Origin of the sequence: Streptomyces sp. NBC_01224 (assembly GCF_036002945.1) — a bacterium.
In the GTDB taxonomy this organism is placed as follows: domain Bacteria; phylum Actinomycetota; class Actinomycetes; order Streptomycetales; family Streptomycetaceae; genus Streptomyces.
This window is the reverse complement of sequence record NZ_CP108529.1, coordinates 1-57,671: the sequence shown is the minus strand read 5'-3', so window position 1 is coordinate 57,671 and position 57,671 is coordinate 1. Positions and strand designations below refer to the sequence as shown.

Here is a 57,671-nt window from a genome sequence, read left to right as displayed (position 1 = left end):
TGACGTCCCGCAGGAAGCCGACCTCGTCCGGATCGTCGCCCACGACGGCCATGTCACACAGCGCCGCCTGCCACGCCTCGTCCGGCCACACCCGCGCAATCAGCTCGGTCGGGACTGGAAGCGACGACACCATCCAGGCATCCACCTGAGCCACGCACAAGGCCGCGTGCCGGTCCAGCCACTCGGCCAGCTGCCTCAGCCGGTCGACCTCGGGACTGTCGCGCAACGCCTTCGGCAGCGCCTTCAACTGCCGCCCTCCGACTCGCCGTGCGACCACACGCCCGTCCTCGAGGGTGATCTCGTACCCCTCACCCGCTGCCAGCCACGCCATCAGCCGTGCCCCTCCGCCTGTCCATCAGATGTCAGCGCAGCCCGAACCAAGGGCCACGAAGCCCCTGAACTGCGATATGAGGGGGAGACTAACGAGGGCCACTGACAACGCTGGTTGGTCCGCGGTGCCCTCGCGACGGCTTGGCAGGGATCTTGGTGCTGCCGGGGACGGTAGGCGTCGCGCCCGACGGCGGGAGGCGGTGCGGCCGACGGAACGTCAGCAGGGCGCTGCCCGGCTGCGAGCAGGACGTTGACCGAGTGGTGCCTCCGTACGGCGGGTCGGCTTCGCGGCACACTCTCCAGGTCGACGGGTGGTATGAAGACGATGCCGACTTCATGCCGGTCTGGGGCGCTCGGGAGTTCTACCTCGACGGTGACCGCACCTACGGCCAGATGGACGACCTCGTCGTGCTCGTCGACACGCGCACCGGTGCGGCGCGAGCGCCGACTCGCGAACTTCGACAAGTTCACCCGCATGACGGGGATGGCGGCCGTCGAGTGACGGTCGACGAGTCGTTGAGCGCCGCGCTCGTCGCCCTCGATGCGACAGCGGCCCGAGGTTCGGCGCTCCGAGGACCAGCGCCGGCGCGGCCCCGCCGTACAGCTTCTTGTCACGGAAGACCTCACGCGGGCCCGTCAGGGGCAGGGCCGCAAGTGAGGTTGATCCCCGGGAATGGACACCGGGTTTCATGCAACGAGGGACAGCGTAGGTGAGCTTGTCCTACCTTCCAAGCGTGGGTTTGAGGCGGTCATTCGTAAGATCGTCGGGCCCAGGGGTTCTGGGTATGGCTGTGAGCTGGTCGCCGTTGGATGGCTCAAATGACTTGGCCGCCCGGAGCCCCGCGACGACTCGACCGCTAACGGCCTGCCCCGCGATTGATCCCAAGGATCCTGTGCGCTGAGGGCCGCGGGCTCGGCTCGTGGCGAATCATCGCTACCGAACAGGGGGCCGCGGAATGAGCGGGATGGTAACGGCAGTTAGCAGCAACAGTGAGTACTCGTTCACCAAGCCCAACCGGGCCAGCATCATGTTGCTCGCCGGGCTCGGCGTAGAGGGAGACGTACAGGCTGGCGTCACGGTCAAGCACCGCTCGCGCGTCGCGCAGGACCCCAGCCAGCCGAACCTGCGCCAGGTCCATCTCATTCACGAGGAGCTCTTCACCGAAGTCGGCGAAGATGGATTCAACATGGCGCCCGGCGAACCCGGCGAAAACATCACCACCAGCGGCATCGACCTGCTCGGCCTGCCCGGCGGGGCACTGCTGCGCATCGGCGACGAGGCGATCGTGGAGGTCACAGGTCTGCGTAATCCCTGCCTGCAGATCGACAACTTCCAGGACGGACTGCTGAAGAAGGTTGTCGGCCGCGACGAGGCCGGGAACATTGTGCGTAAGGCCGGAATCATGAGCGTCGTCCAGGTGGGCGGCGTGGTGCGTCCCGGCGACACGATCACGATGGAGCCCCCGGACGAGCCTCATCGGCCCCTCGGCCGGGTCTGACCTCCTTCGCGAGCAGGCCGTGACGTGTCGATGGCCGCGCGGTTTCTTGTGGTGTGAACATCAAGCAGGCCTGCGCGACCATGGCTCTCCTGCCTTCTGCGACATCTCGCGCCAACATCTCGGCGAGTTGATCGAAGGGCGTTGTCACGTTGGTGCGGTGTTGATCGATTGAGGGTGCGTCAGGGTGTGTGGGGGTCGGGTGGGGGCCTGGCTCACGCTGCGGTGGGCAGGGCGGTGGCGCCGGTGATCTCGTCCTAGGTGGCGGAGCGGGTGGTCATCTCGGTGTGGTATTCGGTGGCGGTCATCAGGTGGCGGTCATCAGGTGGCGGCGTGGTCGGAAGTGGGGCACGACGCCCCGCACCCGGGCCGCGGCCTCCACCGTCAACCGGGCCTCCTGCTGCTCAGCCCAGACTCGCGTTCACCTCGATCAGTTCACTCAGCTCGATCGCCGCAGGACCGGCGCAGCAGATGATCACTCCGGCACGATCAGCCGGACGATCAGCGCGAGCACCCCATGCCCGGCTCACGCCAGCCCAGTGACCAGGACTCCGCCGAATTGCTCCCCCGGCCGCCGGAGCCCTCTGCCGCTACGCGGAGGAATGAGGCTTCTCCTTATGGACTGGACAGGCGGACGCCGCTGCCGAGCGGGAGGCTGTGGGTGCCCGGGCCGTCGCCCCGGTCTGCTGCAGGATTTCGACGGAGAGCAAGTCCTCCTTGCCCTTGAAGACGTCCGCGACCAGCGGATCGGTAGGGAAGACCATTTCGGCTGAGACATTGTCCTGAACAATCCGGGCGAGGTTGTCCAGGGCGACGAAGATTGGGTCGCGAGGAACTTCGACGGTCGGCAGGTCGATCAGATGGGTAGCAACCTTCACCGGATTCATGCATCGCCTGATGATGATCGAAGCCTGGTTCAGCTCGGACGTCGTCCAGATCGACAGCACGACCGTATACAGGTCCTTCCATGCCTCCTCGCCGATCGTGGCCCGCCACTTTCGCATGAGGCCCTGCACACCACAGATCTGCGCCGCAGCTGCGTATTTCATGTTCGTACGGATACTGGGGTACGTCTTGCCCGAGAACTCCTCGAACGACGCCATGTCGAATGTTCCGTTTCTCACGGAATCACGGATGAACGTGAGTGCTTCGTCGAGGATCCTCCCACAGGAGATTTCCAGCTCCTGTGGCAGATTGGCCTCCCCGAGCTGCTGGCGTGCAGTGGTGAGGGTGGCTTCGTACCCCTGGAGCGGGCTGATCCAGCCAGCCGCTCGAGGCCCCTCGAACGCGACCATGTCCAGGTCGTGGGGGTCGATGCGGCTGGCGTTGGGGAGATTGGGCACCTTGTCGCCCAGATATGGGGCAATGGTCGAGAAGATACCCTGAGGTACGTGGCTGATCGACTTCGCAAGCTCGAACAGCTCGGGCACCGGGTTGACGGATTCCTGTGGGCTTCCGCCACGGATGAGAGTGAACTTGCCGCCCGTGGCATCGTTTTGGACGACGATCACAGGACTCAGACGACTGATCAGTTCGGACTTGAGTGCGGCATAACTCGCACGCATACCGACGTTGGCCGCTCGGATCGCGTCACGGGCCTTCAGCTCGGCGTCCGCCACGGCCACGTCTGCATGCGTGGTGGCGAAGGCCGATGGGGTGACGCCGAAGAGCGTTGCGGCACCGGCCGCCGACATTCCGTCAATGAATCCTCTGCGTGTGACCATTCCCTGTCCTTCCACGGCGCGCAGGCCGGTGCGGCGCCGCCCGCGCCGACTACCTCGCGCAAGCTTCGGCGACCACCGGTCAGTTTCCCGGAGGGACGCACCATGGACGGCATACGCCACGCACGTCTGCGCCGTGAACATGCGACGACGAGATGCTCGCCCCCGTCGACGATGGCGGCGAGCGGCGCCCCGCACAGCGGCGCTGTTCGACCTGGACAGTGCCGCCGCAGTGCGTTCCACCCTCGCGGCCGTCGCCCCCCGTGCTCTCGGCCGCCGGGTGATGCCGGATGACCCTCCGCCCGCTGCCCTGCGCCGCCCCCGCTGCGAGGTCCTGGCGCTCTTGGACGTCGCCGATCCCGGGAACGCCTGCGACCGTTGGTGGGACGGCGCGGCGTCAACGATCCCTGTCCAACCGTTCCCCGGGATTCTCGCCGGTCCGCTGGCCCTGCGCGCGCAGGGTACGGCCGTCAGCGTCGTCTGAGGTTCCCCGACCTGCGGGAGGTGCTGATCAGCTGGTCAGTGCGGGCACCCGGACGACGACGGCGAAGGTGCAGTGACATGAGCCGAGACGCCCCATGTGTGGCGAGCCTTCGCTGACATTCGAGTGGCAGTGGCCGCCGGTAGCCTCCGCCGGATGATGGTGGGCAACGAAAACACGAGACTGGTCGTCCTGCGCGGGAACAGCGCCTCGGGCAAGTCGTCAGTCGCGGCCGGCATCCGCGACCGCTTCGGCCGCGGCCTGGCCTGGGTGGAGCAGGACAACGTGCGCAGGGTCGTGCTGGGCGAGCGAGACCGGCCCGACGCAGCGAACATTGGCCTGATCGACCTGACAGCTCGCTATGCCCTGGACGCCGGGTACCACGTGGTGGTCGAAGCGATCCTGTACGCCGACCACTACAGCGAGATGCTCGCTCGGCTGCGCGCCGACCACCGTGGCCCGACCCATGGCTACTACCTGCACGTGCCGTTCGAGCAGACCCTCGCCCGGTTTCGATACCGAGGCGTACAAGCAGCGCAACACCGTCGAACGCTGCATCAACCGCCTCAAGCAGTGGCGCGGCCTGGCCATACGGTGCGACAAACTCGCCATCGCCTACCAGGCTGCACTCCACCTCGCGGCCATCCTCATCTGGGCCTCGAAGCTCGGCATGGCAAGGTTCTATCTCTTTGGTCAGCGTCGTGCCCGCCCCACGGCTGGCTAGGGCTGAACGCCAGCTCACAGCACTTCGGGCTGAGCGAGACGAGCGGGCTCTCACCCTGCGCACCCGTGTGCGCTCCGCAGGTTGTGAAGCGGCCTACGGTGCGGCAGAGGGCAGGGCGAGAAAATCACGGGCGGGAGGGGGCAGGAAGCCCGGCGTCTGCGCGAGGTCCCATTGGCAGCCCGGCTGCACCCGCTCGAGCTCGGCGAACTGTTCCCGCTGCAGCAGCAGACCCAGAGCTGACAGAGCGGTAGCGGCGGCTCTTTCGTGTCGGGTGCGTAGTTCGTCCAGAAGAGAGAGCCCGGCCGGCAGCTGCCTGCTGATCCACCACTCCATGGTGGCGTCGCCGGGCGCCCGGGCGGCAAGTTCCCCTTCCACCCGCGCGCACAGGTCCAGAGCCCAGCTGCGCACATCCCGGGCAGCATGCCAGGCGGCGCCGAGGTCCTCTGGTGAGGCTGTCCCTGCCAGGTCGTGGAGGATGCGGCGGACATCGCCGGCCAGCATGTCCAGGCTGTCGTCGGCACCCAGGACGGGGGAGTCCGGAACGTCGCGCACCGTGGTCTCCACAAGGGACGCGATCGGGTTCACCTCCAGGCCGGGCGCCATCCCTCGCAGCAGAGCGGCGATGCGCGGCAGAGGCACACTTCCCGTGAGCAGGGCATCGGCGGCGAACAACGCGGCGCCCTGCGGCGTCATGCGCTCAGAGCCGGGGCTCTCGTCCCACTGGGCCTTGGTGTCGGCCGTACGGTGCTGGTTTGTCGAGGACAAGGGGGCGCTCGTGCGTGTCGAGTTGGAGCGGCTGGCTGCTGAGGTCGTAGCGGGGCTGCCGTCTGCGGGGCGTGAGGAGGTGCAGCTTCTTCTGGACGATGTGGTGCCGCGGCCGGAGGAGTGGCCGGCGCCGGGTGGCGAGGCAGTGGCCGACGTCTTCGCGATGCGGTGCTGGGTCTCCTTCGTGGCCTACCTCGGCGGCGCTGAAGTGCGTGACGTCGGGCGGATGGGCTGAGCTGATGCCACGACACACGGACCCTCCCGTCTGTCTGGGAGGGGTCCGTCGTCGTGTCCGACCCCCCGCGTCCCTGCGGCGCATGCACCCGATCGAGTGACCGCCCGGCAGGCAGACTACGCGGCCGCATCGGGAACGTGACTGCCCGTAGGCGAGGCAGTGGCCGAACGGTGCGGGCGGCCTGACGGCCCTGACCGGATCGACGGCGACGTCGCGCGCTGAGCAGGCGACGACCACGAGGCACGCCACGTTGAAACCTCGGAGAATCGGCCTCGAATCGTCTTGATGCTCCTATTGGCAGTCAAGCGGTGTCGAGTGCTTGAACGTCCCCGGTCGTGCGCAGGGATCTCGCGGTTCCACGCATGGGTGGTCCGCGATACTCAACGCATGGCACTGACACAGCAATTGGCACGGGTGACCCCGCAGTACCTGGCTCAGTGCCGCGCAGCTGCGGCGGTGTCACCGGACGGCAACCCTGATTGGGACCCGCCTGCGGGGGACACCGTGGATCTCGACTGGGCGATCTGGGGCTTGATCGGGTTCTGCCAGCGAATGCGCATCGAGGATCCGTGCATCCAGGTCCTCACGCGAAGCATCTCGGGGGACTCGGACGGCGTCGAGTTTCTTGATCATCCGGGGGTCTATGACGGCTTTGACGCCCCTCCCGCCGTTCTCGCTCCTGCGGTAGTCGCTGAAGTGGCCCGTGAACTGTCTGCTTTGGACGTAGGCGAAATACTCAACGGCCTTTCTGTGGATCCCTTGACGGCTGCCGAAGCGTGCGGATTTCGAGGGTTCAACGGACACCCGCGCGAGTACCTCGTCGAGCATTTTGGGCTGCTGCAGAGCTTCTATCTCATCGCCGGCCGACGTGGGCTGGCGGTTCTGACCTGGACAGACTGAGCACCAGCCCCTCGCGAGCGGTCAATCGGCGGTGAGCCAGGTCCGGTAGGTGCCTGCGAGGTCGTCGTCGCGGCGGGTGCCGCGTTCGATGCAGGAGATCACGGCGGGCCAGACGCCGAAGTGCTCGGCGACGGTGGTGAGCGTGATGTTCTTGGCCCGGCGTGCCGGCCTGAGGTCGGCGATGTCCGGGACCGCGACTGGTGTTGTCAGGTAGCGGAAGATCTCTCGGGCGGTCGCGCGTTTGAGCAGTCGGATGATCTCCTTCTTCGTGCGTCCGGCGGCAGTCTGTCGGGCGACGTATTCGCGGGTGCGGGAGTCGCTGGACATGCGGACGAGGGCGATGCGGTAGAGGGCGGCGTTGGCCCCGCGGTCGCCGCCGCGGGAGAGGCGGTGGCGGTTGGTCCTGCCGCTGGAGGCGGCCCTCCAGGGCCTGCCCGTCGCCTTCGCCCTGACCCCGGGGCCAAGGCCGACGAGCGCGAGACGCTGCTGGACCTCCTGGCCGCCGAACCCGGCCTTGTCGCCGCACGTCCTGCCCAGACACTGATCGGCGAAAAGAACTACTTCGGCCGGGGTTTCGAGCACGAGCTGGCCGAGCAGGACATCCGGCTACTTCGGCCGGCCCACAAGGGCAAGCCGGAGCGGCCCGGAACGCTGTTATTCAAGGCCTTGCGGATTTCTGGACGGCCGTCGCATCGGCCGCCGACGACTACCGCGTCGACCGACAGGCCGGCCAACCGATCCGGCTCGAACTATGGTGCGAAAGCGCCGTTCTGTATCCAGTGACTGTTGTTGCTCGGCGTCGTTGTCGTTCCCGTGGGGGAGAATGGTGCTCGATGCTGGCAGGTACACCGGTATGACGTCGGCCGGTCCTTCCACGGCCTCGATGAGTTGCTGCCCGGCGTCGCGCCGGATCTGGCGGCACGGGCCCGAGACCTGGGTGTACGGGACGGGCAGCGGTTCATGATCGGGCCGGATGGGCGGCCGGACCTTCGGGTCAACGCCTGTCTGGGGTCGGCGAAGTGGCGCAACCTCGGCGAGCGGAAGTACAGGGACTACACGTACTCGGTCGGGGTGTGGTTGAACTACCTGGTGCCGTTGCAGGTCAACTGGTGGGACGCGGTCGAGGGCGACGCGGAGGAATTCCTGTTCTGGCGGGTGACCGACCCGGCGAACGTCGCACGGGTACAGACGAACTCGTTCACCCGCGACCTCGCGGGACTGAAGAAGTTCTACCGCTGGATGAGCCGCTACGGCGTCGCGAACCCCTTCGACGCCTTCGATGCTCCGCGGGCGCTCCGTAGTGAGGACGTCAAGTGGCTCGACGCCGGCGGCTACAAGCGTTGGCTGGACCTGGGCATTCGCGGCATGGATCTGTCCGGGCGTCCGGACCGGTGGTGGCGGGGGCGCAACGAACAGCGCGATGTGGCGTTCTGCGACGGCCTCTACGGCACCGGTCTGCGGGTGTCGGAGTGGGCGAGCGTGGTGCTGCCGGAGCTGCCGCCCTTCGACCGTCGCCGCGGCTACTACACCTTGGAGCTGGCCGACGCCTGCGCCAAGGGCGGGTACGGACATCCGTACTGGATGCCACGCGCGGTGATGAAGTCCCTGCTGTCCTACGGCGAGTGCGCTCGCGCGGCCGCAGTGAGGCGGGCCCAGGCCGCTGGCCGCTACGAGCGGGTGACCGGGCTGCGGTTGGTCCTGACGACGCAGGGGACGGAGTCGGTGACCTTCCCAGGCTGGAGGCACGGCTTCAGACCATCGCGACCGCTGCCAACCTGCTCGCGCTGGAGAACGCCGCCCTCTCCGGCCGGGACACCGAGGACGCCAAGGTCCGCGTCATCCCTCGCAGACGCCTCCACATGCCATGACGCAGAGGACGCTGAGATAAAAACCGCCCGCATCCTGACGGCCAACTGCGGGAGGTTTTCCATCTCGACGTCCGCAGGAATACGGCCGGGCATTCGGTGCGTCACGACTCGGCGGGCCAGTTTCCGGCACGCAGCGAGACCGGATTCAACCTTTACCGGCTTCTTTTTTTCTCCGTACGGTGATGTGCTGGAAAGGAACCCGACATGACCACAACCACTCCTTCTTCTTCACGGAAAATTCCCGCATTCAAGGCGGCCTTCACTGTCCTTGCGGCCCTCGCCGCTACCCTCACCGTTCAGGCGGCACCCGCAGCGGCCGACGAGTCGATTTGCGGACACCAGGTCGGCGGCGACATCCTCACCAAGTACATCAGCCTCGGCCGGTCCGGTGGTGTCCTCGGCTGCCCGCTCACCGATGAGCTCACCAATCCGGACGGTGTCGGCAGGCGGCAGCAGTTCGAGAGAGGATCCATCTACTGGAAGGCCTCGACGGGTGCGCACCCCGTATGGGGGGCCATCCGCGACAAGTGGGGCACTCTCAACTGGGAGGCTGGCGCCCTGGGCTATCCGGTCGACGACGAGCTGACCAACCTTGACGGGGTGGGCAAGGGGCAGCAATTCGAGGGCGGCACCATGTCCTGGCATCCCGACTACGGGGCGCACCCTGTGTGGGGGCAGATCGCGAGGCTGTGGAATCGTTACGGCAAGTTTGCCAGCCGGTTCGGATACCCCGTCACCGACGAGCGGCGTGACGACAGCCTGAACGGATACCGGCAGACTTTCTCCGTCCGCAATACGGACCTGTTCTGGAGTGCCGGAATGGGCCCCGGTAACGAAGTCTGCACCGGGGAGTGCGCCGGCTACGTCCTGAGCGCGGGCGCGCTGTGGGTTGAAACGGTCTCCGTCAAGTACGCACTGCCCGACGGGGATGCCGATCACATCGAGGTAAGCGTCACGCCGACGCAGACCGGATACGAGCAGGCGTCGACCGACTACGACTCACTGTGGCAGCAGGTGTGGAACGTGGTCCCCACGCCCTTGCCGCTCGACGGGACACAACTGAGCCAGACGCAGCTCGCCTCGATGAAGGATCAGCTCACCTGTCACGCGAAGTGGGACTTCAAGCTGTTCGGCAAGCACCTTGCTGGTGACACCTGGGATCTGGAGTCCTGGCGTCCGCAGAAGGGCGAGGATTACGCGACGAGCGTGCTCGCCCTGCTCAACACCTGCAACTGGAACTGATCACCTTGACGCACCGAACCTCCCGCAGCCTGACGATCAACTGCGGGAGGTTTTCACCTCAGTGTCCGCAGAGGGGTGGATTCCTCCACGACGCGGCGTGGTCGCAGTCCCGACAGTGTCGCCTCGCGGTGAAGCTGGGGCCGTGAGCATCAGTAGCGAGCACCCGGTCAGTGCAGACCAGATCTATCGGGCCCTGATGGCCTTGGGAGCTGACCGGTCCTTGATCCGGAGTTGTGGCCCGAGGGTCCGCAGGAGGAGGACCGTCTACGGCTGCTCGGTGCACTGCTGGCCACGGGCGGCGTCCTTCATGGCCGTGGTGACAGCTTCGGACGCGCTCGGCGCTCACCTTCGCCTCCAGCGCGGTGACGTGGAAGGCGTGCGGCAAGCCCTTGGCCGGACGGAGGCATCCCTCATCGGGGTCCTGCAGGGCATCCATGGCCTGCGCATCGCCATCGGCGACGCGCAGGAGGAGCCGAAGGAGTAAATACGCCGCACCCTATGGAGAGCAACACCACTGTTGCAGGTGCTGACTGTCATACCAGCTCTCTCACCAGGGAGAACAACCTTTCCTTCCGGGCGAGGAGAGCGCACCACACTGGCGGGATAACGGCGGGCATGGTCACTCAACTGGTCAGGATCGGAGCCGAGTTCGGTATCTCATGCTTCTTCAGCGGTGGCTTCGACGGCCTGGCCGGCAAGCATGAAGCAGCGGTCCGGCCGGTGACAGGGGGTCTCAGAACCCGGGTGCTTCACATCGGCGACTACGACCAGAGTGGCGAGCACATGTTCACGGCACTGGCCGAAGACGTGCTCGCGTTCGCCGAGGCCGCAGGCGTTGAGGTGCAGTTCGAGCGCGTCGCGGTCACCGGTGAACAGGTCGTGGCCCACAACCTGCCGATCGCGCCCCCGAAAGCGACTGACCGCAGGTCGTTCTCCGGCACCGCCACCACCCAGGCCGAGGCCCTGCCGCCCGACGTCCTCGCCGCGATCGTGCGCGAGGCCATCGAGGCCCACCGCGACCCCGAGGTCCACCGGCAGATCCTCGCCCGCGAGGAAACCGAACGCCGCGCGATTCGCGAGTCCCTGAGCAGGAGGCCCCGAGACCGGATGGCCGCCCATTGAGTGAGCCGCGGACCAACCCCCTGCACTACAGGTGTTGCATCAGATAGGATCACCAAGACAGCCTCTGAGCTGCTGAAACTCCTTCCGCACAGTCGCGAAGCCCCAGAGAAATGTCGGCGACTTCGACTGCGCCGGTGAGGACGTCGAACGCGACTGGATAGCGCGTACCGCATGCTGGAGCCACACCGAACGGGTGCTGCTCACCTACGACCAGGTCGTCCACGACCACGAGCTGCCCGCGACCGAGGCAAGCGCGGCGATCCCCGGTGGCCGGCCTTCGCGCGCCGCCATGGCTTCGACATCGAACGCCCCGTGCAGTGGGAGGTCGAAGCGCTGGAGCCGGACGAACTCCGGCGCCTGGTCCTCGCCGCCGTCGCCCCGTACATCGACCGCCAGGTCCTCGCGCAGCAGACCGCCCGGCAGGAAGAACAGCGCCGCGCCCTGGCCTCCTTCGTTCGGGGCTGGGGCGCGGCGGGCGGGACGTCGTCCTAACGCTGTGCTGGAGCTTGGGCGGCCTGGGCAAAGTGCATGACGATCGCCTTCGCACCGGCAGCGACTTCGTCGATGAGCTCGTAGCCGCGGGGGTCTTCCGGGTGGTTGCGGACCCAGATCATGGCGTAGCTGCTGATCTGGTTGATGTCGCTGGGGCGCAGGAAGATGGCGTCGCCGGTGTGGAGCCGCTCGGGGGCCTTGTGTTGCCACAGCCGGTAGTACCGGCCTTCGTCCTCGTTGAAGCCCAGGTGCCGGTCGCCGTGCCGGTCGCCGTGCGGGTCGATCAGGTGGGTGGTGAAGGGCAGATCGCTCGGGCCCGGCTGCCAGGGCTGTTCCTGCTGGCTCAACGCATCCTCCGTCGGCGTTCGGTGATCACAACGCACCCGAGTCTGTCAGCGCTGGTCCCGGCACCGCCGACTGCAACACCAGCCCATGGCACTGCAACGCCCCCAGTGAAACACCGCCGCGCGTTTCGCTCCTGACCTGCGGTGATGCCCCGCACGTCGCGCCTATAGCGCTGGCCTCAGGCGAGGGCGTTGTGGAGGTCTCGCACGGCGGGCTCGCGGTGGTGCTGGGCGGGGATGGACTGGTACAGGTCCGTGGCGCGGGTGTGGATGAGGCCGGTGCGGTAGCCGGCCGGGAGGACGGCCAGAGCGGCGGCGGCGCGGCGGCACGCCTGCTCGGTGTCGCCGTCGTGGTGGGCACAGGCTGCGCCGTCGATGGTCAGAAGGGTGCGGGTCATGCTGCTGGTCGGGGCGGACAGTTCGAGCGCGCGGCCCTGGCTTTCGCGTGCCCGTCCGGTGTCGCCCAGAGCGGTGAGCGCGTGGGAGAGGTGGACGTGGTGCTTCTGCCGGCAGTGCCCGAACCAGGTGTCGGCCCGCTGCTCGCCGCTGAGCCGTTCCATCAGCCGGTCGGCGTCGGCCAGCGCATCGCGGGCCTGGTCGGGTTGGTGGGAGAGGGCGTAGGCGCGGGCGGCGACGGCGGCCGCCAGGGTCGCGGCGGCTGTCGGCGAGTTCCCGGCGACGCGGCGGGCCTGTTCGGCCAGGCCCGCCGCGGCCTTGGGAGAGCCGTAGTTCAGCCCCACCATCGCCTCGCGGCCCATCACCCATGCGTGCAGTTGCCGGTCGCCGGATTCACCGGCGGCGTGGGCAGCGGTGGCGAACCAGGCGCGGGCCTCGCGGCGGCTGCCGAGGTCGTGCAGCACGATCGCGGTCATGCCCGCCATCTGCCCGGCGGTGCGGCACAGCCTTACCCGGGTGGCGACGGGCTGCGGGACGTCCAGCAGTGGGCGGATGTCGGCGAAGTCGGTGACCAGGTCGGCCAGGACCCGGGCGGGGGCCTGGCCGTTGTAGCCGTAGCCGTAGCTCTCAGCGGCGGCTTCCAGGTCGGACAGGTCGGCCGGGTGGGCGGCGAGAGTCTGGTCGAAGGAGGTGCGGGTGTCGGTCAGGGCGGCGAGCGCCGCACCGGTCAGGCCAGCGCGCCGCGCAGCAGCTCGCGGCGCTTCATCGGATCATCTCCATCAGGTGGCTCCGTGCTGGGGGCGATGGCGGTGTTTTCCCAGGGGCGCCCAGCAAGCCCCAGAAGGGCACCGGGAATCCGAAGACCGTCCGCGATCCGCTCCACCGTGTCGAAGCCGGTTACCGCAGCGTCACCTCGGGCCACTTTGCTGACCCGCTCGGCTTTCCACGGCGGACGAAGTCCGGGGCCGTGGGCCGCTTGCCGGGCCTGGTCAGCCCGCGCCGTCGGCGGATCTTCCGTAAGGCCCCGTCCGGCGGCGGGAAGGCCGGCCGCTCACCGGTGGATCCGGGCAAGCAGGGGCTGAAGCGCTCGGTCGCCTCCGACGCTTGCGGCGTCCCGCTCGGCATCGTCTCCGACGGGGCCAACCGGCACGACTCACCCCTGCTCGGCCCGACCCTGGAAGCTGTCCGCACCCAAGTCGGCGCGATGCCCGAAGGTATCAGCGTCAACCTGGACCGCGGTTACGACAGCGCCACGTCCCGTGCCCTGCTGACCGAGCTGGGCTTCACCGCCAAGATCGCCCGCAAAGGTATCCCGGCACCGATCCAGGCCGGGAAGCGCTGGGTGGTCGAGCGGACGCACTCCTGGATGAACGGCTACGGCAAGCTGCGGCGCTGCACCGAGAAAGACGGCAAAGTCGTGGACTTCTACCTCCACCTCGCGGCCGCACTCGTCACACTCCGCATGCTCATCAGACGCTCGATCAAGCGCTACCGCTGGGACGGCCGACCCAACACCCGACGCCTCAAGTGATCCATTTGCCGGTCGGTCTTAGCCTTGATCCACCGAGGTGGTTTGAGAGTGGTCTTTTGATCGGCTTGGGGTCGGGTGGTCGGGTGAGGGCAGGTTGTTTCCGCTGGTCTGCCCAGCATTTCCACGGTTCGGTTCCGGTCGGGCCCTTGCGGGCGGGGTGGGCAGGGGCTGTTCGTATCAGCCGGCCGGTCCGTGGGCCGTGGAGAACAGGTGTGTCCAGGCGTGCTGCCAGGGCCAGTTGTGCGGTAGGTGCAGTGTGATGCGGCGGGCGGAGTGGGCGATCCGGGCCGGAACATGGACCAGGTGGGTGCGGATCGTGGCGGTGGTGGCCCTGGCGTGGAAGGCGGAGGCTTGTGCGCCGGTGGCCCGCAGCAGGTTGTAGGTCATCGCCCACAGGGTGAGCCATGCTGCGTTGGCGTGGAAGTGTGCGGAGGGCAGGTGGGCCAGGGCGGAGGCTTTGCTGTCGGCGATGACCTGCTCGATGACCGCGTGGTGGCGGTGTTCGCGTTCGGCCTGGAGGGTTTGTGCAGGCTGGTCGGTGAAGAACGGGTGGTAGCGCCAGACGGGAAACAACTCGCCCTGCTCACCCACAATGGCGGGTTTGGCCAGGTCACGGACCCGGCGCACGATCAGCCGCGCGGTGACCCGCTCCGCTTTCGTGCGGCTGGCGAAGGCGGTGTAGGCGGGTATCTCGGCGACTTCGGCGTCCGAGACGAGCTCACCGGTTGCAGGATCGGGCACCGCGGTCGGGTATGTGATCTGCTGCCAGGCCTGGTCGGGAATGCCGAGGACGGCCCGTTTGATGGAGGGGTTCAACCCGCAGGTAATCGAGAAGTGGGCTCCGGCCCGGCGGCAGGCCGAGATCACCCCGGCGTTGTAGAACTGCGAGTCCGCTCGCAGGATCCGGGTGCCGGTGCAGCCCGCCTCGACGGCGGTGGACAGCGCCTCACTGACGAACTTCGGGGCCCCACGGGAATCGGCTGCCTTGCCGCGGCGCATCCGTACTGTGGCGATCACCGGCCGCGCGTGCGGGGTGCAGATCGTGGCGAGCAGGGGGTGCAGGGTGCGGATGCCCTTGAACCGGCCGTACTCGGCACCCTGCTTGGCCCGGCCGTAGACCCGCTTGTGGGTGGAGTCGATATCAATGAACGCCTTGTCGCCGGCACCGGGCAGCAGCGGGGCGTGCGCGGCCAGTTGACCGAGGAACCTGCGGTGGACAGCGTGGAGTTGGAGTGCGTGACCGTGGGTGAACGAACGGAGGAAGGTGCCCAGCGTGGACGGCGCACGGGCCCCCGGAACAGGGCCGGCATCGCGCCGTGCCGCAGGATATGGAGGTCGTCGATACTGTCCGCGCCCGCCGCCATGCCGGCCACGATGCTGCTGACCTTGACGTCCGCCGACGCACCCGCGCCGTTCCTCGTCCCGCTCAGCTTCACCTTCTGCGCCACCAGGCCCGACAGCCCGCACCGTTCGGCCAGCCGCATCACCGGAACCAGCCCGGCATGCGCGACCAGATTCGGGTCATCGAACGCAGCGGAGACCGCCGCTGGAGTATGGGAAACTTGCATCTCGGAAGTGCCTTGCCGATCGTGCGTGCTGGAAGCCTCAAGAACTCCCATCATCGCAGGTCACAAGGCACTTCCTTGTTTCTCGAAGAGTCATCCACAGCCATCAGATCGGTGGATCAAGGCTTAGCCTTGATCCACCGAGGTGGTTTGAGAGTGGTCTTTTGATCGGCTTGGGGTCGGGTGGTCGGGTGAGGGCAGGTTGTTTCCGCTGGTCTGCCCAGCATTTCCACGGTTCGGTTCCGGTCGGGCCCTTGCGGGCGGGGTGGGCAGGGGCTGTTCGTATCAGCCGGCCGGTCCGTGGGCCGTGGAGAACAGGTGTGTCCAGGCGTGCTGCCAGGGCCAGTTGTGCGGTAGGTGCAGTGTGATGCGGCGGGCGGAGTGGGCGATCCGGGCCGGAACATGGACCAGGTGGGTGCGGATCGTGGCGGTGGTGGCCCTGGCGTGGAAGGCGGAGGCTTGTGCGCCGGTGGCCCGCAGCAGGTTGTAGGTCATCGCCCACAGGGTGAGCCATGCTGCGTTGGCGTGGAAGTGTGCGGAGGGCAGGTGGGCCAGGGCGGAGGCTTTGCTGTCGGCGATGACCTGCTCGATGACCGCGTGGTGGCGGTGTTCGCGTTCGGCCTGGAGGGTTTGTGCAGGCTGGTCGGTGAAGAACGGGTGGTAGCGCCAGACGGGAAACAACTCGCCCTGCTCACCCACAATGGCGGGTTTGGCCAGGTCACGGACCCGGCGCACGATCAGCCGCGCGGTGACCCGCTCCGCTTTCGTGCGGCTGGCGAAGGCGGTGTAGGCGGGTATCTCGGCGACTTCGGCGTCCGAGACGAGCTCACCGGTTGCAGGATCGGGCACCGCGGTCGGGTATGTGATCTGCTGCCAGGCCTGGTCGGGAATGCCGAGGACGGCCCGTTTGATGGAGGGGTTCAACCCGCAGGTAATCGAGAAGTGGGCTCCAGCCCGGCGGCAGGCCGAGATCACCCCGGCGTTGTAGAACTGCGAGTCCGCTCGCAGGATCCGGGTGCCGGTGCAGCCCGCCTCGACGGCGGTGGACAGCGCCTCACTGACGAACTTCGGGGCCCCACGGGAATCGGCTGCCTTGCCGCGGCGCATCCGTACTGTGGCGATCACCGGCCGCGCGTGCGGGGTGCAGATCGTGGCGAGCAGGGGGTGCAGGGTGCGGATGCCCTTGAACCGGCCGTACTCGGCACCCTGCTTGGCCCGGCCGTAGACCCGCTTGTGGGTGGAGTCGATATCAATGAACGCCTTGTCGCCGGCACCGGGCAGCAGCGGGGCGTGCGCGGCCAGTTGACCGAGGAACCTGCGGTGGACAGCGTGGAGTTGGAGTGCGTGACCGTGGGTGAACGAACGGAGGAAGGTGCCCAGCGTGGACGGCGCACGGGCCCCCGGAACAGGGCCGGCATCGCGCCGTGCCGCAGGATATGGAGGTCGTCGATACTGTCCGCGCCCGCCGCCATGCCGGCCACGATGCTGCTGACCTTGACGTCCGCCGACGCACCCGCGCCGTTCCTCGTCCCGCTCAGCTTCACCTTCTGCGCCACCAGGCCCGACAGCCCGCACCGTTCGGCCAGCCGCATCACCGGAACCAGCCCGGCATGCGCGACCAGATTCGGGTCATCGAACGCAGCGGAGACCGCCGCTGGAGTATGGGAAACTTGCATCTCGGAAGTGCCTTGCCGATCGTGCGTGCTGGAAGCCTCAAGAACTCCCATCATCGCAGGTCACAAGGCACTTCCTTGTTTCTCGAAGAGTCATCCACAGCCATCAGATCGGTGGATCAAGGCTAAGTCACAACTGGTGACAGTTGAATACGCGAGCCCACCAGTATCAAACCCGGCATTGTGGTCCGTACAAGATTGCCAGCACCCGGCAGCATGGTCCGTTACTCCGTCCTGTCATCATGACCACGGCGCGGGAGCGGTGGCGTCGTGATCCGCATGAGGGCATCTACGCCATTTGCCTTCCGCCGGTGCTGCGCCCCCTCGCTCCGATGTGCGCGAGCATGCCGGGCGCAAGACGCGCTCGCCTGAGACAGGAGCCGTAATGGCACTGAAGATACGCATACCGAAGACTGCCGCCGTGGCGCTCGCCGCCACCGTGGCCGCGGTCTCGTTGGGCACCGCCCTTCCCTCGGCCGCCGCCGGGTACACCGCGTCGGCGGGGCCGTGGAGCACAGCCGTCGCCCTGACCGGAGCGGACGGCCAGCAGACTCTCATCGATGTCCAGGTGGCTGGTGACGGCGCCGCGTTCGCGCTGTGGCGGGACAAGGCCGCCGGGGCCACCGATTGGGACTTCCGGACCGCCGTCCGGCCTGCTGGCAGCGCGACGTGGAGTGCGCCGCACACCCTGGTGACCGGGCGTGACAAGAATTCCGCGGCCGTCCTTGCCGTGAGCGCCGACGGGCGGGCCGTGGTGACCTGGCTGGACGGCAGTGGTGCAGACGGTTCGCTGGTCGCCCTGGCCGCCGGCTGGAACCCGGCCACGGCAGCCTGGTCCGCCCCGGCCACGCTCGCCGCCTGGGACGGCCTGGACATGTCCACGCCCCGCCTGGTCGCGGCGGCCGACGGCACCTTCACTGCCGTATGGGACCAGGGCGACGGGTACCGGAACTACGATGTGAGGACCGCCGACCTTGCCCCCGGCGACCGAGCGTGGTCCGTACCCCGGACGCTGGGCTCCACCACTACCGGATCCATCTGGAGCTTCGACCTCGCGGTGGCCCCCGGCGGCGCCGCCACCGCGGTCTGGGATGAACTCAACCGCTTCACCGACGAGCACACGGTCTCCACTGCCACCCGCACCTCGGCCCAGCCCAGTTGGAGTAGCGCCTCCGTGCTGCCCGGCACCGACGCCACGTCCAGCAACGCGCAGGTGGCGATGGACGCCAAGAACGCCACCACCGTGCTGTGGCGCAACGGCGCCGACGACCTCAAATCCGCCACCCGTACCGCTCCTTCGGGCACCTGGGGTGCCACTCAGACCGCCGTTTCCGCCATCAACTACAGCGACGGAAGTGAACCGCTGGCCGCGCCCAACGGTGACGTCACCTACGTGTGGACGGGCTGGAGCCGCACCGCCGGTACCCCCGTTGTGCAGACCGTGACCCGCACCGCGAGCACTGGGACCTGGTCCGCGCCGAAGACGCTGTCCACCGGCTACGTCAACTGGCAGGTGGACGCCTCCATCGGCCCTGACGGAACCGTGCAGGTCGTGTGGCCGCAGGTGCCGAGCATCGACAACGGCGACGACAACTACCTTGAGTGGGCGGTGCGCGCCGACGGCACCTGGAGCAAGGCCACCGCTCTGAACAACACGCCCGTCGCCGCCGTCCCCAACACCGACGCCCTCGCCGGCGAGGTGGCTGCCGGACCGGACGGCCGGGCCATGGTGCTGTGGCGCAAGGCCGAGTACGCCGGCAGCGGCGGCTATACCTCCCAGGTGTGGTCCCAGTCGCAGACCCTGCTGATCAAGCCACAGATCACCACCAACGCTGCGGTGAGCGGAACGGCCCGAACCGGCACCACCCTCACCTGCTCCGCCGCCTGGAACGGCACCAACACCAGGGCCACCTGGTCCTGGTTGCGCGACGGCGCGGTCATCTCCGGCGCCACCGCCAAGACCCGCGCCCTCACCTCTGCCGACTACGCCCACAAGGTGTCCTGCCGGGTCACGGTCAGCAACGGCGCGGGCTCCGTCGCTTCCACCTCACCTGCGCTGAAGGTCGCGGTCGGCCCCACCCTGAAGGCCACCACCGCGCCGTCGATCTCCGGCTCCGTCAAGGTCGGCTACAAGCTGACGGCTGCCCGCGGCACTTGGTCGCCGTCCGCCACTTCCTACACGTACCAGTGGAAGCGCAACGGCAAGCCCATCAGCGGCGCGACCAAGTCCACCTACGTCCTGGTGAAGGCCGACCGTGGCCAGAAGATCACCGTCAAGATCACTGCCCACCGCAACGGCTGGACCAACGGCACGGCCACCACAAAGCCCGTCACCGTGCGCTGACCCGACGCGGGCCGGTACCACCGGCCCGCGTCTGCCGATCCGGGACCCGGTCGACTCAGAGGTGGTGGTGGCCAGCCTTCAACTCACCTATGAAAGCCGCCCTTAGCGAGCGCAAGACCGTGCGGTTCGAGGCTGGGCTGCCGTGCGGCTGCGGCTGCGGCTGAGAGAGCGTCGGCTCCCGAAGCCGTCGAGCAGGCCCACGCCGACTTCGCCGCCCTCTGGGACATCGGCGTTCCCCGTCCATGGCCGGACGTCGCGGCGCCCAGCGCACGACCTTGATCGTTCTCCCCGATAACCGCTGTACCGATGTACCAAGGCCGGTGCCCCTTGCGATCGCTATCCCGGCCCTCAATTTCATCGCAAGGGCGACGACGGCAGCAGATCCGCCGCTGATTAGACACTCCCCGGTGTATTGCGACATGCAAGAGCATGCCGGATTGCCGCGAGGGTTTCCTCGTCAGTGGCATTGAGTTGCCTGGCGGCGGCCGCGTAATTGCTTGCGTGTTCCGCGAGCTTCGCTTTCATGTCGGTAGTGGCCGCCGGGGCGATGACCTGGGTACCAGAACCTCGGCGGCTTTTGACCAGGCCCGCGGTCTCCAGTTCGCGGTATGCCCGCACCACGGTGTTGTTGGCCAGCCCGAGGTCGGAGGCAAGCTGGCGCACGGACGGAAGTCTGTCCCCCTGGGTCAGTCGGCCGATGGAGATCAAATCCGCTAGTTGTGCACGGAGTTGCTCGTACGGTGGGACGGGGGAAGCGTGGCTGACGCTGACGTTGATGCCACTTGTTGTCATGGGCGAGCCTTGATGTAAGCCTGCGGCAGCAGCAGGACGCCCAGACAGTGACACGCGGTCAGTGCAGCGGTGACGGCCGTGACGGCCAGCCCCCACACGGCCACGTCCTTCATCTCGCCTGCGCAGGACAGGCTCAGCACCACAACGCCCATCGTCAAGGAGACAGCGAAAAGAGGGGCGGTCACCAGCACTCCCCATGCGCCGACCGCTGCCCGGACGCTCGTGCGGCGTTGATCGTCGCTCCCGGACCGCGCGGTGACACGACGCAGAAGCAGTGCGCAGGCAACGGTTCCGAGCGCGAGACCGCCGAGGGCTGGCCAGGCGTAGTAGGGGCCTGGCCAGGGCGAGAGCAGCTGGGTGCCTTTCGGGCATGCAACGGACAGAGCACGTCCTGAACGGCCGTCGGCGTCCGCCGATCCGGTTGCGGTGGCGACGATCAGAAGGGCCAGCAAGACAGCAGCCTGCGTGGCCAGCGCAGCGGTCAGGAATCGGGGCAGATAGTCCCGGATCCGGCGCGGTGTCACTTCGGCTACTCGTAGTCGGCCAGGACTCGGGCGCGCGATCACATCTGCCGTGAACACGCCGGCCATGACGCACAGACCGAACACGGGGAACCCGTACAGCAGATCCACATCAGGATCGGCGCTGAAGGAGACCAGGGCGTTGACAGTCAGACCGGTCGCCGCGCCGGCCCATCGCACGGGAGTGTCGAGCCTCGCCCGCCACGCTATTTCCGTACCTGCGGCAGCAGACATGCCGATTCCTTCCCCTCCCACGATGTGTATCAACTATGTGACACATTGCCTAGTGGGTTGAATTGTGTCAAGAGGATGACACGCTTGGCTCGCCCGGCATCGGTCGGCTGCATCTAGTCCGTGGTGGCACGGCGCCGGATGTCGGCGTAAACGCGCCCCCTCACCCCTGGTACTCCCGGTTCGCTGTGTACGGAGGTGATGCCGGAGGCGGCTCACCGCTGCTCCAGCTCGGCCCTTACGGCGTGGGTGGTTGCCTCGTCGGCGGCGGTGATGTCGAGAACCACAAGACCGGGCTCATCGATGTGCTGGGCGTCGATTTTCATGCTGCCTCTGACGCGGCCATTGCCCGGCCTGACTTCGTTGATTTCTAGGAGGTTCTGGCACAAATTCCGTGAGAGCGATCAACGGGTTCCGTCTCGGCGGCATAGCGTGATCTGGGACCGTGGTGCGGTGTGATGAGCTGATCGGTGACCTGTTTCCGCACCTCAGCGAGTTGCTGGTGGAGCGCGTGTTCTTCGAGTGCGGAGTGATTCGCATGGTGGCGAGAGGCCGAGGCGCCGTGCCCTGGGTGTGCGGTGGTGTCCAATCGGGTGCACAGCACGTACGGAAGAAGCCTTGCCGACACTCCGGTTGGGGATCGGCCGGTACGGATCGAGCTGACGGTGCGGCGGCTGTACTGCGAGAACGTTCGTTGTTCGCGGCGTACTTTCGCCGAACAGGTCGATGGCCTGACCGTTCGCTATAGCCGCCGCACGCCTGCCGCTCGGTGGGTTCTGGAGGCTGTCGCCGTCGCGCTCGCGGGCCGGGAGTCGTCTCGCCGCTGCCCTGCATACACGGGTGAGCCGGTCGACACTGTTACGGGCGGTTATGGCTCTGCCCGATCCTGCCTGGACCGTTCCGAGGGTGCTGGGCGTCGATGACTTCGCCACCCGTCGTGGACAGCACCACGGCACCGTGCTCATCGACTGCGAGACCGGCCGGCCTCTCGACCTGCTGCCCGGCCGCGACGCTGCGACCCTGGCCGGCTGGCTACGTGAACATCCCGGCTCCGAGATCATCTGCCGTGACCGGAGCGGTTCTTACGCCGGCGGCGCCCGCACCGGTGCCCCGAACGCGATTCAAGTTGCAGACCGCTTCCATCTCTGGCAGAACCTCGGCACCGCCGTCGAACGCAGCGTGCGACGGCACAATGATTGCCTGAAGAAGGTTGCCGTCAGAAATGACGGCCAGGCGAACGATACGGTCGCCGACCATGCGGATGCAGAGAAGAAAATGTCGCCGATCGAGGCCCGTATCCGCGAACGGCACGCAACCGTCCATGCTCTGCTGGCCCAGGGACACGGCATCCGCGAGATCGCCCGGGAACTGCACATGGGCGGCAACACCGTCTGCCGCACCGCACGAGCCGCGGTCCCCGAAGAATTACGGAGCGGGCGTCGCCAGCCCAGGGCCAGCCACCTCGACCCCTACAAGCCCCACCTGGACAAACGCTGGGCAGCAGGATTCACCAACGCGATCCATCTCCACGCCGAGCTCCAGGAACTCGGCTACCGCGGCAGCTACCAGACGATCAGCAATTACCTGCGACCGAGGCGCCGCCGACGCATCCGTGTTGTTGCCCCGGCACCACCGGGCGTCCGGCACGCCCGCAGCGAGGTTTTCTCGGTGCCGGGGACGGCGCCCTTTGCGGCGATTCGCAACGCGATCGTCACCGCCACGGATTTTTCGTCGTCGAGAAGCAGCGGGGGCATCGCCGCGCCGACGGCCAGCCGGTAGCCGCCGCCTGTCTGGCCGGCTCAGGCCCATTCCACCTCTGGTTCTGTTCACGAGCGAGAGCTGGTACTTCACAAATCTGCGCTCCCGGGGCCGGGCGGCGTCCACGTCGCTGGATCGTCCGGGTCGCAGCCCGTCGTCGTCGGCAATGTGGTCCTGTGACTGCAGGGCGGACACTGTCGTCGTCTGCCTGGCCTTCCGAGTCGTGGGGTGCTCCTGACCCCGGAGGGGTGCGACCTGACCGGCAGCGGTGATCAGGGCCCGCGTACGGTCCCTCGGACGCGCGCCCGATCACACCGGTACTGAGGGGGAAGACCCGTGCGACCCGATCAAGGCGACATGCGCCCTCCGCTTGGGATTCACTGAGATTGAACGCACACAAGCACGCTCGATCGTTCAGCGTGCTCAGCCGTCCTGGCCTTCCACTGGTCTGCAGTCATCCGCCAGACGACATTGATCCCCACTTCGCCAGGAGCGCCGGGTCCTTCGTGCATGACACCCCTTAGCTCTTGCGGCCGACGTCGGCCGACCAACATGTTGGTGCGCTGTTCCAAAGTGGGACCGTCTAGTTTGGTACGGCGCACTAAATTGGATCGCTGCACCAAATGCGGCATCATCGAGGTATGACGACGCGAGCGCGCCGACCACAGCGGCGCAACCAGGTGCTCTCCCGGGAGCAGATCATCGACACTGCCGTCGAGATGCTCGATGCGGGCGGCGAGAGTGCGCTGACCATCCGGGCGCTGACCGAGAGGCTGTCCACCGGTTCCGGGGCGATCTACTACCACGTGGGCACTCGTGACGAGCTGCTCGACACGGCGACGGAAACCGTGATCGGCGCGGCGCTAGCGACCCGGCCCGCCGGGGCTGCGGCCACACCCGGGGACGAGATCCGTGTCGTCGCACTGGCCCTGTTCGACGCGATCGCCGCACATCAGTGGCTCGCCACGCGGCTGACCCTCCAGATCATCCGGAATCCGGTCGGCCCGGTGACGGTGGGGATCTTCGAGCGGATCGGCGGGCAGATGGGCGCCCTGGGCGTGCCGCGAGCCTCCTGGTTCGACGCGGCCTCGACGCTCGTGCACTACATCCTCGGAGCCGTCAGCCAGAACGCCCGCATCGAGGGGGACACCTCAGGGATCGACCCTGACGGGGATCGCGACGAGTTCTTCGACGCGGCGTCGACGGCATGGCAGGGGCTCGACCCGGAGGCTTACCCGTTCATGCACGCCATCGTCGGCCAGATGAGAGAGCAGGACGACCGCGAGCAGTACCTCACCGGCATCGCCGTCATCCTCGACGGCCTCACCCATCTGTGCTGACCCGGCCGATCTGGCCGGCTGACCCCATCGTTCGTTTCTCGAAAGGACACCTCTCATGCATGACGTCGTGATCGCGGGCGGCGGTCCGGTCGGTCTGTTCCTGGCCGGCGAGCTGGCCCTGTCCGGCTGCTCAGTTCTGGTCCTTGAGCGGGACCCGGGACTCACCTCGCCCCTGAAGGCATTCCCGCTCGGGCTGCGGGGCCTGAACGCCGGGTCGGCCGAGACGCTCTACCGCCGCGGCCTACTGGAAGCGACAGCGAATGCTTCCGGAGTCAACCCGGAGAAGGTCGGTGCGGATCCGGAAGCGGTCGAGGCACCCGACCCTCGCGAGCTGAGCCATTTCGCGGGCATGACCCTCAACGCGGCCGACATCGACACAGCAGCCCTCCCCTCTCGGCTGCCCAGCCCGGCGATGGAGGGGTTCATGACGAGCCTGGAAGCGGTCGGATCGGTGCTGTCCGAGCGGGCTACCGCGCTCGGAGTCGAGATCATCCGGAATGCTCCCGTCACGGCCGTGGCGCAGGACACCGAATCTGTCCTCGTCACGGCAGGCGGCCAGGAGTACCAGGGGCGCTGGCTGGTGGGCTGCGACGGCGGGCGCAGCGCCGTACGTCAGCTCACCGGCTTCGAATTCGTGGGCACCGAGCCGCTGTTCACCGGCTACGTCGCCAAGGTCACCTTCGCCGACCCCGAGCAGCTGCCGCTCGGTTTCAACCTGACGCCGAACGGCATGTATCTGCGTACGCCCCTCGAAGGTCACCTGGGCATGATGGACTTCGACGGCGGCACCTTCGACCGCTCTCAGCCGCTGACCCGCGAGCACCTCCAGACGGTCCTGCGCCGTATCAGCGGCACCGACGTGACGCTGAGCGAGGTCCATCTCGCCTCCAGCTTCACCGACCGCGCGATGCAGGCGACAACGTATCGCGAGGGCCGTGTACTGCTCGCCGGCGACGCAGCACACATCCACTCGCCCCTGGGCGGCCAGGGCCTCAACCTCGGCATCGGCGACGCCGGCAACCTCGGCTGGAAGCTCGCCGCCACCGTGCGCGGCTCCGCTCCCGAGGGCCTGCTCGACACCTACACCACCGAGCGGCACCCCGTCGGCGCCGCCGTCCTCGACTGGTCCCGCGCCCAGGTCGCGACCATGAAGCCGGGCCCCAACGCCCCCGCGCTGCGTCAACTCGTCCACGATCTGATGAGCACCACCGACGGAACGACCCACGTGTACCGAAAGACGTCGGGGCTGTTCAACCGCTACGACCTGGGCAGCGAACAGCCCCTCATCGGCTGCACCGCCCCGGACTTCCGCTTCGAGGACGGCACCCGCCTCGGCGAACTGCTGCGCCAGGGGCAGGGAGTGGTGCTCGACTTCAGCACCGACCGTGCGCTGCAGGTCGCGGCCAAGGAGTGGGCAGGCCGGATCCACTACGCGGCCGGCCCGGCGCGCAACGACCTCGGGCTGGGTGCCGCGCTGATTCGGCCCGACGGCGTCGTGGCCTGGGCGAGCGAGCCCGCCCCGGATCGCGACGCGTTCGAGCAGGCGGCTGCCCAGTGGTTCGGCGCGCCGCAGAGCTAGAACGAACGGCGGCTCCCCGGCCCGTTCCAGACGCGGTGCCGTCCACCCGCTGCGGATCGACCGACCTCCCCTGCGCCGGAGCATCGGTCTGGAAGCGCGAGACCGCGAACGAGGCCCAGGCCCCTTCACCGCATCGGGCAAGGCCGCCTGACACCGAACTCGTCGAGCACCAACACCCTCAAGCACCGCCGCAATACCCGACAGCCGAAGGGCAACGACCGTGAACAGCGCCATCAACACCCCCTCCAGCTCCGAAGGTTCGGCCCCGCACACAGTTGCATGGGTTCGCACCTGGGGCGCCTTCCCGCAGGCACCGAACAACTCCGTCAGCTGCATCGAGCCCTTCGAGAACGCGACTCTGCGGCAAATCGTCCGCATCACAGGCGGCGGACACCGCATCCGCATCCGCATCAGCAACGAGTATGGAACCGCACCGCTGACCATCGGCTCCAGCATTCCTTTGGCAACGATGGGGGTGGCCTCCGGCGGCGGTGCGATGAGTCACGGGCCGGGATGGTGGGGTCGTGGCGGGGCAGGGGACGGAGCGGGGTGTCCTGTTCTCTGTTCCCGTGGAGGGCCGGGGCCTTGTGTGATCGTTCGGCCCCGAGGCGGCTTCCGGGCGAAGTGCCCGCACGATGCGGCCTGCTGCCGACGTCGGCCTTGTGATCGGCCACCGGGGCCTTCACCTGACGGGCTTCTACCTGGGTGGCCTGTTGACGACGCAGCGTTGGGCCGGTGTGTACCCGGGGTCAGCCGAGGATGGTTCGCATTTTGTCGTGGAGGTAGTCCCCAGCGCGTACAGGGCTGTAGGGCCTGCGGCCGAGGGGGGCCGGCAGCGAGGTGATGTCGGTGTGGGGTGCGCAGGCGTGAAAGTACACCAGTGAGGTGAGTTCTTCCTGTGGGGCCTCGGGGGGCGGCGGCAGAACGCGGTGGCGGCCGGAGCGCCAGCGGTCTCCGCTCCAGCGGGCCATGAGGTCACCGATGTTGAGCGTGTAGGCGCTGGGCTCGTAGGCAGCGTCCTGCCAGCCGGCTTCGTCGTCGTAGATCTGAAGGCCGCCCTTGCCGGGCTGCCGGTTCAGGAGGGTGATGAGGCCGAAGTCGGTGTGCGGTCCGACGCGGAACTGGCCGGGGGCGGCGGTGCCGGTTTCGTGGGCTGCCGGGTACCAGTTGAGGGTGAAGTCCCAGTGCGGGCGCGTGGTGTGGCGGGTGAAGAAGTCGGCCGGCTGGCGCAGCGCGGTCGCCATGACTTCGAGGAGCGTATCGGCCAGGGTGCGCATCCGGTCGGTGTATGCGGTGACGAGCGGGTGCAGGGTGGGGACTTCGTCGGGCCAGTCGCAGGGCATCTGCTGTGCGTTGCCGGGCCGTGCGGAGGAATCGACGGCGCATGACCAGACCTCCAGCAGGTCCGGCGGGGTGTGGGTGCCTTCGGACCGGGCGGTTGTCACCCGCTCCCGGCCGATCCAGCCGCGTCGGTTCTGGTCGTAAGGCTCCTTGGCCGCCTGGGGCAGGTGGAAGAAGTCGTGTGCCGCGGCGCGTACATGGCCGGGCAGATCCGGCTCGATGCCGTGTCCGGTCACCAGCAGGAATCCGGTGGACTGCAGGGAGTGGTCGACCTGAGCGGCGAGCCGCTCCTGTTCTGCGCTGTGATTCGATGTCCAGCGGCTGAGGTCGATGACGGGAATCGGGGTGGTGGCCATGGTGGGTCCTCCTTTGACGTCGATGGTCAGGGCCGGGGTATGAGTGAGGCTGAAGACGGCCAGTGGGAGTGTGGCGATCTCTGCGCGAGTCAGGACATGTTCGCGCCGTGCGTTGTGTCGCAGATCGCGTGGTGGGGGCCCGGTTGCCGCCGGGCTCATTCGACGGCGGCCGCGGCCGGCCGGGTGTCAGTGGTGGTTTCTCCTAAGGCCGTTGAGCGTTCTTCCCGGGGCTGTCGGGACAGCCACAGCACGAGGGCAGCTCCGGCCAGGGCCACGGCACCAGCCGTGAGCGCGAGGGTGTTGTGCCCGGTGGCGAACACGGCATGGAGTGTGTGCTCCAGGCCGGCGCGCTGTGCGGCCGGGACCTGGGCCAGGAGACTGTCGGCACCGCCGCCGGAGAGGGTCTGCGCGGTGACGACGGGATCGGTGACGTTGCTGCGGAGGGACGTGGTCATGGTGGAGACGGCCAGGGCGCCGAAGACAGCTACTCCGAAGGCGTAGCCGAGCTGTTCGAAGGTGCTGTAGGTGCCGCTGGCGGTACCCGCATGCTCGGCCGGGACGGAGCCCAGCGCGAGAGCTGCGGCGACCTGGAAGATCAGGCCCATGCCGACCCCGCTCAGGGCCAGGCCCGCCACCAGGACGGGCCAGCCCGACTCGGGTCCCAGGAAGCCCTCGGCGCCGACCCCGAGACCGGCGAGGGCGAGCCCGAGGGCGGGCAGACGGGGGGAGGGCTTGAATCTCCGGCGTCCGCCCAGCACTGCTACCGATGCGGCAGCCGCCGCGTGCGGCAGCACGACCAGACCGGCGGCGAGCGGGGAGAGGTGCTGCACGGACTGCAGCCACAGAGAGGTGTACGGCATGATTCCGTAGACGGTGCCCTCGCCGACCGCGATCGTGAGCATCGCAGCGGTGAACGCGGGCCGGCGGAACAGGGACAGGTTCAGCAGCGGGTGCCGGCGGCGCTGTTGCACTCGCAGGAAGGCGACGAATGCGCCCAGTGCTGCTCCCAGTGGCACCAGAGTCCCTGCCGATACCCACCCTTGGACGTGTGCCTCGGTCAGGGCGTAGACGGAACCACTCGTACCGATCGCGAACAGCACCAGGCCGGGAACGTCCAGGCGCTGTGAGGTGTCCCGCACCGGTGGTGCGGTGCAGGGGATGTAACGGAGGGTCATGATCAGGGCGGTCACGGTGACGGGGACGTTGACGTAGAAGATCCACCGCCAGTCCAGGGTCTGGGTGAGCAGGCCGCCCAGGATCGGTCCCAGGGCGGAGGCGCTGGCGGCGACGGCCGCCCAGGTGCCGAAGGCCAGGGCCAGGCGGCGACCCGAGTACAGGGTGCTGATCAGGGACAGCGTGGTCGTGAACATCGCCGCAGCACCCAGTCCCTGCACGATGCGGGCGGCAATCAGTACAGCCATGCCCGGCGACAGCGCACAGGCGACCGATGCCAGGGCGAAGACGATCAGTCCGCCCGCGTACATCCGGCGTCGGCCGTGAAGGTCGGCCAGCCTCCCGGCGCCCAGCAGGGCGGCCGCCACCGCGAGCGCGTAGCTGTCGGCGACCCATTGCAGTTGGGACAGTGACGAGCCGAGCGACTCAGACATGGCAGGCAGCGCCACCAGTACGATCGTCACGTCGACGAGCAACATGAACGTGCCCAGGCAGATGGCGGCCAACGGCCCCCAGATACGCATAGATTCCCAACTCCTGCACCGGTCGGACAACGACCTGGTCACCATCCAGGTCCGTCCCGCTCCGGCCCAAGCCGTACGCTTGAAAGCGGGATCATCCGGCGAAGAAATGAGGTGTACCGGTGGATCGGGACACCATGGACGACCTAGACCAGCACCTGCTCCGGGCCCTCCAGCTCGACGGCCGCGCCCCTTTCAGCCGCATCGCACGAGACCGCAGTGTCTCCGAACGCACCGTTGCCCGCCGTTACCAACGGCTGCGCGCCCTCGGCCTGCGCATCATCGGCCAGCCCGTCTCCTCCCGTCTGGGCCTGAGCCGGTGGCTGCTGCGCCTGCATTGCACCCCGGACGCCGCCGGAACCATCGCCGAAGCCCTCGCCCGCCGTCCCGACACCAGCTGGGTCACCCTCGCCTCCGGCGGCACCGAGCTCTACTGCGCGCTCAACGCCCGTACAGCTGAGGAACGCAACGCACTGCTGCTGGAAAGACTCCCCCGCACCCCGCGGGTGCTCTCCGTCAGCGCTCACTGCATGATGCGCATCTTCGTCGGTGCGACCAGCACCTGGCACGCCACCCGGTTCGAGCCGCAGGGCACTGCAGCCGCGGTGGATTCCGTCTCATCCACCGCCGCCCCGCTCAGCTTGGACGCAACCGACCACATTCTGTTCACCGAGCTGGCCCGGGACGGCCGTGCGACGCTGCCCGAACTCGCCGCAGCCGCCGACCGCTCCCCCTCCAGCGTCCAGCGCCACCTCGACCGCCTCCGTGGCGAGGGCGCCTTGAATCTCTCTGTCGACTTCGATCCGCAGCTTCTCGGCTACCACATGGCCACCCGGCTCTGGCTGAACGTCGCCCCCGCGCACCTGCGCATCGTGGGGGAAACCCTCGCCACCCACTCGCAGATCGCTTTCGCCGCAGCCATCACCGGCACGTCCAACCTGGTCGCCAGCGGCATCTTCCGCGACCCGGGCGACCTGTACAACTACATCGACCAGCGCATCAGCCGGCTCCCCGGCATCCAGAACATCGAGACCGCCCCCACCCTGCGGGAGGTCAAACGCCTTGCTCCCGCCGTGACTTGAGCGTGGGTTCTCTCTTGCCCGGTCGGCAGGCCGGGCAAGAGGTTCTCCTTGCACATGGGCATCGGGTGGTCGTAGGCGTCCACGCGCTTGAAAACGGTGCCACTACCGGACAGCAGCTCCTCCGCGGCACGCTGCCCGATCCAGAGAATGTCCCGGTCACAGCTCTGGCTGCCACTTGTCGAACACCCAGCCTGGATGAGAGGCGCCGAGGCATGGCAGGTGAGCATCCCAGACCTCCAGGTGGCAACGCCTGTACGGGTTGCAGCGTGCTGCGACTGTCCGAGTCGACGTCGAACCCCCAGGAGAACCCGACCAGCGGCAGGACTCGCCGTTCGGTGTCGTCCATCGGTGTCCACGCGAGGTAGCTGTGGGCCGTTCAGTCGAGGGGATCCCGCCCGGCGCGGGACAGCGCGTCGAACAAGTGGAATTGATACCGAAGAACGCGCACGGTGACGGCGCATCCTCGAACTCGAAGAGGTAGAACGGATCCATGTCCAAGGCGGCCCCTGCGGGCGGAGGAGTTGTCCGTCGAACGCACCAGCTGGACCCAGCTGAAGAGGGCCTGGTAGGAGCAGCCGAAGCGCAGCAGTTGCAGCATCTTGTCGAAGACGGTCCGGTCGCTGATGCGTCGGCGGCGGCAGCCCAGCGGATGGTCCGGGCGGTACTCCGGCCGTTCGGGCAGCAGGGCCGTGAATTGGCCCCAGACGAGCATGAAGTGCTGGGTGTAGATCACTGTGACGTGAAGACGGGCAGGTGCGGGTCGTGCGGATCAGTGGGCGCCGCATTCGATGAGCAGTACATCGGTGAGGATGAGCCGAGGCCAGGGGGTACTGAGCGGCTCAGTCGTGGAGAGTGACGTTGGGCAGTGGGCGTCCAGTAGCGTCGAACAACGCGGCTCCACAATGGCAGCGCTCGTCGGCCAGGGTCTGGGTCGCCGACAGTTGCCAGACCAGCATCTCCGAGCAGTTCGGGCAGTTCGGGCTGACCAGGGTCTCTTCGGGTTCCGAGTCCCAGGCCCGCACCGGGAGGCCCTGGTGCATCAAATCGGTCAGCTCACTCTCACCGGTCAGCCCGCCCCGTACCTCGTAGGTGTCGGTGCCGTTGTCCCGCACCACGAGCGTGCAGATTTGCCAGCACACCGGACAGATGATCGAGCTGGCGGACCGGGAAATCACCGCGGCGCAGAGTCGGGTCGGCCTCGGCCGCGTGGTGGACGACGTTGGTGTCGACGTCTGTCGGCTCTGCCCCGAAGGCCCGTACCCGACCAGCCACGAACGCCGCCAGCTGGCCTGGGTAATCCTCACCGGTCCAGTCCATCCTGAACATGACGCTGTCGACTGGGGCCCCCTGGGCCCGCTCGCCGGGGGTCAGGACAGCTCTTCCAGCTCTGTCACGACGATCACGTTATCAACTGCCGGGCGGCGGACCGTACCATTGTTGTGCCGTTGCCATGGATGACCGACACCAGCCCCCGCGCCTGTCTGCGCGACCTCTTGTCCACGACTTCCGACAGCGGGTGTTCATGGTGTCCTTTGCCGGGGAAGACAGTCGACGGTGATCGGCTGACCAGGGCGGACTATGTCCGTTGACAAGGGACTTGAGGCGGGCGTGCAGCTGTTGTTGCCCGCTGTTCGACTTGACCGGTCAGTCAGCCCCCGGCGCGGTGAGGGTGGTACGCAGCAGGTCCAGGAAGACGGTGGCTGCGGGGCCGGAGGGACCGTCTGTCCGCCAGGTCAGCGCGACCCGGCCGCGTAGCCGCGGCTCGGTGATCTCCCGAGTCCGTAGCCCGAAGGCTGACGCCGCGCCGGCGGGCAGGGCCGAACCACTGCCACGCCGAGGCCGCGGGCGGCGAGTTGTGCAAGGAACAGCGGAGCGGCTGCTTCGAAGGCGATGTGGGGCTGGAACCCGGCCTGCGCGTACGCACGGTCGAGTACCCCGCGGATGCCTGTGCCACGTGGCAGGCTGATCAGCGGGCGATCGCGGAGCTCGGCCAACGGAATGCTCGTGCGGTCCGGGGACGTGCGTCCTGCGACGGACACTGTCCAGCCCCGTCGCATACCTCATCCGGATCAGACCATCCTCTGAACTCACGGATGCCGAGAACGAGCAGGCCCGGCTCTTCTTCCAGATCCAGCAGGACGCCGACGGCAGAGGACTGACCGTCCGCACACTCGCCGAACGCCACCAAGTCTCCCGACGCACCGTCCGACAGGCTCTCCGAGCACCCCGAGCCCTCCGACATCAGCTCACTCGAACGAACGTCCCCGTGATAGCTCCCTTCAAGCACCTCATCATCCCCATGCTCGAAGAGCGACTCGCTCCGTCAGAGGTATGGGACCGGTGATCAACGATCACGGAATCACTCTGTCCCGGGGCCCACTCGGCACCTTCGTCAACAATTGGCACCTTGACCATGTCCGAAAAGGCCACCCACCCATCGCGATCTACCAGCCTGGCCAGCACGGGCGCCGGCCGCCACTCAAACTTCAGTGAGATCGCTTAACGTTCAATGCGACAGGACACTGGTGCAGACGCAGCACGCCTGGAACGCCACCTATGCAGCGCTCGCCGCGCCCCGCCCTCGCGACACCACCGCCCTGCGCCGCCGCCTGCTGCGCCTCTCCGTACGGCTGTGGTGGCACCCCTATTGGGAGACCGTTCCGTCGGTGCCGACGGGACGCTCCGAGCTGCGGCAGCTGGCCCGCACCCGGCGAGCCGTCCAGGCCGCATGACCGGTCGCCTCGGTCGACCAGGTGCACGAGGCTGCGACAAGGGTTGCGCCTATCTGTTGCGCTAGATGTTGCGCCAAGGGGTTGCGCCTACTGTTGCGCGGTCCGCAGGGCCGTTCCCGTGCCCGCGCAGGTCACCACGCTGTTTTGCCGTGGTCGGCCCGCTGACATCCCCGTTGCGGCTGCTCTGCCCATGTCCCTTGGCTGGAGTGAAGGAGGAAGGGACGGGCGGGATGGGCGGCGCGGCTACGGCCGGGGATCGGGGCGCGCTCAGCCGGCCGGGGCCGCCGCGTCTCGCCGCCGTCAGCCTGGCGGCGGAGCCGGGACGGAAGTCGCTGGCGCCTCGGTGCTGTCCTTCCGGTGCCGAGCCCCACCAAGGGGTGAGGCGGGAAAGTCCCCCCGGATGGGGGTACCGCTGTGATCGTCCGACTCCTGGGTGGCCCGCTCGCCGGGATCGAGTTGGAAGCCACCGATGCACTGTGGGCCGGAGGCTGGCTCACGGCCGGCTCACGCGGGAGCGCCCCGCGGCGCGTGGCTGCGGGGCGCCTTATGGGGTTTAGGGCCTGTTAGTCGACCGGCTCCCCGTCGTGCGTGCCGCCCTTGCAGGGGTTGCCCGGCAAGTCGATCCGGGGCTCTCCGCCGCCCTGCTTGCACTCAGAAGGGGTGACGTAGGTTGGGGCACCCTGTGTGGTGGCGGTGGCGGTGGCGGCGCCTGTGAGGCCGAGTCCGGCGAGGGCTGCCGTGGCGATGACGGCGGCAAGGATTCGTCGAATGCGCATTTGGTTCCCCTTTCAGGGATTGCCTCGGTTGGGGCACTAGCCAGCTTGAGCTTCGCCCCATGTGGGTGGCACATCATGTTGCGCCATTCAGGTGGCATGGCTGTCGGGAGCGGGGCCGCTGACCCGGCCCGCCCAAGGCCTTCGCGGCCGACTGGGAAGGCGGGACGGACGGCGGAGCGATGGCAGCTCTGGGGGTGGGGACAGTCTGCATGACGCGACCCGTCAGACACGCTCTAGAGCCAGGTGAAGGCGCGCCGGACGTCGCCCGCGGCCCCGGCGAGGTTGTCGGCGTGCAGCCGCTCGTCGCTTGACGACGTCCTTGAGTACGCGGAGCTCGTCAGCACCGACTGAACCGGCACCCTCCACGGCGTGGACATCGCCGCTATCTGCAACCTCAAGCCGGTTCATGGGGCGTGGAGATCTCACGGACGAGCAGTGGACGGTGCTGGAGCCGTTGTTGCCGAAGGGCACGAGAGCGGGGCGGCCACCTGTTTGGTCTCGGCGGCAGTTGATCGACGGCATAAGGTTCCGGGTTCGGACGGGTGTTCCGTGGCGGGACGTACCCTCCGAGTACGGGCCGTGGGGTCGGGTCTACGACCCGTTCCGCCGGTGGCAGCGGGACGGCAATTGGCACCGGATCTTTACTCAGCTTCAGTCCCAGGCCGACGGGGGTCGCGCCCATCAGCATGCGGCCGGGGCCCGGAAGCGGGGCGATCTGCAGAAGGAGCCGCCGGGCGGTGTCTTCACTGAGCCTCGTGATCACGGACTGGGACGTTCGCGCGGCGGATTCACTACCAAGCTGCACTTGGCCGTCGAGCAGGGCCAGAAACTGATGTCGATAGTGGTCACAGCTGGGCAGCGTGGAGACTCTCCGCAGTTCGAGCCTGTGCTGAAGAGAGTCCGTGTGCCTCGCGCAGGGCCGGGACGGCCACGTGTCCGCCCCGATCGCGTGCGTGCTGACAAGGCGTACGCCTCCCGCGCGAACCGCGCCTACCTACGCCGCCGCGGCATCCGCTGCACCATCCCTGACAAGGCCGACCAGGCGCGCAACCGAAGAAGACGCGGCTCCCGTGGCGGCCGGCCGCCACGTTTCGACCCGGTCGACTACCGTGAGCGCCACGCTGTCGAGTGCGGTATCAACCGCCTCAAGAGACACCGAGCTGTGGCCACGAGGTACGACAAGCTCGCGGTCCGCTACGAGGCGACCGTCCTCATCGTGGCCGTCAACGAGTGGCTGTGACCCTCGGCTGTCACGCGATGGGATCCAGGTTTCATGCCGCAGAACACTCAGCCGAAGTCGTCCTCGCGCACGACGTTGCGCTTCTGGGGCGCTTCGCTGCCGGGCCGTAGGGTGCGCCGTCAGGCCGTGAGGTAGACGTTCAGAGAAAGGAATGACCATGGGGGACGTGCAGTTGGCGTGGCAGCGATTGGTGGACTGGCTGGAGACGAATGCACCGACGACTGCGTCGTCGATCCTTGCTCCCGCTCCGCCGGCAGCGATCACTGCGGCTGAGGAGCGCATGTGCGTCGTTTTCCCGGTCGAGCTTCGGACGTGGCTCCAGGCATCCGGGGCTGACAATGACGCTGAGGGTGTCACGGAGGGGGTCGTGCCCGGCAACCGCGATTTGCTGGGACTCGCGGCCATGGAGCGGACGTACCACTTCAAGATGGAGATCGAGCGCGACGACCCGTCCGACGATCCGGAGTTTCCCTTCTGGCATGAGCAGTGGATTCCGATCATCTCGGACGATGATGCTTGTTACGGCAAGTTCCTGGATGCGCGTAGCGGTCAGATCGGTTCATTCGGCGATGGGGATGCGCCATCCTTCGGAGTTCACGAGTCACTGACCGTTCTCTTCAGCGAGACGGTCGTCCTCATGGAGCAGATTTCTGCGGGGGCGCAGGGCGCAACTGGACGTGTTCAGGGCGGCAGGCTGATCTGGGACCGATGATCGGCGTACGCACGTAGGCCCACGGTGCCGACCGACACCACGGGCCACTGCTGTTTCTCCTGTGCGACTGCGGCTTGGCTTCGTCGATGTACCGCGCCGGGTGCGCCCGCGGCGACGACGCGGGCGCCGAGTCGTCAGGCGGGCTGGACGGTGATTGTGCAGAGGCGCTTGGTGGCCCGGGTCAGGGCTACGTACAAGTCCCTTTCCCCACCGGGGCGGGTCGTGATGATTTCCTCGGGGTTCATGACGACGACCCCGTCGAATTCCAGGCCGCGCGCTTCGGACGCCGGCACGATGCGTGCGTGGTGAGCGATGCCCTGGGCCGTCAGCTCGCTCACCCTGGTGTCCGCGCAGATCACTCCCAGAAGCTCGCCCGGGTGCGCGGTGCTCTGGGCGCGGAGTTCCTGAACGACGGCGGTGACCAACTCGTCCGGAGGTGTGGTCACGGTGCGAGGGCTCTCACCGCTTCGCAGTGACCGTGTGGGCTTCTGGTCCGGAGCGATCCGCGTGAGCAGGTCCCGGGCGCTCTCCAGGATCTCCTGCGTGGTGCGGTAGCTGACGGTCAGGTTGTGCAGTTTGAACCGCGGTCCGACGTGGGGGCTCAGTGCTTCCTTCCAGTCGCGTGCTGTCGCGACCGGGCCTGCCTGGGCGAAGTCACCCACCAGCGTCATCGCCCTTGCCGGGCAGTGGCGGACGATCATCCGCCACTGCATGGCGGTCAGTTCCTGCGCCTCGTCGACGACGACGTGCCCGTACGTTTGCTCGGGGGGGCCGTCGACCAGGCTCGCCGCCTCGTCCAGCAACGGCACATCGGCATCGGTCCATGGGTCGTCCGGACCGCGCAGCAGAAGGGACCGCTCCTGCGCGGTCAGGCGGGGCAGGCGCTCGGCGAGAGCGCCGGCGTTCGTCAGGAGCGCCTTCACGAGGTCACCGGGTACCAGCCGCGGCCACAACACCTCGACCGCTCGGTCGACGCCGGCGTCGTCGAGGAGATCGGCTCGGATGGCGTCCAGGTCCAGCTCGTGGACCGGACCTGAGTCGGCCGCACCTTCGGCACGGCGCTGGGCGGCTCCCGTGAACCGGTCGAGGTTGATGCCCGTCATCCTTTCGGCATCGGCGTCGATCTGCTCCAGGAGGTCGCCCATGTCTCGTTGCATCGCGTCGGTGACGGCGTCGACCAAGAGCTCTTTGAACACCTGGCGCGCGGGGTTGTGCCCCGGTGCGGCTGCCAGGGCGGCGTCGCGTGCCGTGGCGACTTCCTCGCCGGACAGGTGAACCAGTTCCTGTCCGACCCGCACGGTGAAGTCACCGGCGGGGGCTTGGTGGACGCGCAGCAGGCCAGCCAAGGCGTTGGCGAGGTCGGAGCTGCCCTTGAGACGCGCCGTATCGAACGGGTCCACCGTGTCCGTGGACACTCCGGCCAGTTCCCGGCAGGTCGCCAGAACGACGTCGTTCTCTCCGAGCGAGGGAAGGACCTGGGAGATGTAGTCGAGGAACCGGGCGTTCGGGCCCACCACCAGGACACCCTCCTCCGCGGCGCGCGGGAACGCGTACAGGACATAGGCCGCCCGGTGCAGGGCGACCACCGTCTTGCCGGTGCCGGGCCCGCCCTGCACCACGGTCACCCCGCGGTGGGGGGAGCGGACGATCTCGTCCTGCTCGGCCTGCAGCGTCGCGACGGCCGCGTGCATCCTGCCCGTACGCCGTGCCGACAGAGCCTCGGTCAACGGGCCGTCCCCCACGACGTCCTCGTCGGTCGGGGCGGTCCCGTCCAGCAGTTCGTCGCTCACCGAGATGACCGTGCGCTCCTCGAGGCGCAGGTGCCGGCGCCGCCGCAGGTCCATCGGGTGGACCGGTGTCGCCTCGTAGAAGGGCCGCGCCGCGTTCGCGCGCCAGTCCACGAGCAGAGGCAGGTCCTCCTCCTCCGTATGCAGTCCGATCCGCCCGATGCGCAGGGCCGTGCCATCCGTCCAGTCGATGCGCCCGAAGACCAGCCCCTTTTCGGCGCCCTCCAGCCGGCCGATTTCCTTGGCCAGACGCTCGGCGGTGATTTCTCTCTCGTACGCCTCACCGGCGCTTTCCGCCGGGGCCTTCAGCACACTCGCTCGGTGTACTCGCGCCTCGGAAAGCCGCTCGGTGAGCAACTCATATAAGGAGGACACATAATCCCGTTCCGATTCAACCGCACGCACAGCGGGATCATTCATTTTCGACAACAGGGGGCTCCTTCGATTCGAGCCACACTGTACGGTTAAAGTTCCCTAAAGATAAGTCTTGACTTAATTGGTGAAGCCATGGCCCTACGACTGAATCCATGACGGCTGACCGTATGGCATGCATTCCGCCGTTCCGTATATCGCTAATTGCGCTCCCGATGCCCGCCTGCCTTATGGGCGAGCCCGCCCTTGGATGCCGGCGATGCTTTGCGGCGCTCGGGAAAAGGGGGAAGATCCGGCGAGGCGACCGGCGCCATCGAGCTCGCTGCCAGGGGGCATCTGGTCGCTTCGTCTGGCGACCCGACCGAGGAGACGAGCACAGAATGGGTTAAACCCTCGACCGGTCCACCACTGCCCGACCCGTGCCGACGGCCCCATCTCAGGACCGCAGCACCACGCCGCCGTCGGTCGCGGCCGACCCAGAGAACGGATCGGTGAACTCTCACCCCGTTCGCCGCCGCGACGCCCGGCGGCAGGCCCGTCCGTGCCCGGACCATTCGACCCGGCCCCGCCCAACCTGGATCCGCCGATCTTCGGCCTCCGCGTCTTTGATGTCGCCAAAGGAACGTTTGACGACAGGTGGCCGACGCGTCCAATGAACCCGTGCAATCCGGGGGTTCGCGGCGGCTCGAATCCAATCAGATCCGATGCTGATTGCTGACAGGGTTTGGTGACAGATAGGGTCCGATCCTCCGCACGGAAGGGGCCCTCGGTGGCGAACCTGGTCTACAAGCGGGTCTCGACCGACCAGCAGTCGACCGTCCGTCAGAACCTCGTCCTGGACGAGGCCGAGATCGAGGACCCGGTCGTCTTCGAGGAGGACCCGGGCACCTCCAGCCGCCTCCACCCGCTCCAACGGCCGAAGTTCAGCGAGCTGCTCACGTACGCGCGGCCGGGCGACACCGTGCACATCTCCGAGATGTTCCGCCTCGTACGCGGCACCGGGCACATCCTCGACGTGCTCGACGTCTTCCACCGCGACCGCCTCGCCCTGCGCATCCACGACGGCGCGTTCTCCGCGATGGACCTCACCGCCCGCCACCCGCGCACCGGCGAGTTGCTGTCCACCGTGAAGTTCATGGTGCAGACCCTCGCCGCCGCCGGCGAACTCCAGCGCGAGCTGACCTACGACGGACTGCGGGCCGCCGAGGCCAAGGGCAGCAAGGGCGGACGCCGCCCGGCCGTCAACGTGACAGCGCCTACCCATGCCGGTGGTCAGCGCGGCCCATGCTCACCTTGATCACGGATCACGGATCACGGATGTCGCTATGTCGGTCGCAAGGCGCGTATGGGAACTTTTACCCATCTTGAAGCAACCAAGAGACGATGCCGACTTTCTGACGTCTCGCGTCCTGCGATCGATGGGAGACACGAGATGAAACCGCATATGGCGAAGGGCAGCCGGCCTCGGTCGGCGGTCCCGGGCCGTCTGTCCGGCTGGGCTCCGGCCACCGCACTCCTCCTGGCCGTGACGACGTCCTGTACCGGCTCCGCACCGGGAAACGGTGCCGTCGTCGGAAAGCCCGGCACGGCCGGAGTGGGGGATCGGCTGTTCCCCGCGCTCGGCAATGGCGGCTACGACGTGGTGCACTACGGGCTGACGCTGGATTACGTGCCTGAGACCAACCACCTGAAGGGCACGGCGGTCATCACAGCGCGGGCCACCCAGGACCTGAGCCGCTTCAACCTCGACCTGTCAGGGCTGCGGGTACGCACCGCCACGGTGCAAGGAGCCAAGGCCCAAGTCGCTCGCTCGGGGGACGAGCTGCTCGTGACACCGGCGAAGACGCTACGGAACCGCGAAGTCTTCAGGACAGTCGTCACCTACGACGGCACACCGCGCACGCTCGAGGACGACGATGGAAGCCTGGAAGGCTGGATAGAGACCGACGACGGCTCGACGGCCCTGGGGCAGCCGTCCGGCTCCATGACTTGGTTCCCGGGCAACCATCACCCGTCGGACAAGGCCACGTACGACACCACGGTCACCGTGCCCAAGGACGAGGACGGCGACCCCTACGACGTGATCAGCAACGGTGAGCTGATCACGGAGGAGGACAAGGGGAAAACGGTGACCCGGCACTGGCGCACCGAGGAGCCCATGGCCAGCTACCTCGCCCACGTCTCCGTCGGTTACTTCGAGATCCACAAGGGCCGGACGGACGGTGACGTGCCCGTCTACGTCGCCATCGACCCCGACGAGGCCGAAGACTCCGCCGATGTCGCAGGCCTGGTGCCCGAGATCGTCGACTGGGCCGGCAAACGCTTCGGCCCCTACCCCTTCTCCTCGACCGGTGCCATCGTCGACCACCTGCCCGGGCTCGACTACGCCCTGGAGACCCAGACCAAGCCCTACTTCGGCAAGGCGCCCGAAGAGGCGCTGCTCGTGCACGAACTGGCACACCAGTGGTTCGGCAACTCCGTCACCCCGCGCAAGTGGAAGGACATGTGGCTCAGCGAGGGTCTGGCCACCTACGCGGAGTGGCTCTGGGAGGAGGAGCGGGGCAACAGGAGCACCACGGAGATCTTCGAGGACTTCTACGACGGCACGGACGCCGAGAGCGAGGGCATCTGGGCATTCCCGCCGGCGGATCCGCCCAGCGGAGGGCGCGTCTCCGACCCGCCCGTCTACGGACGCGGTGCCATGGTCGTGCACAAGGTGCGCAGGGCCGTCGGCGACGAGACCTTCTTCGACATCCTTCGTACCTGGACCCGGCAGCACCGGCACGGCAATGCTGACACCCGGCAGTTCATCGCCCTGTGTGAGAGCAAGTCCGGGAAGGACTTGGCCGCGCTCTTCGACACCTGGCTCTTCGACAAGAAGAAGCCCTCCCAGATGTGAGGAGGGCGATCCGACGAGAGAAGGGCTCTCCCCGGGGAAAGCCCTTCTCCAGTCGGCAGGAGGCCCTACGCAGGCGGGTACACCAGCGTGATCTCGCGGTTCAGGCCGGTCTCGTCGGCATCCGGGTACATGGACACCTCACCGTCGGACCACCGCACCAGGAAGTCGTCCGGGTGGCGGTTGTCCGTGTAGTCACCCGCGCCCAGGATGGTGGCGTGCGTCCAGAGCCGGTTGGGCTTCTTGACCTGGATCTCGCCGTGGAAACCGTTCTGGTCGACGTCCTTGTAGAGGGTTAGTTCGCCGTCCGTCCAGCGCACGATGAGGTCGTGCTGGAGCGGTACGTAGCGTCTGCTCTGAAATCCTGCAGGAGCGCCCCGGACGACGTCGGAGGGCAGGTCGTCGACGAGCTTCTGAGCATCTACGGGCAGCCGCAGTTCGAAGAGATCCGGCACGTGGTGCGCGCGACCCTGACGCACCACATTGCCGACGGCGGTCCGCACGTCCGCATCGTCGACCGGCGCCAGGCCCTGCTCGACAACCGGCTCCAGCGCTGACCCGCAGGACCATCCGGAGGGAAGGGCCGAGGCCCTACGGTCGTCGTCTCACCCGCGGCTGTCCCGCGAGGCGGCCGGGCCCGCGCCCCCTCGTACGACAGCCCTCGTAAACGGTGCCCCCACCTGGGCACCTGCGGGGTGGTGCCGCAGGCGTGCTACAGAGCCAGGAACCGCTCCACCTCGTGCTTGAGGTTCGGTGTCAGATCGCTCAGGTCCGAGACGATCAGGCGAAGCTCACGCCCGAGCTCGGGCGACTTGCTCCAGATCTCTGGAATCCTGGTCAACACCGCGGCCAGCAGATCACCCTCGTACATGTGACCCTCCGCCATCGGATCCAGCCGCAGGACCTCCAACGCCAGTGGCAGGAGATACGGCAGGCCGTGGGAGCGGGCGGTGATCGCGGCGCGGATGTCGGCGTCGATGACGGGCTGGCCGTCGAGGGTGAGGCGGCCGGCGAGGTGGGCGTCGCAGTCCTCGGGGGACAGGTCGCCGATCAGGTGCTGGCGGCCGGCCGGTACGGCCGCCCACGTAGAAATGGACCTGCTGCTCAACCAGGCCGTCGTGTTCCGCGACCGGCTCGGCAGGTCGATCATGGTGGACGGGCTCTCGGTCGGGCAGGACCTCCAGGCCGAGATGCTGGAGACCCACGGTGAACTGAGTCTGCGCGGCGTGACGGTGGGCCTCTCACTCTCGCTGCATGGCAGCCGACTGAGCGGCACGCACGGGAGGCGCGCCCTGAACGTGCCGCGGACCCGCTGGGCAAAGCCCTGGAGTGTCGCAAAAATCATTCTAAAGAGCGAATGGGCTGATCCGGCGAAAAGAGCAGAGAAGGCGGTCAGGAACGCGGTCTTCTGCCGATACCAGGAGGAGGTGAATTCCTGCACCTGTGCCCCCCAACTGAGGATCAAGATGCGCAGAAGTATCGCGGCTGCTTCACTCGTAACCGGCCTGGTGGCGGCTCTGGCCTACCCCCTACCGGCATCGGCCGATCAGAGCGGAACCACTCCGGTGACGCTCGCGGTCACCACCGGCACCATCGACATCACGGTACCGACGGGGCCTGTGAGCCTGGGCACCGTCGCCGCCAGCAGCACCCCCCAGACGGTCAGCGCGCAGCTCGGAAACGTCACCGTGACCGACAACCGGGGTGGCACGACCGGCTGGGTCGTCACCGCGAACGGGGTTGACTTCACAGGGCCCCAGAACATCTCGGTCTCAGCCCCCGGCTCCAGCAGCTACAACACACCATCCGCCACAGTTACCGGCACCGCCACCGTCAACGCCAGCAACCTGAGTCCCCTCTACCCGCCGGGCCCCGTTCAGACCGCCACCGGCGTGTCCGGCATCAACAGCGCCGTCTGGAACCCGACCATCTCCGTCACGATCCCGGCGGACGCCCTGGCTGGCACCTACAGCTCGACGATCACCCACTCCGTGGCCTGATCCAGCACACCGAAATCACTGGGGGGGTTTCCACCTTGCGCAGTTTCGTTCCTGTTTTGGCTCTGGCGGCCGCGGCACTCATCGCGGCCACCGGCGCTGCCTCACCTGCGACCAATGCAGCGGCGCCGCCACGTTCGTCGGACTCCGGCCCAGGAAGCTTTGGCGTACGCCTCGTTGACATCCCGGTCGACCTGGCCGACGATCCACGAGCACGGCACTACATCATCGACAATCTGAGGCCAGGCACGACCGTGCACCGCCGCATCGAGGTGCTGAATACCACTGATTCCACCTTGCACGTCGAGGTGTATCCGGCCGCCGCCACGATCACCCACGGCTCCTTCGTGGGGGCAGCCGGCAGGAAGCGGAACGAGCTTTCGTCCTGGACGAGGCTGAGGCACAGGACGCTCGATGTTCCCGCCCACGACACCGTCCGCGACACTGTGACGATCGCGGTGCCCAGGGACGCGGCGCCGGGTGAGAGCTATGCAGTGGTCTGGGCGCAAGTCAGGGGTGGTCGAGGTGGTGGTGTCGCCCTGGTGAGCCGCACTGGCATCCGGATGTATGTCTCAGTCGGGGGCCACAACCCCCCGGCCCCGAACTTCACCGCGCGCACGATGACGGCTGAACGTGGCCCGGACGGGCGCGCGATCGTGCGTGCCCGGATCACCAACACCGGGGGCCGCGCTCTGGACCTGTCCGACACCCTGAAGCTCGCCTCGGTGTCGGGAAGCCTGAGCGCGGGCCCCTACCAGGTACAGCTGGGCACGAGCTTGGCACCCCATCAGTCCGAGCCCGTGATGATTCCGGTAACCGACCAAGTAGCCGACGGCCCTTGGCGCGCCACCCTGGAACTGAGAAGCGGACTGCTCGTCAAGAAGTTCCACGCGAAGATCAAATTCCCGCGCACCTCGGGCATCTCCCCGGCAGCCGCCGTGGACACCGAAGCATCCGGCGGTGGCGCGCTCAAAATGCTGGTCGCGGGGATCCTCCTATTGAGCACCGCTCTTCTGATCGCCAGCGCCCGCATCCGTCGCCGACACGGTAGAAGAACCGCTGACGCGTAACGCCCCTGCCCCGACGCCGCCCGCTGAGGTCGCCCGTGTCGCTGCGCTCTACGCGGCTCGGCTGAAGGAGCTGGAGGCCACCGGCCTGTAGCGGTCGGCGTCTTCGCGGGCCAGGGGGAGGGCGGCCACGGCGGTGGGCCCGGGAAGCCTGTGCGGCTGGAGGTGGGCGGGCATCAGCGCCCATGTGCGATGTGCCGGTTTGGTGTCAGTGGGTGGGTGTCAGTGACGGGGTGTCAGGTGGGGGTGTTTGTGCTGGTGGGGTGTTGAGGTCGGGGCGGGGTCACTGACGTGGGGTGGTGTCTGTTGCCGATGCCACTGTCGTGGGGCGGTACACCCCATCTCGTGTCGCTGTCACGGGAACGGTATTTCTGATCTTTTTGCGGGGCGGGTGGGTTCACGGTGGTCTTCTGTCGGGCGTGTGGCCGGGGGAGGACCGGGTGGGGGAGCGGGAGCTTGAGGGCTTGGTCTCGGTGTCGCGGCCGGTGTTGGTGGGGCGGTTGCTTCAGCTGGATGCGGCTGGTGGTGTGACGTCGGCGCATGTGCGGGCGGGGGCGCAGTTGGCGGGGGTGCATCCGCGGACGGTGTGGCGGTGGGTGGAGGCGGCGCGCAGTGAGGGCCGTGTGGAGCGTCGGAGGCGTTCCCGGTTCGAGTTGTCGGAGGAGGCGTGGGAGGTACTGGCGCAGGCGGGCGGCAATGTGTCTGTGTTCTACCGGCATTTGAAGGAGTGCGGGGACGGGGATGCGGGAGTGTCGCTGGCTTCGGTGTACCGAGCGGTTCAGCGTGAGCTGGCCTCGGGGCGGGTGTTGCCGGACCGTGCCGTGGTACGCCGGGCGCGGGCTGAGCGGGAGGCCCGGCAGGCTCTGGCAGACCTTGCCGTCGCGGGTGTGGGCACCGGCACGCCGTCTGCTTGTGCCGCGGCTGGTCCGGCTGAGCTGACGCCCGCAGGGCGGGAGGCCGCGCCGGCGGGGGACGTGCCGGGCGTGGTGGTGCCGATGGGGGCTCAGGCGGTGCGTACGGCGTCGGTGCGTGCGGTGGCCGAGGCGGTGGGGCAGGCGATGGCGGCCGGGGGCGCGGCGTGTGTGTTCGGGGATGCGGGGCGGGGCAAGACGGTGGCGCTGCGGATGGCGCTGTCGGATCCGCCGGTGGGCTGGGGCGTGTCGTGGGTGCGGGTGCCGGTGCGTCCGTCGGTGTCGGAACTGCGGCGGGCGGTGTTCGAGGCTCTGGTGTTGCCGGGCCGGTTTCCGCACCGTTCGGCCGAGGCCGATGAGCGGATCGTCGGCGCCCTGGACGAGGCTCGGGTGCTGGTGGTGGATGAGGCACAACGGTTGCCAGCGCCGTGTCTGGAGTATCTGCAGTCGTTGTGGGACCACCCGCAGGCCCGGGTGGCGCTGGTGCTGTGCGGGGCGGGTAGCGAGCGCGCGGTGGCGCGTGTGCCGCAGTTGGCGTCGCGGGTCTGCGCGTGGCAGGAGGTAGGGCGTCTCGCCGGGAGCGAGGTGGCTGCGACGGTGTCTGCCTTTCATCCGCTGTGGGCTGGCGTCGCGGGTGGGGAGGTGGCGTGGATCGACCAGTCCTGCACGCACGGTGTCTTCCGTACCTGGGCTGCCTTGACGACGCATCTGCAGAACGCGCTGCTTACCGTGCCGGATGCGACGGTGGACCGGGCGCTGCTGCGGCGTCTGTTCCGGCGTTTGAGCCCTCCGGTCTGAGCGAATGTGCGGACAGGAGGGGGAGATGGAAGACGGTGGTGCGGTCGGCGCCGGGCGGGGCGGGCTTCCGGAAGCGTCGCGTACCGCGCTGCGCGGTGTGGCGGTGCGTCGGCTGCTCGCTCTGCGGGTGCGGGGCGAGCTGAAGACCGGCCATGTCCGGGTGGCGGCGGATGCGCTGGGGGTGTCGGAGCGCACCGTGTGGCGGTGGCTGGCCGAAGCCGGCCGCGACGAACGGGCAGCTGACGAGCCCGGGGCACGGGCCCAGACCGGCACGAGGTTCACGATCACACCGGAGGTCCGCGCGCTGCTGGCGCTGTGGAAGGGCAATGTCGCCGCGGTGCAGCGTGAGCTCGCTGCCCGCGCGGCCGGGCGCCCAGTAGCTGATGTCGGTACACAGGCCGGGCCGCCGCCGGGTACAGCTCTGCCGCCGGATGTGCCGTCGTTGACGACGCTGCACCGGGCGATCCGTCGTGATCTGATGCCGGGGGAGCGGGCCGGGCTTGCGGGTGGGGAGCGGGCGGCGCGCAAGCATGATGTGTTCCTGGCCCGGCCGCGGGGCTGGCGCAACCAGGTGTGGGAGACCGACCACATGCAGGCGCCGGTGCTGGTCGATGTCGAGGGCAAGGCCCGCAGGCCGTGGATCACCTGGTTCACCGACTGCGCCACCAACGCGATCACCGGGGTGGCCGTCACGCCGGTGCATCCGTCGCGGGAGTCGGTGCTGGCCGCGCTGCGCTCTGCGGTCCTGCGGGAGGAGCCCTACGGTCCGTTCGGTGGTCTGCCGGAGAAGGTACGGGTGGACCGCGGCAAGGACTTCTTGTCCAGGACGGTGACCGCCGCGTTCGATCTCCTGGACGTGACGGTGGAGGACCTGCCCGCCTACACCCCCCACCTCAAGGGCACCGTGGAGGGCCTCAACCGGGCGGTGGAGAGCATGTTCCTGGCCGCGCTGCCCGGCTACGCCCGCCAGCCCCGCCCCGGCAAACGGGCTTCCCGCCCGAAGGACGAAGTGCTGCTCGGCTTCGAGGACTTCACCGCCCGGCTGCTGGCCTGGACGCTCTGGTGGAACACCGAGCACCGCCCGGCGCCGCTGCGGGGCAAGACTCCGCTTGAGGCGTGGCAGGACGATCCCACCCCGCTGCGGGACGTGCCCGCAACAGATCTGTGGACGTTCACCCTGGAGGACGCCGGCACTCGCACGCTGACCACCCGCGGCATCCGCTTCAGGAAACGCGACTACGTGGGGCCGTGGATGACCGGCCAGGCCGGGATCCAGGTCAGGGTCCGCTTCATGCCCCACCACGACCACCGCATCGAGGTCTACCACGCCGCCACTGGCCGCTACCTGGGTCCCGCGGACCTGGCCGACCAGGCCACCGACGAACAGATCAGCGCTGTACGAAGAGCGCGGGCCGCCCGCACCCGCCGCCTGAAGAAGGACCTGGAGGCCTCCCAACGCGAGCGCTACGCCGCCGTGAACCAGCCGGAGGCGCCTCGGCGGCTCGGCGCGCTGACCACCGCGCAGGCCGAGGCGGAACTTGCCCAGACTGCCGACACCGACCTCGCGCAGATCGCGCTGCCGGACCTCATCCCGCCCGCCGCGCCCCCGGCCGACTGGCGCACCCCAGCTTCCCTGGCCGCGCTGACCACGCCAGGCCTGCCCGTCCCGCTCCCGTCCGGCCGTGACTCCACCGCTACAGCCCCGGACGGCTCGGACGGACGGGCCGCACGTCCCACCACCGACGAAGACGGAGACGCCTCGTGACCGCGGCCACCTACCAGTACGTCGACCTGCCCGATGCGTCCGTGGTCACCACCCGCGCCCTGCTCACCGCCCGGGAGAACATCACCGACACCGTCGCCGCCCGCGCCATGATGTGCATCCACGGCGGCGCCGGCTTCGGCAAGACCCTCGCCGTCAACACCTGCCTGCGAAACCTCGAACCGCACGAGGACGTCCGCAAGATCACCTTCCGGGCCCGGCCCACCGCCCGAGCGGTGCGCTACGAACTGTTCACCGCGCTCGACCTGGCCGGGGAACCACCGCGCCACCCCAGCGAGTTCGACCGCCTGCTGAAAACCGCCCTGGCCGAGCGCCCCCGTACCTTCCTGGTGGATGAGGCCCAGTGGCTCAACGGGGAGGCGTGTGGATGACCGGGTTATTCGTGAGGTGAGGGTTGCTTTTCTGCAGCTGTCTCGTTGATGGATTCGGTGGCACAGAGGTTGTTCAGGTGCCGCCTTAACCAAGAGTCATTGCTGGTTGGTGGTGGAGTGTGGCGGGGAAGCCGTTTCTTCGGCTGGTCGAGGGCGGGCTCTGCGGCCCTGCTCCCGAGGCCGGGCAGGTACCCGATGTGTGGGCGTTCCAGACCCGCTGCGTGCAGGCATTCGCCTCGACATGGACAGCGAGAGGCTTCGCTCCCACCACGATCGGCTGCTACACGTCGCTGCTGCAACGGGTGCTGGACCACTATGACCGGCCGGTGTGGCAGATCGAGCCGGCCGATGTGGACGCGATGCTCCACTCCCTGGTGGTGGCGGGGCGGGCGGCGGGGACCAGACGCCAGTACCTGCAGATGCTCCGCACGTTCCACACCTTCATCCAGGCCCGCTACGCCACCGAGATCCGCACCCTGTACGGCACCCCAGTGGCCAACCCGCTGGACCGGTTCAACCGGCTGCGCCATGTCTTCGACGACACCCCGCGCATCCTGCCGCCCACCGCCGAGCGCCTCACCGCGTTTTTCGCCTTCGCCCGCCAGCGCCTGACCACCACGTCCGACTACCCGGCCGCGGCAAGGGACTACGCACTGCTGCGCACCCTCTACCACTCCGCTCCCAGAGTGAGCGAAGCCATTCGCTTCGACCAATGCGACGTCCATCCCGCACTCGGCCCGACAGGCAAACTCCACGTCCGATTCGGCAAGGCGGCCAACACCTCGGGGCCCCGCCCGAGATGGGCACCCATGCTCGACGGACTGGACCAGATCCTCGCCTGGTACCTGGGAGACGTACGCCCCTTCTTCCCCGACACCGCCCCGCTGTTCTGCGACGCCCACGGCCAGCCGCTGAAGCCGGACACCGTACGCGACCGCCTCTGCCACCTCCTGGACCTGGAAGGCCGCCCCGCAGACGACCGGTTCACCCCGCACGATCTGCGCCGGGCCTGCGCGACCCACACTACGAGAAGGGCATGGACCTGCTCACCGTCCAGCAGCTCCTCGGTCACTGGCACATCGCCTCGACGATGGCCTACGTGCGGCCCTCGCTCACCTTCGTCGAAGACGCCTGGCGCCGCGCCACGTCGACCGCCGTCACTAACCTGGCCAGCTGACCCCAGGGCAGGACACCCATGACCACACCACCCCCTCTGCACGCCGTCGAGCCCATGCCCCCGCCACCGCAGGTGGAGTGGAGACTTCGGATGACCGCGGCACAGCGCGGTATCTGGACCGGCACCGAACTGCGCCGCCTGCTCGCCGAGCGGGCCGGTCTCGAGCTGTCTGCGGCATCGGTGTCCGCCCTGTTCACCAAACAGCCCTCCCAGGTGAAGCTCTCTACCCTGGCCGCCCTGTGCGCCGCCCTGGACTGCACCCCAGGCGACCTGCTTACCGTCGGCGAGCCCGCCATACCCCCACCACCTGGACCACGCACCACCCCACCACCTCGACAGCAGCCCGTGCCCAGCCACCGATCCCTGCCACCGCTGTGACCGCACCCCGCCCCGCACACCCCGCGACGGACCCGCCCACGACCACCCGTGCCACACCCTCTCGTGTCAAAGACAACTGCCCGGCCTGCCACCGACTGCGCTGGCTGCACCCCGACACCGGCCGCTGCCCCTGGTGCTCACGCACCTGCACGCTCTGCGGCGCACCACGGCGCTCCGCCCAGGACCTGTGCGCGGCATGCCGACGCCGATCCGCCGGAGAACGAGCTCGGGGCCCCTGCCAGCACTGCGGACGCCGACGTGCCCTCGACGCGGCGACCCAGCGCTGCCGAGCTTGTACCGATCCCACTGCCGCCCCGCCCCCAGCCCACTGCGAGCAATGCGGAACCAGCGGCCGGTGGGCCAAAGGCCTCTGCAAGCGCTGCTACGAGCATTCACCCCACACAGTCCTGACCCGCGCGGCGGGCTGGGCCAAGCGCATGCCCGCCCCGCCCTCCTGGTGGAGCGACCTCGCCGTACACCTCGCAGCGCACCGACACCCGATCTACGCGGCCGACCTCATCGCCACCACCGCGCGCCTGCTCCTCCACGCCGAGTCCTGCGACCCCTGCAGCCTCCTCGCCCGCGCTAAAAGCGATGCCCCCGAACTCGTCGGAGCGCTCACCGACTTCTTCCGCACCCACGGCCACCTCGACCCACCACCACGCCGCTCCGACAGACGAGCAACAGAACGCCGAGCCCGCCGCATCGAGGCCACACCCACCCCTCTGCGCCCCCAGGCCAAGAAGTTCGCCGCCTTCCTCCTGCGACAGCGCGAGCAAGCCGAACAACTGGGACTACGCCCCAACCAGCTGAAAACCATCGAGATCCGACTTACTGCCGTCCGCGACCTGGCCCTCCACCTCCACACCGAGGGCCACACGAACTGGGCCAGTGTCACCACCGCCCATCTGGAATCCTTCCTGGCCCTCAACCCGGCCCTCCGCGCATCCCGACTCGCGGGACTGCGCCAGTTCTTCGCGTACGCCCACTACTCCAAAGCCATCCTCCACAACCCCACCGACCCCATAAATGCCGTACAGCACAGGGGATTCAAAGGTCCCACCCTCACCCTGACCCAGCAGCGCACCCTGTACCAGCGGTGGACCACCCACCACGACATACACCCGCACGAGGCATTCATCGGCCTCGCCGCCCTGCTCCACGCAGCAACCATCACCGAGCTGCGCCAGCTCTCTGACACCGGGATCAACCCCCATCACCACAGCGTCCACTTCCCCGGCAGATCCCTGGCCATCCCGCTCGACGACGCGACCTGGACCGCACTCCAACGCTGCCAAGAACACCGACACCAACTGGGCTCGGACAACCCCCACCTGCTCGTCACTCGGCTCACCCGCACCCACCACGGCCCCGCCGGCGCCGCTCACATCCGCGACACCCTCGCCCCTACTGGCCTCCGGCCCCGCATCCTGCGCTCTACTCGCCTGCTCACCCTCGCCGATGAACTCGACGCCAAGACCCTCACCACCTCACTGGGGATGTCCTACGCAGGAGTCGCCCACTACCGGCCCAGCCCGAACCTCACCAAACCAATATGACGGTCCGAGCCCGGCGAACCGCTTGAGCTGCTCCTCGCAATGTCTATGTCCACCCAGGCATGGTGCCTTAGCGGTCTCTGGATCACCCCACGCCGTAAAGGGCTGCCTCCCGGCACACGGCAGGCAACCCTCCGCCGGAACTCATGCCCAGTCCACGCTCAGCTTCCGTAGTGCGTCGCGCTGTTCCGCGCTGAGTTTGTCCCGCCGCGACTTCGCCGTCCATCACTGTGGTCCTGGACCCCGGCGACGACGCGATTCACACGCACACTGCTCTGGCCGCCCACCATCCGCCGTCCGGCCGGATCACCCTGCACCCCGGCCCGGGCACCACCAGCGAGACCGGCCTCGCCCACGACCTTCTCGCCGCCCTGGGCAAACCGCCCCTGCTCCCGGGCCGCTTCCTTGCCGGCCGTCAGCCCGCCTGGCAAGCAGCTACCGCCTGGATGACCGCCCTGCCCATTACCCGGCTGACCGTCCTGCGCGCCCACCGCCTCACCGCCCGCCGCACGACGCGCCTCCTGCAGCTACAGGCCCTCACCGGTATCCACCTGACCCTGGTCTGCCACCGCCCACACCTCCCCGCCGCTCTCCACCAGGCCCTGCAGACGGCCGACTACTCCCTCACCGCCGACTTCGAGGCTGCCCACCGCCACTACTACGGCACGCCTGTCACCGAACCCCCGCCCGCAGACGAGCCCGCCGGGCCAGTCGGCCGGTGGCTCAACCTGCCCGCACTGGACCGCCTCGTCTCCTACGACAGCCCCCGCCCCTGCGCCGACCCGTGCACGCCACCGTCGATCGCCTGGCGGCACCGCCCACCGCCCGCGCCTCTCACCGCGCCCACCGCCCGGCGCGTCGCCCACCGGCTGCACGCGGCGACCGCACATCCTCGCCTGGCCGCGGCCGTCGCTGCCGCACTGTTCACCGGCGCCTCCCTCCAGCAACTCGCCACCGCCCGCCCCCGCGACTACGACGACGCCGCGGCCATGCTCGCCCTGCACGACCGCGCCCGCTACACCGACGGCTGCGCCGCCTACCCCGTACCGCCCTGGGCCGGCGGCTTCCTGCGGGCCGCGGCCTGCTTCACCCGCCTCGCCTCCGGCGAGGAGCAGGAATTGCTTGCCGCGCCAGGGGACCGTGGGCACCTGCTGCGCGTGGCGGAGACGGCCAGGCTGCGCCCGCCCCAGCCGCTCGCGGCTCGCCGCAAAGGCCCGGTCGGCCGTGTGGAGTGGGACTGGCGCGAGCGGCAGGAAGCCGAGAGGTACGAAGCGGTACCGGCCAGCCGCGCCAGGTCCCCACGACGCTGAACACCCTGACGTTGTTACGCGACGGGCCAGGCTCAGCCGATCGAGAAGTCGGCGAACTCGAGGTCGCTGAAGGCGATGTGCAGGCCGTGGGCGCGGTGGCCCCCGTCGCGGAAGTAGGCGTGCCCCAGCGCGCGAGCGAGGATCACCATCTGCTGCTGCTCGCCTGCGCCGGCATCCCGGGCGGCGAAGAGTTCCCGGGCGACCTCTCCAGGCAGGTACTGGGTGATCCACCGCACCCGCGGGTCGTCCGAGGAGCCTGCAGGAGCCGCGAACCCGAATCGCGCCCTGGTGTGGAAGACGAAGCCCTCCGCCTCGGCCTGGGCACGCCGACGGGCCCGTATTCGGGGCTGCCACCGAGCCAGGACCGCTTCCTCGATCGCCTGGGCATGCTGCGCACCTGGCGGACGACGTGTTCCGGGCTTCTTTGTCACCCACCGCTGCACGGTGCGCTGTGAAACGCCCAGGAGGCGTGCCACCTTCTTCGTGGAGCCCTTCTCGGCCCTCATGAGGAAACGCAGTGCCGAGGCGCCTGTAGGTACCGGGCGCGTCAGCAGCGCTCGCTCAATTCCGTCGCTGATCTCCCCCACGACTCTCCCCGGCGCTTGACCCCTATGGCTGTCTGCGCTGCCATACCTCTCACAGACGCGGCCTCCCACGATCGAGATCCGCCGTACAGGGCACACGATGGGCAAACCTGGGCTACAGACGCAGAACGGGAGACAGGGACGGTGACGGACCGAGGGCAGAGCGCCCCGGTTCGACCCGCCGATTGCCAGTGCTGCGTGGGCGTCTTTGGGTACGCAACAGGGCAACGAGCAAAGTGCTGAGGTGCATGCCATGGCTGTGCGTGCACCCACTGCGCGAGTGCCGTCAGCCCGCACTGGAACGCCTGCTGCGCCTTGCTCGGGGAGGAGCCGCGCCCAGGTGTCCGGGCTTCTGCTGCTCCAGTCACAGTCCGATGTCGTCGCCGTCCATGAGGACGCCGGGTGTGATGCCGGGCAGCTGGCCGTCGGCATCGGCCAGGTCGGCGAGGACGCGGTGGTGGCGTTGCCAGTCCAGTGGCCAGGGGCAGTTCCAGTCCGGGTCGTTCGCGGTGAGCTGCGCCGCGCGCTGCGCCGCCCGCTCCGGGTCCTGTGCTGCCCACTTCAATCCGAGGTCGACGAGGGGCCTTGACCCTGGAATCCTGCTGATGCCGCTACGCCGCTGCGCCTCCGAGGATCCTCAGTGAGTACCTCTCGTATGCGCGGTGCAGAACCATCCTCACCGGGCCCGAGACCAACACTCCGCTGACAACGTACTCCTTTTCGATTCCCGTCTTGGTCACCTGCTTCTCGTACAGGGAGTCGGTCTCCTTCTTCGCCCGGTCGAGCCACGAGGACGCCTTGTCATGGTCGATTCCGGCGACGTCGAGACCTGTGCAGGAAGCCAGGAACTCGAAATCGCCTGGTTCCTTCGTACCCGCGCGGCACAGCAGGGAGGACATGTTCTTGTGATCGGCGTAGCCGGCCGACACGGTCATCCCGTTCTTGCCGCGCCCGTGAACGTACGTCCTCATTTTCCCGTTGGGCATCTCCTGCTCGATGGGCTTTTCGAGTCGGATCTTCCAGTCCTTCGCCAGTCCGGTGAGGAAATCGTTCCCGGTGTATCCCGTGGCCATCGTCCTGCCCGGGCTAAGCGTGGCCTGTTTGTCGCTGGTCACCGCATGCTTGGGCAGATCGGAGGCCTGCGGCAGGGTCTGTGTTGCGGACGGCTCGGGACGAGGTGCCACTGTCCTCGGCGCTTGTGGCGATGCCACGCCGGGGCTGTCCTGGCCACAGGAGGCGGTTCCCACCGCGCCGGCGACGAGAGTTATCAGTACGACGGGAACGCGGAGGGCGGCCCGTGTCCCGAGCCACTGTCCACCCGAACGCGCCCTCTGGATCTGGGGTATCACCGAGAGCCCACTCCTGCCGGGAACTTGAAGCCGTCCTGGACGACAGCCGCCAGCATTCCGGATACGGCCATGATTCTCTTGCGTACTTCTCTCATGTGCACATGCTCTCCGAGGGTGATGTCTGCCGATGCGGAAGCGACTTGCTATTGAAACCAGCACCGGACGCTACACGGCCCACTCCACCCCGAGCTTGCGTAGTGCGTCGAGTTGTTCGGCGGTGAGCTTGTCCCGCCTGGACTTGGTGTTGCTGTACCAGATGCCGAGCTTGGTCTCGGTTCCGTCGGGCAAGGTCTCCACCGCCTTCCGGGGTACCGGTCGGCCCACGCCTTCCCGTTCGACCCATTGCGCGAGTGCCGTCAGGCCTCGCTGGAACGCCTGCTGTGCCTTGCTCGGGCCCTTCGCCGTACGCGGGGCAGCCTGGGCGGCAGGCGCCGCCTCAGCGGGCTGGACGCCCAGCGCGGTCAGCCGCTCCTGCTGCTCGGGGAGGAGCTTCGCCCAGGTGACCGGCTGCTTCTGCTGCTCCAGCCACTTGCCGATGTCATCGCCGTCCATCAGCACGCCAGGCTGGATCTCGGGCAGCACGCCATCGGCGTCGACCAGGTCCGCGAGCACCCGGTAGTGCCGCTGCCAGTCCAGTGGCCAGGGGCAGTCCCAGTCCGGGTCGATCGCGGTGAGCTGCGCCGCGCGTTCCGCCGCCCGCTCCGGGTCCTTGCCCAGGCCGTTCTTCTGGCCCTTCCGGCGGAGGTTGGCCATGTGCTGGCCGACGGGCGTCATCGCCTCGCCCTCGCCCCATACCGCGTCTTGCCGGGGTGCGAGGTGTCCGGTGGCCCGCTGGTAGGAGCGGAGCGCGGCGAGTTTGTTCTCCCAGGCTTCTTCGCCGGGCTCCCAGACCATCCCGGCTTCGGGTGCGTCCAGCAGGGTCTTGCGCCGCGCTTCCAGCTCCCCGGCCCGCAGTGCTTTCCGCTGCTGGTGCACCCACCTCCCAAGGGGGAAGTCCTTCGTGACGCCCACCTCGACCTCAACGTCGTAGGGCACGGCATAGAGGCCGGTGATCTCGTTCTCGGCTCGCCAGCGGAGGAGGGCCTGGTAGCCCTCGAGCCAGACCAGGCTCTCGGGCCGGTAGACCCGGGTGCGCAGGAATGCGGCGATGGTCGCGGCGTCACGAGGGGTGGAGAAGTGGAGTAGGGCGGACTCGGCGGCGGCGTGGGTGTCGTCCTGCTCCTGGTCCTCGCTGTGGTCCTGGCCGCTGGCTCCGACGATCCGTCCGTCCTCGTCGCGCTGGACGTGGACCTTGCGCTTGCCGCTGGTGAGGGCGCGGGAGGCGAGCTGTTCGACCAGGCGCTCATCGTGACTGCGCAGGCCCTGGAGAACCGCCACAAGGGGCCGGAACGAGGCGCTGGCGACCATGTCGGTCGGGTCTTCGCCGGGCTCCAGGAACACCGGCACGATGATCCGGGCCACCTTCGTGCTGCCATCCTTGTTGAGCCGCAGCGCCCGGCCGATGTTCTGCACGATCTCGACCTGGGAACCGCGGGTGTCCGCGAAGCAGACAGCCTCCACACCTCGCTCACCGGTGATGTCGACGCCTTCCCCGAGCACGCGAACGCTCGCGAGGAACGCGCGGTGGACCCGGCGGCTGGCGGCGTCGATGCCGCCTGCGAACTGGCGCAGCACCTCGCGCCGCTCGCTGACGAGGTGGTCGCCGCACAGCCACGCCGACCAGACGCGGTCCGGGGGTACGTGGCGGCCGGCCTCGAGTTCGTAGAACTCCGCGTCGATGGAGGACTTCGGCAGCTTGTCCGCGGCGGCCAGGTCCTCGTCGGATGCGTCGTTGACGTACAGCTCGGCAGCGGTCCGAGGCAGCTTCTCCGCGAACGCGGCGGCTTCCTCCACCTTCTGGTGAAACGTCATGACCGTGCGGAGGTTGTACGCGGCGGCGTGCTCCAGGAGCGCGGTCTGCAGGAGGGCCAGGCGCCGGCCGCGCCGCGCCTCTTCGGACTCCCCGATCACGGGGGAGGGGTCGCGGATCTCCAGCACGTCGATCTCGAACCCGGCGAGGATCTCGCGCTCGATCGCCTCGCTCAGACCGAGTTCTGCGAGCCACGCGCCGTACGTGCCGTCCGGGTCGTCGGCCATGGTCGCAATCTCCACCTCCTGGCCGTCCGCGCCCTTCTGCGGCCGGGCCGCGGCGAGGATGCGCGGCGTGGCGGTCAGGTAGAGCCGGAAGGCCGCCGGGATACGGGCGTTGTCATGGATCGCCGCCCACGGACGACCAAGATCACCAGCGGTGCCGTGTGCCTCATCCACGATCGCGAGGTCGAAGCCCGCCATCTGCTGGCCATAGAGCCGCTCTCCGCCCGCCAGAGCGGCCTCCAACGGCCCACGAACCTTCCCCTGGCCCATCGGTGCGTCGATGTCCTCGCGGTCCACCAGGGAGGCGTACGTGGCGAACACGACGACCGGCCCGGACCCGGCCCACAGGGCCAGTTGGATCGGGTTGGTGGTGGTGCGCACCCCCAGCGAGTTGAGGACCGCATCGTTCTCCAGCGAGCACACCGCGACCATCGGGGCCCGGTGGCCCACCAGGCGCCACGCTTGGGCGGTCTGCACGAGCAGGTCCAAGGTTGGCACGGTCACCAGGATCCGGCCGCCCGGGAAGCAGTCCAGCGCGCACGCGGCGGCCGTGATCGTCTTGCCCGAGCCGGTCGCTGACACGATCGTGCCCCGGCCACCCTGCGGGGGCACAGATGACCTTGCAGGAAAACCAACCCACCTCCGGAATTTTTCCTTCTGATCTACCTGATGCTCTCGAAGCTGAAAATAACCCTTCACTCTGCTCGCTCTCTCATCTCGCCTGTTCAACCGTCGCCGTAAAATAAATTCTCACCAACCGTGCTCAGGAGGGCCGATGACGTCCTTTCCGATCATGCGAGCAAGGTGACGTGCTCTGTCTTCATCACCGGGATAGACGTGGACGTAGACCGTATGTCCCGCCACTGGTTCATGGTTGGCATCGATGTTGAAGCAGGCCTGAACGCCTGTGCGTGCGTACTCAGGTCCTAGGCCGAGCTCCGGTATGGCCGGCCACCTGAGAGCCATCCACGCGAGCTGCCCCCACACCGCAGGGCGCAGCACCTCTACGGCCCTGGAGAGAACGTCCCCCTCCAAGACTTCCTCCGCATCAAGCTGCATGGGCAGCAGTCCAGTCAACACCGCGGCGTCATCAGACAGGTCGGCACCCCGAAAGTTAGAACGACGGTGGGAGAACCACGCATCCGGAAAGAGGTTACGAGCCTTCAGCACATCATCGACATCGCCCAGCTCTGCATCGAGGTATCCAGTCTCGCCTTCATAACCCTCTCCGCACCGGACAAGATCGAAAGCCACAGAAATAATGCTTGCTGCGTCAAAGGTTCGGTAGATCGGATAAGCCTGCGCGTTGCCCATCAGTGGTCCCCAAGCCATCAGTATGTCACTCGTTTCTGCCAACGGTACATGCTGAATCAAACTTGATGCACCCACTACACTGGAACCCGATACGGACGAGCGACCCCCCACCCCTTGTAGCCAGCCAAGCCCGCGTAGCGGGCTTCAGGTCCTGGAGGCGTAGCCGGAAGAACCAGGGTGGGGGAGCGCAGCGGACACACCATCAGACGGATGCGAAGTATCCGTCAACTCCCTTACAAGAGTTCCGATCACTCGCGCCTGACATCCCGCCAGACAGGGCCCCGCACAGCGGGGCCCACCGGCCCGCAACGCGGGCCGGCCCCCAACTCCAGGAGCGAAGCGGAGGGAGTTGGCCCGGCTCTGCCGGGCACACTGCGCGAAGCGCAGACTCCGAGAAACGGAGTCACCTCTGGTGCGCAGCACCAGAGTCCGCACCCGCGGAGCGGGTGCGCAACCACCGCGCAAAGCGCGGTGGTTCGCTTGCACATCGCGCAGCGATGTGGTA

General features: G+C 68.1%; 48 protein-coding genes and 12 pseudogenes (1 of these 60 running past the window's edge). 33 read left to right on the top strand and 27 right to left on the bottom strand.

Translation table 11 applies throughout. The annotated features are described in order from the left end of the window. Nucleotides 1-331, bottom strand: partial view of a DUF4132 domain-containing protein gene (locus OG609_RS00295; RefSeq protein WP_327270870.1) — the start only. 536 nt of this gene lie to the left of the window's left edge; only the first 331 of its 867 coding nucleotides appear in the window; it begins with the start codon at nt 329-331; its stop codon lies off the left edge, out of view. Between the two features lie 955 nt (nt 332-1,286). Here OG609_RS00295 and OG609_RS00290 point away from each other — a divergent pair. Continuing rightward, nucleotides 1,287-1,829 (top strand): MOSC domain-containing protein, encoded by a 543-nt coding sequence (locus OG609_RS00290; protein WP_327270869.1) that lies wholly within the window; start codon nt 1,287-1,289, stop codon nt 1,827-1,829. A gap of 587 nt (nt 1,830-2,416) precedes the next feature. Here OG609_RS00290 and OG609_RS00285 read toward each other — a convergent pair. After that, the gene (locus OG609_RS00285) at nt 2,417-3,550 is read right to left on the bottom strand and encodes a hypothetical protein (protein WP_327270868.1); all 1,134 of its coding nucleotides are present in this window, start codon (nt 3,548-3,550) and stop codon (nt 2,417-2,419) included. A 229-nt stretch (nt 3,551-3,779) separates the two neighbouring features. On the opposite strand from OG609_RS00285, the gene OG609_RS00280 reads away from it, so the two are divergent. From OG609_RS00280 to OG609_RS00270, 3 genes and pseudogenes are all read left to right on the top strand, one after another. Beyond that, on the top strand, nt 3,780-4,031 hold the full coding sequence (locus OG609_RS00280) for a hypothetical protein (protein ID WP_327270867.1): 252 nt from the start codon (nt 3,780-3,782) through the stop codon (nt 4,029-4,031). Between the two features lie 156 nt (nt 4,032-4,187). Further along, nucleotides 4,188-4,538: pseudogene (locus OG609_RS00275) on the top strand (kinase); the annotation flags it as partial. Then, nucleotides 4,534-4,752, top strand: a pseudogene (locus OG609_RS00270) (hypothetical protein); the annotation flags it as partial. The pseudogenes OG609_RS00275 and OG609_RS00270, both read left to right, overlap by 5 nt. 93 nt (nt 4,753-4,845) lie before the next feature. Here the strand turns inward: OG609_RS00270 and OG609_RS00265 are convergent. After that, complete coding sequence (locus OG609_RS00265) at nt 4,846-5,517, bottom strand: hypothetical protein (protein ID WP_327270866.1); 672 nt, start codon at nt 5,515-5,517, stop codon at nt 4,846-4,848. A gap of 10 nt (nt 5,518-5,527) precedes the next feature. Between OG609_RS00265 and OG609_RS00260 the strand changes: the two genes are divergently transcribed. Both OG609_RS00260 and OG609_RS00255 read left to right on the top strand, forming a co-directional pair. Beyond that, a complete protein-coding gene (locus OG609_RS00260) occupies nt 5,528-5,752 on the top strand; it encodes a hypothetical protein (protein ID WP_327270865.1) in 225 nt (74 codons plus the stop codon). 387 nt (nt 5,753-6,139) lie between these two features. Beyond that, nucleotides 6,140-6,652, top strand: coding sequence for a DUF1877 domain-containing protein (locus tag OG609_RS00255; protein ID WP_327270864.1), 513 nt, complete (start codon nt 6,140-6,142; stop codon nt 6,650-6,652). 204 nt (nt 6,653-6,856) lie between these two features. Here the strand turns inward: OG609_RS00255 and OG609_RS45905 are convergent. Further along, a pseudogene (locus tag OG609_RS45905) lies at nt 6,857-7,069 on the bottom strand (transposase); the annotation flags it as partial. Between OG609_RS45905 and OG609_RS00245 the strand changes: the two are divergent. From OG609_RS00245 to OG609_RS00220, 6 genes and pseudogenes are all read left to right on the top strand, one after another. After that, a pseudogene (locus OG609_RS00245) lies at nt 7,044-7,324 on the top strand (IS982 family transposase); the annotation flags it as partial. The pseudogenes OG609_RS45905 and OG609_RS00245 sit on opposite strands and share 26 nt — an antisense overlap. Before the next feature lie 141 nt (nt 7,325-7,465). Then, nucleotides 7,466-8,728: a hypothetical protein gene (locus OG609_RS00240; protein ID WP_327270863.1), complete on the top strand. Its 1,263-nt coding sequence runs from the start codon at nt 7,466-7,468 to the stop codon at nt 8,726-8,728. After that, nucleotides 8,725-9,762, top strand: a complete 1,038-nt coding sequence (locus OG609_RS00235; RefSeq protein ID WP_327270862.1) for a DUF2599 domain-containing protein — start codon at nt 8,725-8,727, stop codon at nt 9,760-9,762. Before OG609_RS00240 ends, OG609_RS00235 begins: the two co-directional genes overlap by 4 nt. Before the next feature lie 307 nt (nt 9,763-10,069). After that, complete coding sequence (locus OG609_RS00230; RefSeq protein ID WP_327270861.1) at nt 10,070-10,246, top strand: hypothetical protein; 177 nt, start codon at nt 10,070-10,072, stop codon at nt 10,244-10,246. Nucleotides 10,247-10,377: 131 nt separating this feature from the next. Then, nucleotides 10,378-10,884 carry a hypothetical protein gene (locus OG609_RS00225; RefSeq protein WP_327270860.1) on the top strand — a complete coding sequence of 169 codons (507 nt, stop codon included), beginning with the start codon at nt 10,378-10,380 and terminating at the stop codon, nt 10,882-10,884. A 312-nt stretch (nt 10,885-11,196) separates the two neighbouring features. Then, entirely contained in the window at nt 11,197-11,376 is a 180-nt protein-coding gene (locus OG609_RS00220) for a hypothetical protein (RefSeq protein WP_327270859.1), read from the top strand. Here the strand turns inward: OG609_RS00220 and OG609_RS00215 are convergent. Further along, complete coding sequence (locus tag OG609_RS00215; RefSeq protein WP_327270858.1) at nt 11,373-11,723, bottom strand: hypothetical protein; 351 nt, start codon at nt 11,721-11,723, stop codon at nt 11,373-11,375. The genes OG609_RS00220 and OG609_RS00215 overlap by 4 nt on opposite strands. Nucleotides 11,724-11,899: 176 nt before the next feature. After that, entirely contained in the window at nt 11,900-12,592 is a 693-nt protein-coding gene (locus OG609_RS00210) for a hypothetical protein (protein ID WP_327270857.1), read from the bottom strand. A 542-nt stretch (nt 12,593-13,134) separates the two neighbouring features. Here OG609_RS00210 and OG609_RS00205 point away from each other — a divergent pair. Beyond that, nucleotides 13,135-13,647, top strand: a pseudogene (locus tag OG609_RS00205) (transposase); the annotation flags it as partial. 177 nt (nt 13,648-13,824) lie between these two features. Here OG609_RS00205 and OG609_RS00200 read toward each other — a convergent pair. After that, a pseudogene (locus OG609_RS00200) lies at nt 13,825-15,215 on the bottom strand (IS1380 family transposase). A gap of 282 nt (nt 15,216-15,497) precedes the next feature. Beyond that, nucleotides 15,498-16,888, bottom strand: a pseudogene (locus OG609_RS00195) (IS1380 family transposase). A gap of 382 nt (nt 16,889-17,270) precedes the next feature. Between OG609_RS00195 and OG609_RS00190 the strand changes: the two are divergent. Continuing rightward, on the top strand, nt 17,271-19,229 hold the full coding sequence (locus tag OG609_RS00190; RefSeq protein WP_327270856.1) for a hypothetical protein: 1,959 nt from the start codon (nt 17,271-17,273) through the stop codon (nt 19,227-19,229). 393 nt (nt 19,230-19,622) lie between these two features. Here OG609_RS00190 and OG609_RS00185 read toward each other — a convergent pair whose 3' ends face one another. The 3 genes from OG609_RS00185 to OG609_RS45900 form a co-directional block, all read right to left on the bottom strand. Next, a complete protein-coding gene (locus OG609_RS00185; protein ID WP_327270855.1) occupies nt 19,623-20,021 on the bottom strand; it encodes a GntR family transcriptional regulator in 399 nt (132 codons plus the stop codon). Further along, nucleotides 20,018-20,776 carry a hypothetical protein gene (locus OG609_RS00180; protein ID WP_327270854.1) on the bottom strand — a complete coding sequence of 253 codons (759 nt, stop codon included), beginning with the start codon at nt 20,774-20,776 and terminating at the stop codon, nt 20,018-20,020. The genes OG609_RS00185 and OG609_RS00180 overlap by 4 nt, the downstream gene beginning before the upstream one ends. A 212-nt stretch (nt 20,777-20,988) precedes the next feature. Then, the gene (locus tag OG609_RS45900) at nt 20,989-21,099 is read right to left on the bottom strand and encodes a DUF6207 family protein (RefSeq protein ID WP_385652183.1); all 111 of its coding nucleotides are present in this window, start codon (nt 21,097-21,099) and stop codon (nt 20,989-20,991) included. A gap of 243 nt (nt 21,100-21,342) precedes the next feature. Between OG609_RS45900 and OG609_RS45895 the strand changes: the two are divergent. Both OG609_RS45895 and OG609_RS00170 read left to right on the top strand, forming a co-directional pair. Next, nucleotides 21,343-21,696, top strand: a pseudogene (locus OG609_RS45895) (transposase family protein); the annotation flags it as partial. Then, nucleotides 21,644-21,967, top strand: a pseudogene (locus tag OG609_RS00170) (ISL3 family transposase); the annotation flags it as partial. The pseudogenes OG609_RS45895 and OG609_RS00170, both read left to right, overlap by 53 nt. 452 nt (nt 21,968-22,419) lie before the next feature. On the opposite strand, the pseudogene OG609_RS00165 reads toward OG609_RS00170, so the two are convergent. Next, nucleotides 22,420-22,563, bottom strand: a pseudogene (locus tag OG609_RS00165) (DNA-binding transcriptional regulator); the annotation flags it as partial. 609 nt (nt 22,564-23,172) lie between these two features. Between OG609_RS00165 and OG609_RS00160 the strand changes: the two are divergent. Continuing rightward, on the top strand, nt 23,173-23,871 hold the full coding sequence (locus OG609_RS00160) for a TetR/AcrR family transcriptional regulator (protein ID WP_327270853.1): 699 nt from the start codon (nt 23,173-23,175) through the stop codon (nt 23,869-23,871). 55 nt (nt 23,872-23,926) lie between these two features. After that, nucleotides 23,927-25,450, top strand: coding sequence for an FAD-dependent monooxygenase (locus OG609_RS00155; RefSeq protein ID WP_327270852.1), 1,524 nt, complete (start codon nt 23,927-23,929; stop codon nt 25,448-25,450). 749 nt (nt 25,451-26,199) lie between these two features. Here the strand turns inward: OG609_RS00155 and OG609_RS00150 are convergent. Next, nucleotides 26,200-27,147 carry an isopenicillin N synthase family dioxygenase gene (locus OG609_RS00150; protein ID WP_327270851.1) on the bottom strand — a complete coding sequence of 316 codons (948 nt, stop codon included), beginning with the start codon at nt 27,145-27,147 and terminating at the stop codon, nt 26,200-26,202. A 155-nt stretch (nt 27,148-27,302) separates the two neighbouring features. Continuing rightward, nucleotides 27,303-28,844, bottom strand: a complete 1,542-nt coding sequence (locus OG609_RS00145; RefSeq protein WP_327270850.1) for an MFS transporter — start codon at nt 28,842-28,844, stop codon at nt 27,303-27,305. A 134-nt stretch (nt 28,845-28,978) separates the two neighbouring features. Between OG609_RS00145 and OG609_RS00140 the strand changes: the two genes are divergently transcribed. Beyond that, nucleotides 28,979-29,923, top strand: a complete 945-nt coding sequence (locus OG609_RS00140; protein ID WP_327270849.1) for an Lrp/AsnC family transcriptional regulator — start codon at nt 28,979-28,981, stop codon at nt 29,921-29,923. A gap of 556 nt (nt 29,924-30,479) precedes the next feature. Here OG609_RS00140 and OG609_RS00135 read toward each other — a convergent pair. The 3 genes and pseudogenes from OG609_RS00135 to OG609_RS00125 form a co-directional block, all read right to left on the bottom strand. Then, nucleotides 30,480-30,635, bottom strand: a pseudogene (locus tag OG609_RS00135) (IS5/IS1182 family transposase); the annotation flags it as partial. 127 nt (nt 30,636-30,762) lie between these two features. Then, the gene (locus tag OG609_RS00130) at nt 30,763-31,062 is read right to left on the bottom strand and encodes a hypothetical protein (RefSeq protein ID WP_327270848.1); all 300 of its coding nucleotides are present in this window, start codon (nt 31,060-31,062) and stop codon (nt 30,763-30,765) included. A gap of 594 nt (nt 31,063-31,656) precedes the next feature. Further along, complete coding sequence (locus OG609_RS00125; protein ID WP_385652199.1) at nt 31,657-31,980, bottom strand: LysR substrate-binding domain-containing protein; 324 nt, start codon at nt 31,978-31,980, stop codon at nt 31,657-31,659. Between the two features lie 465 nt (nt 31,981-32,445). On the opposite strand from OG609_RS00125, the gene OG609_RS00120 reads away from it, so the two are divergent. Continuing rightward, a complete protein-coding gene (locus OG609_RS00120) occupies nt 32,446-32,655 on the top strand; it encodes a hypothetical protein (protein WP_327277893.1) in 210 nt (69 codons plus the stop codon). A gap of 563 nt (nt 32,656-33,218) precedes the next feature. On the opposite strand, the gene OG609_RS00115 is transcribed toward OG609_RS00120, so the two are convergent. Together OG609_RS00115 and OG609_RS00110 are read right to left on the bottom strand one after the other, a co-directional pair. Beyond that, nucleotides 33,219-33,431: a hypothetical protein gene (locus OG609_RS00115; RefSeq protein ID WP_327270847.1), complete on the bottom strand. Its 213-nt coding sequence runs from the start codon at nt 33,429-33,431 to the stop codon at nt 33,219-33,221. A 233-nt stretch (nt 33,432-33,664) separates the two neighbouring features. Next, entirely contained in the window at nt 33,665-33,808 is a 144-nt protein-coding gene (locus OG609_RS00110; RefSeq protein WP_327270846.1) for a hypothetical protein, read from the bottom strand. A 29-nt stretch (nt 33,809-33,837) separates the two neighbouring features. On the opposite strand from OG609_RS00110, the gene OG609_RS00105 reads away from it, so the two are divergent. Together OG609_RS00105 and OG609_RS00100 are read left to right on the top strand one after the other, a co-directional pair. Beyond that, entirely contained in the window at nt 33,838-34,671 is an 834-nt protein-coding gene (locus OG609_RS00105; RefSeq protein WP_327270845.1) for an IS5 family transposase, read from the top strand. 157 nt (nt 34,672-34,828) lie between these two features. Next, nucleotides 34,829-35,383, top strand: coding sequence for an SMI1/KNR4 family protein (locus OG609_RS00100; RefSeq protein ID WP_327270844.1), 555 nt, complete (start codon nt 34,829-34,831; stop codon nt 35,381-35,383). A 134-nt stretch (nt 35,384-35,517) separates the two neighbouring features. Here OG609_RS00100 and OG609_RS00095 read toward each other — a convergent pair whose 3' ends face one another. Then, nucleotides 35,518-37,482 (bottom strand): HelD family protein, encoded by a 1,965-nt coding sequence (locus OG609_RS00095; RefSeq protein ID WP_442817922.1) that lies wholly within the window; start codon nt 37,480-37,482, stop codon nt 35,518-35,520. Nucleotides 37,483-38,311: 829 nt separating this feature from the next. Here OG609_RS00095 and OG609_RS00090 point away from each other — a divergent pair. Continuing rightward, nucleotides 38,312-38,839 (top strand): recombinase family protein, encoded by a 528-nt coding sequence (locus tag OG609_RS00090; protein ID WP_327270842.1) that lies wholly within the window; start codon nt 38,312-38,314, stop codon nt 38,837-38,839. 135 nt (nt 38,840-38,974) lie between these two features. Next, nucleotides 38,975-40,441 carry a M1 family metallopeptidase gene (locus tag OG609_RS00085; RefSeq protein WP_327270841.1) on the top strand — a complete coding sequence of 489 codons (1,467 nt, stop codon included), beginning with the start codon at nt 38,975-38,977 and terminating at the stop codon, nt 40,439-40,441. A 65-nt stretch (nt 40,442-40,506) separates the two neighbouring features. Here the strand turns inward: OG609_RS00085 and OG609_RS00080 are convergent, their stop codons facing one another. Continuing rightward, a complete protein-coding gene (locus tag OG609_RS00080) occupies nt 40,507-40,893 on the bottom strand; it encodes a hypothetical protein (RefSeq protein ID WP_327270840.1) in 387 nt (128 codons plus the stop codon). 257 nt (nt 40,894-41,150) lie between these two features. Next, the gene (locus OG609_RS00075) at nt 41,151-41,546 is read right to left on the bottom strand and encodes a contact-dependent growth inhibition system immunity protein (RefSeq protein WP_327270839.1); all 396 of its coding nucleotides are present in this window, start codon (nt 41,544-41,546) and stop codon (nt 41,151-41,153) included. Here OG609_RS00075 and OG609_RS00070 point away from each other — a divergent pair. From OG609_RS00070 to OG609_RS00030, 9 genes and pseudogenes are all read left to right on the top strand, one after another. Continuing rightward, nucleotides 41,512-41,745, top strand: a pseudogene (locus OG609_RS00070) (oxidoreductase); the annotation flags it as partial. The gene OG609_RS00075 and the pseudogene OG609_RS00070 sit on opposite strands and share 35 nt — an antisense overlap. 728 nt (nt 41,746-42,473) lie before the next feature. Next, nucleotides 42,474-43,505, top strand: coding sequence for a hypothetical protein (locus tag OG609_RS00065; RefSeq protein ID WP_327270838.1), 1,032 nt, complete (start codon nt 42,474-42,476; stop codon nt 43,503-43,505). Between the two features lie 437 nt (nt 43,506-43,942). Further along, nucleotides 43,943-45,211 (top strand): ATP-binding protein, encoded by a 1,269-nt coding sequence (locus OG609_RS00060; protein ID WP_327270837.1) that lies wholly within the window; start codon nt 43,943-43,945, stop codon nt 45,209-45,211. 103 nt (nt 45,212-45,314) lie between these two features. Further along, nucleotides 45,315-46,976, top strand: a complete 1,662-nt coding sequence (locus OG609_RS00055; RefSeq protein ID WP_442818052.1) for a transposase — start codon at nt 45,315-45,317, stop codon at nt 46,974-46,976. Next, complete coding sequence (locus OG609_RS00050; protein ID WP_327270835.1) at nt 46,973-47,365, top strand: ATP-binding protein; 393 nt, start codon at nt 46,973-46,975, stop codon at nt 47,363-47,365. Before OG609_RS00055 ends, OG609_RS00050 begins: the two co-directional genes overlap by 4 nt. Before the next feature lie 119 nt (nt 47,366-47,484). Continuing rightward, nucleotides 47,485-48,564 carry a tyrosine-type recombinase/integrase gene (locus tag OG609_RS00045; RefSeq protein ID WP_327270834.1) on the top strand — a complete coding sequence of 360 codons (1,080 nt, stop codon included), beginning with the start codon at nt 47,485-47,487 and terminating at the stop codon, nt 48,562-48,564. Next, on the top strand, nt 48,561-48,920 hold the full coding sequence (locus OG609_RS00040; RefSeq protein ID WP_327270833.1) for a helix-turn-helix domain-containing protein: 360 nt from the start codon (nt 48,561-48,563) through the stop codon (nt 48,918-48,920). The genes OG609_RS00045 and OG609_RS00040 overlap by 4 nt, the downstream gene beginning before the upstream one ends. A gap of 437 nt (nt 48,921-49,357) precedes the next feature. Beyond that, on the top strand, nt 49,358-50,479 hold the full coding sequence (locus OG609_RS00035; RefSeq protein WP_327270832.1) for an integrase: 1,122 nt from the start codon (nt 49,358-49,360) through the stop codon (nt 50,477-50,479). A 227-nt stretch (nt 50,480-50,706) separates the two neighbouring features. Beyond that, nucleotides 50,707-51,786, top strand: coding sequence for a hypothetical protein (locus OG609_RS00030; protein WP_327270831.1), 1,080 nt, complete (start codon nt 50,707-50,709; stop codon nt 51,784-51,786). A gap of 32 nt (nt 51,787-51,818) precedes the next feature. On the opposite strand, the gene tpg is transcribed toward OG609_RS00030, so the two are convergent. The 5 genes from tpg to OG609_RS00005 form a co-directional block, all read right to left on the bottom strand. Beyond that, nucleotides 51,819-52,373 carry a telomere-protecting terminal protein Tpg gene (gene tpg / locus OG609_RS00025; protein WP_442817921.1) on the bottom strand — a complete coding sequence of 185 codons (555 nt, stop codon included), beginning with the start codon at nt 52,371-52,373 and terminating at the stop codon, nt 51,819-51,821. A gap of 361 nt (nt 52,374-52,734) precedes the next feature. Next, nucleotides 52,735-52,935 (bottom strand): hypothetical protein, encoded by a 201-nt coding sequence (locus tag OG609_RS00020; protein WP_442817920.1) that lies wholly within the window; start codon nt 52,933-52,935, stop codon nt 52,735-52,737. A 46-nt stretch (nt 52,936-52,981) separates the two neighbouring features. Beyond that, nucleotides 52,982-53,485: a hypothetical protein gene (locus tag OG609_RS00015; RefSeq protein WP_327270829.1), complete on the bottom strand. Its 504-nt coding sequence runs from the start codon at nt 53,483-53,485 to the stop codon at nt 52,982-52,984. Nucleotides 53,486-53,884: 399 nt separating this feature from the next. Further along, nucleotides 53,885-56,551, bottom strand: a complete 2,667-nt coding sequence (locus OG609_RS00010; protein ID WP_327270828.1) for a DEAD/DEAH box helicase — start codon at nt 56,549-56,551, stop codon at nt 53,885-53,887. Nucleotides 56,552-56,602: 51 nt separating this feature from the next. After that, nucleotides 56,603-57,166 (bottom strand): hypothetical protein, encoded by a 564-nt coding sequence (locus OG609_RS00005; RefSeq protein ID WP_327270827.1) that lies wholly within the window; start codon nt 57,164-57,166, stop codon nt 56,603-56,605. Nucleotides 57,167-57,671 lie beyond the last annotated feature (505 nt).

Excerpts from the sequence above, each read along its gene's own strand:
- OG609_RS00140 (WP_327270849.1), top strand. The coding sequence starts at position 28,979 with ATGGACGACCTAGACCAGCACCTGCTCCGGGCCCTCCAGCTCGACGGC.
- OG609_RS00235 (WP_327270862.1), top strand. The coding sequence starts at position 8,725 with ATGACCACAACCACTCCTTCTTCTTCACGGAAAATTCCCGCATTCAAG.
- OG609_RS00155 (WP_327270852.1), top strand. The coding sequence starts at position 23,927 with ATGCATGACGTCGTGATCGCGGGCGGCGGTCCGGTCGGTCTGTTCCTG.
- OG609_RS00290 (WP_327270869.1), top strand. The coding sequence starts at position 1,287 with ATGAGCGGGATGGTAACGGCAGTTAGCAGCAACAGTGAGTACTCGTTC.
- OG609_RS00005 (WP_327270827.1), bottom strand. The coding sequence starts at position 57,166 with ATGGGCAACGCGCAGGCTTATCCGATCTACCGAACCTTTGACGCAGCA.
- OG609_RS00185 (WP_327270855.1), bottom strand. The coding sequence starts at position 20,021 with ATGACAACAAGTGGCATCAACGTCAGCGTCAGCCACGCTTCCCCCGTC.
- OG609_RS00145 (WP_327270850.1), bottom strand. The coding sequence starts at position 28,844 with ATGCGTATCTGGGGGCCGTTGGCCGCCATCTGCCTGGGCACGTTCATG.
- OG609_RS00105 (WP_327270845.1), top strand. The coding sequence starts at position 33,838 with ATGGGGCGTGGAGATCTCACGGACGAGCAGTGGACGGTGCTGGAGCCG.
- OG609_RS00210 (WP_327270857.1), bottom strand. The coding sequence starts at position 12,592 with ATGACCGCGATCGTGCTGCACGACCTCGGCAGCCGCCGCGAGGCCCGC.
- OG609_RS00125 (WP_385652199.1), bottom strand. The coding sequence starts at position 31,980 with ATGCGACGGGGCTGGACAGTGTCCGTCGCAGGACGCACGTCCCCGGAC.
- OG609_RS00035 (WP_327270832.1), top strand. The coding sequence starts at position 49,358 with ATGCCCGCCCCGCCCTCCTGGTGGAGCGACCTCGCCGTACACCTCGCA.
- OG609_RS00180 (WP_327270854.1), bottom strand. The coding sequence starts at position 20,776 with ATGTCTGCTGCCGCAGGTACGGAAATAGCGTGGCGGGCGAGGCTCGAC.
- OG609_RS00085 (WP_327270841.1), top strand. The coding sequence starts at position 38,975 with ATGAAACCGCATATGGCGAAGGGCAGCCGGCCTCGGTCGGCGGTCCCG.
- OG609_RS00190 (WP_327270856.1), top strand. The coding sequence starts at position 17,271 with ATGGCACTGAAGATACGCATACCGAAGACTGCCGCCGTGGCGCTCGCC.
- OG609_RS00230 (WP_327270861.1), top strand. The coding sequence starts at position 10,070 with ATGGCCGTGGTGACAGCTTCGGACGCGCTCGGCGCTCACCTTCGCCTC.
- OG609_RS00100 (WP_327270844.1), top strand. The coding sequence starts at position 34,829 with ATGGGGGACGTGCAGTTGGCGTGGCAGCGATTGGTGGACTGGCTGGAG.
- OG609_RS00040 (WP_327270833.1), top strand. The coding sequence starts at position 48,561 with ATGACCACACCACCCCCTCTGCACGCCGTCGAGCCCATGCCCCCGCCA.
- OG609_RS45900 (WP_385652183.1), bottom strand. The coding sequence starts at position 21,099 with ATGAAAATCGACGCCCAGCACATCGATGAGCCCGGTCTTGTGGTTCTC.
- OG609_RS00150 (WP_327270851.1), bottom strand. The coding sequence starts at position 27,147 with ATGGCCACCACCCCGATTCCCGTCATCGACCTCAGCCGCTGGACATCG.
- OG609_RS00110 (WP_327270846.1), bottom strand. The coding sequence starts at position 33,808 with ATGTCCACGCCGTGGAGGGTGCCGGTTCAGTCGGTGCTGACGAGCTCC.
- OG609_RS00225 (WP_327270860.1), top strand. The coding sequence starts at position 10,378 with ATGGTCACTCAACTGGTCAGGATCGGAGCCGAGTTCGGTATCTCATGC.
- OG609_RS00115 (WP_327270847.1), bottom strand. The coding sequence starts at position 33,431 with ATGCGCATTCGACGAATCCTTGCCGCCGTCATCGCCACGGCAGCCCTC.
- OG609_RS00255 (WP_327270864.1), top strand. The coding sequence starts at position 6,140 with ATGGCACTGACACAGCAATTGGCACGGGTGACCCCGCAGTACCTGGCT.
- OG609_RS00160 (WP_327270853.1), top strand. The coding sequence starts at position 23,173 with ATGACGACGCGAGCGCGCCGACCACAGCGGCGCAACCAGGTGCTCTCC.
- OG609_RS00285 (WP_327270868.1), bottom strand. The coding sequence starts at position 3,550 with ATGGTCACACGCAGAGGATTCATTGACGGAATGTCGGCGGCCGGTGCC.